This is a genomic window from Chryseobacterium kimseyorum (assembly GCF_025971945.1).
In the GTDB taxonomy this organism is placed as follows: Bacteria; Bacteroidota; Bacteroidia; order Flavobacteriales; family Weeksellaceae; genus Chryseobacterium; species Chryseobacterium kimseyorum.
The window spans coordinates 230,685-288,355 of sequence record NZ_JAPDHW010000003.1 but is presented as its reverse complement, the minus strand read 5'-3'; the positions used below and the strand labels follow the sequence as shown (position 1 = coordinate 288,355).

Annotated in this window: 52 protein-coding genes and 2 tRNA genes (2 of these 54 cut by a window edge); 25 read left to right on the top strand and 29 right to left on the bottom strand. The window is 35.7% G+C overall.

The window, feature by feature from the left end; all coding sequences use genetic code 11:
• The 3 genes from OMO38_RS06325 to OMO38_RS06315 form a co-directional block, all read left to right on the top strand.
• On the top strand, positions 1-417 hold the 3' portion of the coding sequence (locus OMO38_RS06325) for a 1-acyl-sn-glycerol-3-phosphate acyltransferase (RefSeq protein ID WP_264749362.1). It extends 174 nt beyond the left edge of the window; the window shows 417 of its 591 coding nt (coding positions 175-591); its start codon lies off the left edge, out of view; its stop codon occupies positions 415-417.
• Positions 418-460: 43 nt separating this feature from the next.
• The gene (locus tag OMO38_RS06320; RefSeq protein WP_264749361.1) at positions 461-895 is read left to right on the top strand and encodes a PaaI family thioesterase; all 435 of its coding nucleotides are present in this window, start codon (positions 461-463) and stop codon (positions 893-895) included.
• 377 nt (positions 896-1,272) lie between these two features.
• A complete protein-coding gene (locus OMO38_RS06315; protein ID WP_264749360.1) occupies positions 1,273-2,241 on the top strand; it encodes a chorismate-binding protein in 969 nt (322 codons plus the stop codon).
• A 178-nt stretch (positions 2,242-2,419) separates the two neighbouring features.
• Here the strand turns inward: OMO38_RS06315 and OMO38_RS06310 are convergent, their stop codons facing one another.
• The 9 genes from OMO38_RS06310 to OMO38_RS06270 form a co-directional block, all read right to left on the bottom strand.
• Positions 2,420-2,614, bottom strand: coding sequence for a hypothetical protein (locus OMO38_RS06310; protein ID WP_264749359.1), 195 nt, complete (start codon positions 2,612-2,614; stop codon positions 2,420-2,422).
• 3 nt (positions 2,615-2,617) lie between these two features.
• On the bottom strand, positions 2,618-3,220 hold the full coding sequence (locus tag OMO38_RS06305) for a MarC family protein (protein ID WP_264749358.1): 603 nt from the start codon (positions 3,218-3,220) through the stop codon (positions 2,618-2,620).
• 45 nt (positions 3,221-3,265) lie between these two features.
• The gene (locus OMO38_RS06300) at positions 3,266-5,002 is read right to left on the bottom strand and encodes a BatD family protein (protein WP_264749357.1); all 1,737 of its coding nucleotides are present in this window, start codon (positions 5,000-5,002) and stop codon (positions 3,266-3,268) included.
• Complete coding sequence (locus OMO38_RS06295; protein ID WP_264749356.1) at positions 5,002-5,739, bottom strand: tetratricopeptide repeat protein; 738 nt, start codon at positions 5,737-5,739, stop codon at positions 5,002-5,004. Before OMO38_RS06295 ends, OMO38_RS06300 begins: the two co-directional genes overlap by 1 nt.
• A 98-nt stretch (positions 5,740-5,837) precedes the next feature.
• Positions 5,838-6,845, bottom strand: coding sequence for a vWA domain-containing protein (locus tag OMO38_RS06290; protein WP_264749355.1), 1,008 nt, complete (start codon positions 6,843-6,845; stop codon positions 5,838-5,840).
• Entirely contained in the window at positions 6,845-7,837 is a 993-nt protein-coding gene (locus OMO38_RS06285) for a VWA domain-containing protein (protein ID WP_264749354.1), read from the bottom strand. Before OMO38_RS06285 ends, OMO38_RS06290 begins: the two co-directional genes overlap by 1 nt.
• Complete coding sequence (locus OMO38_RS06280) at positions 7,830-8,726, bottom strand: BatD family protein (RefSeq protein ID WP_264749353.1); 897 nt, start codon at positions 8,724-8,726, stop codon at positions 7,830-7,832. The genes OMO38_RS06285 and OMO38_RS06280 overlap by 8 nt, the downstream gene beginning before the upstream one ends.
• A gap of 52 nt (positions 8,727-8,778) precedes the next feature.
• Positions 8,779-9,642, bottom strand: coding sequence for a DUF58 domain-containing protein (locus OMO38_RS06275; RefSeq protein WP_264749352.1), 864 nt, complete (start codon positions 9,640-9,642; stop codon positions 8,779-8,781).
• A gap of 85 nt (positions 9,643-9,727) precedes the next feature.
• Entirely contained in the window at positions 9,728-10,732 is a 1,005-nt protein-coding gene (locus OMO38_RS06270; protein WP_229984174.1) for an AAA family ATPase, read from the bottom strand.
• A 250-nt stretch (positions 10,733-10,982) separates the two neighbouring features.
• Between OMO38_RS06270 and OMO38_RS06265 the strand changes: the two genes are divergently transcribed.
• From OMO38_RS06265 to OMO38_RS06235, 7 genes are all read left to right on the top strand, one after another.
• On the top strand, positions 10,983-11,453 hold the full coding sequence (locus OMO38_RS06265; RefSeq protein WP_264749351.1) for a DinB family protein: 471 nt from the start codon (positions 10,983-10,985) through the stop codon (positions 11,451-11,453).
• A 198-nt stretch (positions 11,454-11,651) separates the two neighbouring features.
• The gene (rlmB, locus tag OMO38_RS06260; protein ID WP_264749350.1) at positions 11,652-12,452 is read left to right on the top strand and encodes a 23S rRNA (guanosine(2251)-2'-O)-methyltransferase RlmB; all 801 of its coding nucleotides are present in this window, start codon (positions 11,652-11,654) and stop codon (positions 12,450-12,452) included.
• A gap of 80 nt (positions 12,453-12,532) precedes the next feature.
• Positions 12,533-13,579 (top strand): DUF6263 family protein, encoded by a 1,047-nt coding sequence (locus tag OMO38_RS06255; RefSeq protein ID WP_264749349.1) that lies wholly within the window; start codon positions 12,533-12,535, stop codon positions 13,577-13,579.
• An 87-nt stretch (positions 13,580-13,666) separates the two neighbouring features.
• The gene (locus OMO38_RS06250; RefSeq protein WP_264749348.1) at positions 13,667-13,897 is read left to right on the top strand and encodes a hypothetical protein; all 231 of its coding nucleotides are present in this window, start codon (positions 13,667-13,669) and stop codon (positions 13,895-13,897) included.
• Between the two features lie 141 nt (positions 13,898-14,038).
• Entirely contained in the window at positions 14,039-16,573 is a 2,535-nt protein-coding gene (locus OMO38_RS06245) for a YfhO family protein (protein ID WP_264749347.1), read from the top strand.
• Between the two features lie 27 nt (positions 16,574-16,600).
• Positions 16,601-17,008 carry a GxxExxY protein gene (locus OMO38_RS06240; protein ID WP_264749346.1) on the top strand — a complete coding sequence of 136 codons (408 nt, stop codon included), beginning with the start codon at positions 16,601-16,603 and terminating at the stop codon, positions 17,006-17,008.
• A gap of 322 nt (positions 17,009-17,330) precedes the next feature.
• Positions 17,331-18,626 (top strand): glycosyltransferase family 4 protein, encoded by a 1,296-nt coding sequence (locus OMO38_RS06235; RefSeq protein WP_264749345.1) that lies wholly within the window; start codon positions 17,331-17,333, stop codon positions 18,624-18,626.
• A 40-nt stretch (positions 18,627-18,666) separates the two neighbouring features.
• Here OMO38_RS06235 and OMO38_RS06230 read toward each other — a convergent pair whose 3' ends face one another.
• Positions 18,667-19,302, bottom strand: coding sequence for a hypothetical protein (locus OMO38_RS06230; protein WP_264749344.1), 636 nt, complete (start codon positions 19,300-19,302; stop codon positions 18,667-18,669).
• A gap of 139 nt (positions 19,303-19,441) precedes the next feature.
• Here OMO38_RS06230 and OMO38_RS06225 point away from each other — a divergent pair, with 139 nt between their 5' ends.
• Complete coding sequence (locus OMO38_RS06225; protein WP_264749343.1) at positions 19,442-20,404, top strand: YpdA family putative bacillithiol disulfide reductase; 963 nt, start codon at positions 19,442-19,444, stop codon at positions 20,402-20,404.
• A 4-nt stretch (positions 20,405-20,408) separates the two neighbouring features.
• Complete coding sequence (locus OMO38_RS06220; RefSeq protein ID WP_264749342.1) at positions 20,409-21,164, top strand: hypothetical protein; 756 nt, start codon at positions 20,409-20,411, stop codon at positions 21,162-21,164.
• Positions 21,165-21,170: 6 nt separating this feature from the next.
• Here the strand turns inward: OMO38_RS06220 and OMO38_RS06215 are convergent, their stop codons facing one another.
• The 3 genes from OMO38_RS06215 to OMO38_RS06205 all read right to left on the bottom strand — a co-directional run bounded on the left by OMO38_RS06215 (position 21,171) and on the right by OMO38_RS06205 (position 26,515).
• Positions 21,171-23,201, bottom strand: a complete 2,031-nt coding sequence (locus OMO38_RS06215) for a TonB-dependent receptor (protein ID WP_264749341.1) — start codon at positions 23,199-23,201, stop codon at positions 21,171-21,173.
• Between the two features lie 179 nt (positions 23,202-23,380).
• Positions 23,381-24,550, bottom strand: coding sequence for an MFS transporter (locus OMO38_RS06210; protein WP_264749426.1), 1,170 nt, complete (start codon positions 24,548-24,550; stop codon positions 23,381-23,383).
• Between the two features lie 291 nt (positions 24,551-24,841).
• Positions 24,842-26,515 carry a glutamine--tRNA ligase/YqeY domain fusion protein gene (locus OMO38_RS06205; protein WP_264749340.1) on the bottom strand — a complete coding sequence of 558 codons (1,674 nt, stop codon included), beginning with the start codon at positions 26,513-26,515 and terminating at the stop codon, positions 24,842-24,844.
• Between the two features lie 161 nt (positions 26,516-26,676).
• Here OMO38_RS06205 and OMO38_RS06200 point away from each other — a divergent pair, with 161 nt between their 5' ends.
• The gene (locus OMO38_RS06200; RefSeq protein WP_264749339.1) at positions 26,677-27,810 is read left to right on the top strand and encodes an alpha/beta hydrolase; all 1,134 of its coding nucleotides are present in this window, start codon (positions 26,677-26,679) and stop codon (positions 27,808-27,810) included.
• A 227-nt stretch (positions 27,811-28,037) separates the two neighbouring features.
• On the opposite strand, the gene OMO38_RS06195 is transcribed toward OMO38_RS06200, so the two are convergent.
• Positions 28,038-29,039: an o-succinylbenzoate synthase gene (locus OMO38_RS06195; RefSeq protein WP_264749338.1), complete on the bottom strand. Its 1,002-nt coding sequence runs from the start codon at positions 29,037-29,039 to the stop codon at positions 28,038-28,040.
• Entirely contained in the window at positions 29,040-30,056 is a 1,017-nt protein-coding gene (gene fbp / locus OMO38_RS06190) for a class 1 fructose-bisphosphatase (protein ID WP_047442521.1), read from the bottom strand.
• A gap of 237 nt (positions 30,057-30,293) precedes the next feature.
• Between fbp and OMO38_RS06185 the strand changes: the two genes are divergently transcribed.
• From OMO38_RS06185 to OMO38_RS06155, 7 genes are all read left to right on the top strand, one after another.
• Positions 30,294-31,529, top strand: coding sequence for an aspartate kinase (locus OMO38_RS06185; RefSeq protein WP_264749337.1), 1,236 nt, complete (start codon positions 30,294-30,296; stop codon positions 31,527-31,529).
• Positions 31,530-31,551: 22 nt separating this feature from the next.
• Positions 31,552-33,393, top strand: a complete 1,842-nt coding sequence (locus OMO38_RS06180) for a lysophospholipid acyltransferase family protein (protein ID WP_264749336.1) — start codon at positions 31,552-31,554, stop codon at positions 33,391-33,393.
• A gap of 96 nt (positions 33,394-33,489) precedes the next feature.
• Positions 33,490-33,562, top strand: a tRNA-Phe gene (locus tag OMO38_RS06175).
• Between the two features lie 118 nt (positions 33,563-33,680).
• Positions 33,681-33,753: transfer RNA gene (locus tag OMO38_RS06170), tRNA-Phe, on the top strand.
• Positions 33,754-33,876: 123 nt separating this feature from the next.
• Positions 33,877-35,052, top strand: coding sequence for a thioredoxin family protein (locus OMO38_RS06165; RefSeq protein ID WP_264749335.1), 1,176 nt, complete (start codon positions 33,877-33,879; stop codon positions 35,050-35,052).
• 98 nt (positions 35,053-35,150) lie between these two features.
• Complete coding sequence (locus OMO38_RS06160; protein WP_264749334.1) at positions 35,151-35,711, top strand: DUF3575 domain-containing protein; 561 nt, start codon at positions 35,151-35,153, stop codon at positions 35,709-35,711.
• A gap of 1 nt (position 35,712) precedes the next feature.
• The gene (locus OMO38_RS06155; protein WP_264749333.1) at positions 35,713-35,919 is read left to right on the top strand and encodes a hypothetical protein; all 207 of its coding nucleotides are present in this window, start codon (positions 35,713-35,715) and stop codon (positions 35,917-35,919) included.
• Between the two features lie 50 nt (positions 35,920-35,969).
• On the opposite strand, the gene OMO38_RS06150 is transcribed toward OMO38_RS06155, so the two are convergent.
• Positions 35,970-37,166: an exo-beta-N-acetylmuramidase NamZ family protein gene (locus tag OMO38_RS06150; protein ID WP_264749332.1), complete on the bottom strand. Its 1,197-nt coding sequence runs from the start codon at positions 37,164-37,166 to the stop codon at positions 35,970-35,972.
• 4 nt (positions 37,167-37,170) lie between these two features.
• Here OMO38_RS06150 and OMO38_RS06145 point away from each other — a divergent pair, with 4 nt between their 5' ends.
• Both OMO38_RS06145 and OMO38_RS06140 read left to right on the top strand, forming a co-directional pair.
• The gene (locus OMO38_RS06145; protein ID WP_264749331.1) at positions 37,171-38,400 is read left to right on the top strand and encodes an ABC transporter permease; all 1,230 of its coding nucleotides are present in this window, start codon (positions 37,171-37,173) and stop codon (positions 38,398-38,400) included.
• Positions 38,401-38,843: 443 nt separating this feature from the next.
• Positions 38,844-39,827, top strand: a complete 984-nt coding sequence (locus tag OMO38_RS06140) for a PLP-dependent cysteine synthase family protein (RefSeq protein WP_264749330.1) — start codon at positions 38,844-38,846, stop codon at positions 39,825-39,827.
• A gap of 50 nt (positions 39,828-39,877) precedes the next feature.
• Here OMO38_RS06140 and OMO38_RS06135 read toward each other — a convergent pair whose 3' ends face one another.
• From OMO38_RS06135 to OMO38_RS06125, 3 genes are read right to left on the bottom strand one after another with little or no spacing between them, the layout of a single operon-like run.
• Positions 39,878-40,414, bottom strand: a complete 537-nt coding sequence (locus tag OMO38_RS06135; RefSeq protein WP_264749329.1) for a hypothetical protein — start codon at positions 40,412-40,414, stop codon at positions 39,878-39,880.
• Positions 40,415-40,444: 30 nt separating this feature from the next.
• Positions 40,445-40,747 carry a chaperone modulator CbpM gene (locus tag OMO38_RS06130; protein WP_264749328.1) on the bottom strand — a complete coding sequence of 101 codons (303 nt, stop codon included), beginning with the start codon at positions 40,745-40,747 and terminating at the stop codon, positions 40,445-40,447.
• Between the two features lie 2 nt (positions 40,748-40,749).
• Positions 40,750-41,667: a J domain-containing protein gene (locus tag OMO38_RS06125; RefSeq protein ID WP_264749327.1), complete on the bottom strand. Its 918-nt coding sequence runs from the start codon at positions 41,665-41,667 to the stop codon at positions 40,750-40,752.
• Between the two features lie 183 nt (positions 41,668-41,850).
• On the opposite strand from OMO38_RS06125, the gene OMO38_RS06120 reads away from it, so the two are divergent.
• Together OMO38_RS06120 and OMO38_RS06115 are read left to right on the top strand one after the other, a co-directional pair.
• Entirely contained in the window at positions 41,851-43,050 is a 1,200-nt protein-coding gene (locus tag OMO38_RS06120; RefSeq protein ID WP_264749326.1) for a dicarboxylate/amino acid:cation symporter, read from the top strand.
• A gap of 69 nt (positions 43,051-43,119) precedes the next feature.
• The gene (locus OMO38_RS06115; RefSeq protein ID WP_264749325.1) at positions 43,120-43,593 is read left to right on the top strand and encodes a hypothetical protein; all 474 of its coding nucleotides are present in this window, start codon (positions 43,120-43,122) and stop codon (positions 43,591-43,593) included.
• Positions 43,594-43,595: 2 nt separating this feature from the next.
• Here OMO38_RS06115 and OMO38_RS06110 read toward each other — a convergent pair whose 3' ends face one another.
• Positions 43,596-43,982 (bottom strand): DUF779 domain-containing protein, encoded by a 387-nt coding sequence (locus OMO38_RS06110; protein WP_264749324.1) that lies wholly within the window; start codon positions 43,980-43,982, stop codon positions 43,596-43,598.
• A gap of 537 nt (positions 43,983-44,519) precedes the next feature.
• Positions 44,520-46,049, bottom strand: a complete 1,530-nt coding sequence (locus tag OMO38_RS06105) for an aldehyde dehydrogenase family protein (RefSeq protein WP_264749323.1) — start codon at positions 46,047-46,049, stop codon at positions 44,520-44,522.
• A gap of 180 nt (positions 46,050-46,229) precedes the next feature.
• Here OMO38_RS06105 and OMO38_RS06100 point away from each other — a divergent pair, with 180 nt between their 5' ends.
• Complete coding sequence (locus tag OMO38_RS06100) at positions 46,230-47,150, top strand: AraC family transcriptional regulator (RefSeq protein WP_264749322.1); 921 nt, start codon at positions 46,230-46,232, stop codon at positions 47,148-47,150.
• 39 nt (positions 47,151-47,189) lie between these two features.
• On the opposite strand, the gene OMO38_RS06095 is transcribed toward OMO38_RS06100, so the two are convergent.
• The 8 genes from OMO38_RS06095 to OMO38_RS06060 all read right to left on the bottom strand — a co-directional run.
• Positions 47,190-48,518: a hydroxymethylglutaryl-CoA synthase family protein gene (locus OMO38_RS06095; RefSeq protein WP_264749321.1), complete on the bottom strand. Its 1,329-nt coding sequence runs from the start codon at positions 48,516-48,518 to the stop codon at positions 47,190-47,192.
• A gap of 320 nt (positions 48,519-48,838) precedes the next feature.
• A complete protein-coding gene (locus tag OMO38_RS06090; RefSeq protein WP_264749320.1) occupies positions 48,839-51,349 on the bottom strand; it encodes a M1 family metallopeptidase in 2,511 nt (836 codons plus the stop codon).
• A 10-nt stretch (positions 51,350-51,359) separates the two neighbouring features.
• A complete protein-coding gene (locus tag OMO38_RS06085; protein ID WP_264749319.1) occupies positions 51,360-51,590 on the bottom strand; it encodes a hypothetical protein in 231 nt (76 codons plus the stop codon).
• A gap of 4 nt (positions 51,591-51,594) precedes the next feature.
• Positions 51,595-52,914 (bottom strand): serine hydrolase domain-containing protein, encoded by a 1,320-nt coding sequence (locus tag OMO38_RS06080; RefSeq protein WP_264749318.1) that lies wholly within the window; start codon positions 52,912-52,914, stop codon positions 51,595-51,597.
• A gap of 93 nt (positions 52,915-53,007) precedes the next feature.
• Positions 53,008-53,802, bottom strand: a complete 795-nt coding sequence (locus OMO38_RS06075) for a thymidylate synthase (RefSeq protein WP_264749317.1) — start codon at positions 53,800-53,802, stop codon at positions 53,008-53,010.
• Positions 53,803-53,898: 96 nt separating this feature from the next.
• The gene (locus tag OMO38_RS06070; protein ID WP_264749316.1) at positions 53,899-54,729 is read right to left on the bottom strand and encodes a hypothetical protein; all 831 of its coding nucleotides are present in this window, start codon (positions 54,727-54,729) and stop codon (positions 53,899-53,901) included.
• A gap of 217 nt (positions 54,730-54,946) precedes the next feature.
• Positions 54,947-57,091, bottom strand: a complete 2,145-nt coding sequence (locus OMO38_RS06065; protein WP_264749315.1) for a prolyl oligopeptidase family serine peptidase — start codon at positions 57,089-57,091, stop codon at positions 54,947-54,949.
• A gap of 243 nt (positions 57,092-57,334) precedes the next feature.
• Positions 57,335-57,671, bottom strand: partial view of an SDR family NAD(P)-dependent oxidoreductase gene (locus OMO38_RS06060; protein WP_264749314.1) — the end only. 413 nt of this gene lie beyond the right edge of the window; 337 of the gene's 750 nt are visible here — the last part of the coding sequence; its start codon lies beyond the right edge, outside the window — the gene reads right to left on this strand; its stop codon occupies positions 57,335-57,337.

The following is a 57,671-nucleotide window of genomic DNA, read 5'->3' as shown; positions in this document are numbered from 1 at the left end:
ATTATTAAAGATGCTCATACCAAAGCCTGGTACGGTTCTGTCGTGAGAGGTTTGGGAGGAATTGGTATTGACAGAAGTCAGAAAAATGATTTGATCAATTTTGTGGCGAATGAATTTAAGAAAGACGATTTCAGCTTGGTTATCACTCCTGAAGGTACCAGAAGCTGGGTTCCAAAATGGAGAAAAGGTTTTTATCACATGGCTTTGGCAGCAAAAGTTCCTATCGTTTTAGCAGCCGGAGATTTTAAAAGAAACATCGTTTACCTCGGTTACACTATTCCATATGAAAGAATTGCATCTGCCTCTTTTCTTGAAATCATGGAAGAAATTCAGAATTATTATATCAAATACGACATCGGCCCGAAAATTCCTTCAAACTGGAATCCTAATATTATTGGGGATGAAGTTAAGAGCTAGACGATAGATTCAAAATTACCAATTACTCAATACTTAGACAAACATGTATACAGAAGGCAAAACAAAAGAAGAAATACTAGAATTTATCAACAGTTGGGGTGAAGAAACGTTTGCAAAAACCCTCAATATCCAATTCATTGATATTGACCTGGAAAACGAAACATTAACGGCAACAATGCCTGTTTCACCGAAAATTCATCAGCCTTTCGGAATAATGCATGGTGGAGCAAGTTGTGTATTGGCAGAGACCATGGGTTCGAGCCTGTCAAATATCTTCATTGACGGAAGCAAATATTTTGGAGTAGGAACCAACATCAATTCCAATCATTTAAGAAGCAAAAAAGACGGCACAGTAACTGCAGTGGCAAGATTTATAAGAAAAGGAAAAACAATGCACGTTTCTGAAATCGAAATTCGGGATGAAAAAGGCCAGCTGATCAATCATACAACGATGACGAATAATATTATAAATAAGTAATACGTTAAATAAAAATGTAGAGACTCAAAATTTTTTGAGTCTTTTTTTTATACCTGCTGCAACCTTTTGAGTTTTCTGTATCTTAATAAATGATATCCAAATCTCGCCATCAATATATTAACGGATAAATTCAGACCTTTTCTTAGATTTGCAGTCAGCAAAAGTAAATAAGATGTAGTTTTTATTGCCTGACAACAAAGTTTTAAATCTTTATTGCTGAACATTATCAATCGTCTTCGCTGAATAATTTATCCTTAAAAAACAGCTCATTTGATTTTGACATTTTTAAGACTAATAATACCTTTGCAGAACGAAAACTCACTCTAGGAATTTCCTATATTATATCCAAATAAAAGTTTTCATTAAGCCCTCTATTTATGATCTACTTCAAATTTCCCTTTGACGAAAAACTTTATTCTACCGATGAAAATTCAGATAACAAAGCAGTTGTCTTCAAGTCTTTTGACCAGACTGAAAGTGTTGATTTTAAAGGAGGTATTTTTGAAGTTGAAAATATTGCAGAGAGATTTTCAGGCAAACTATTACCTAAAGATGAATCTAATTTCACAGCAGAAACTCATGATGAATATTTAGAAAAACTTCAGGAGGTTATTGAGGTGATCAAAGAAAATCAACTTCCGAAACTTGTTCTGTCGCGCAGAAAAATTTTCAAAGACTTTAATGACATCAACATTGAAGAAAGTTTTAAAAATCTTTGCAGGGCTTATCCCAATGCATTCCGGTATATTTTTACACAGGGCGAAAAGTCCTGGATTGGGGCTTTTTCCGAAGTTTTAGGTAAGTTCAATAAAACAACTCACGAGTTTGAAACAATGAGCTTAGCGGGAACAATTCCTGTGTCTGAGAGCTGGACTGATAAGGAAATTAAGGAACAGAAACCTGTATCCTCCTACATCAGAAATGTACTGGCAAAATTCAACGCAAATTCTGAAATGCAGGAATCTGAAACGTATGATCATATATCGGGTAATATCAAGCATTTGCGAACAGATTTTAAGCTGAAAATAAATCCTGAAGATCTTGATTTAATCATTGAAGAACTTCATCCCACTCCGGCTGTGTGCGGTATACCAAAAGATTTTTGTCGGGAAAAAATTAAACAGTTTGAAAAATTTCCGAGAGAATTGTATGCTGGATTTATCAGAATTGAAACCGATAATTTTATACAGTATTTTGTCAATTTGCGATGCGCAAAACTGTATAAAGATTCAGTGCATCTTTTTGTCGGCGGCGGAATTACTGCTCAAAGTAATCCAGAAAAAGAATGGAGAGAAACTGAATTGAAATCAGAGGCAGTCTTAAAAAATTTGTCATTCTCGAATTAACTGTACTATTTCTAATAGTCATACAAGTAAGATTCTAAAGTGACGTGGATGAATTGAGTAAACTACCCACATAAATCAACAAACTCATGAGTTTATAAATAAATTATATAAATAAATTTTAAATGAAAAATCCTCTTTCAGTCTTGAAAGAGGATTATATTTTTTATGTCAGAAATGACTATTTTTTCACTCCGATTTTACTCCATGTGTTCATAATGAAGAGTAAGAAAAGCCCTACTACACCACAGATAATAGAAATTGCATATTTCATATTGTCTTCTGATGAAATTTCAGAATGCCAGTCGATCGCATAAATATTAATTGCGATAATAACGATAAATACGATTAAAAATACTTTATAAAACTTCTGCATGACTTAAAAATTAATATAGTTCTGCACCAACTGTGCAAAGTTTGCGGTAAATAATTTAATTGAAATCGCTAACAGGATAATCCCGAAAACTTTCTGTAAAATCGACAAAGTCGCTTCTCCCATTTTCTTCTCTAACCAAGGAGCTGATTTCAGCACCAAATATACGAAAATTGTATTGAGAATGATCCCCAGAATGATATTGATATCATGAAATTCTGCACGTAGCGATAAGGTTGTCGTCAGAGTTCCCGCACCGGCAACCAGTGGAAAGGCAATAGGAACAATTGATGCCGCCTTGGCTTCAGTAGTTTTATTAATTTCAATTCCCAAGATCATTTCCAGTGCAATGATGAAAATAACAACAGCACCGGCAATCGCAAATGAATTGACGTCTACGCCAATGAATTTCAGAATTTTGTTTCCTACAAAAAGAAAAACAATCATAATCAATCCCGCAGTTATTGAAGCTCTTTTCGCTTCAATCTGTCCGAATTTCTGCTTTAGACTCACGATAATGGGAATAGATCCGATGATATCAATCACCGCAAAAAGTACCATAAAACACGTCATTGTTTCTTTGAGAGAAAAATCCTGAAGAACTTCCATTTATTCAATAATTATTAATTTCGCAAAATTATGAATAAAAAATGATTATTTACTAATCTGAGAATACAAATTGATAATATCTTTCAGCAAATCTCCAATTCCATCTTCTGACTTTACGGGTGTGTATTTTTCTATCTGAATTCTTTGAGAAAGATTTCTGTATTCCTCAGCAACAGAACTTCCTTTGTAGCTTTCAAGAAACTGTCTGAAATCCTCTTTAGAACTTTGGAAATATTGGTTTCTCACTTCGGAGTCCAACTCATCAACTGTTACAAAAAACTGATCGAAATTATGGCTGTCTTTTAAATTTTCAAGATATGTGAAATAATCACCAACATCTGTTTTCAGACTTTCACGTATTTCTCTTTCAGTTTCGGCCACTGAACCCAGGTCTTTGGGAGCTGTTTTTTCTTTAAATATATTGCGTTTTTTTTGCCAATTTTTGAACAACAGATAAGCGATAAACAATCCGAAAAGAATTCCAATGTTGATCAGTAGAATTCCCCAGTTGAATCTGCTTTTTTCTTTTACTTTTAAGGTTGTTGTTTTTAATACCGGACTGTTGACGGTTTCCAGTAAAGTATTGGTATATTCATTTACTTTCTCCACCGTAGTACGCGCCTCCAATACCTGATCATGCGAAAACGCCATTAGGCTCAGATTTTCCTGACCGAGATTGACATATTCTTTTTCTGAAGGATTAAAGAATGCAAATTCTTCAGTTTTCACATTAAGCTGACCCGCTTTATTCGGAATTAAAACATAATTGGCTAAAATATACCCCTTCATTCCGTCGAGTCCGGTAATTACTTTGGAGGTAATCTTTGGGGCAAAAATCTCGTAATCTGGTGAACTTTCAATTTTCGGCAGCTGCATATCAGCCAGGTTACCTTCACCTGAAACTTTCAAAACAACATTGACCGGTTTTTTAGCCTCAATTTTCTCTGTCGATTCGTGATAAACATCTACTTTGAAGTTTCCGACTGCATTTTTAAAGCTTTCTGGCGAACCTTCAGGAAGTTTTTTCACATTCAGCTTCACTTTATTAGAAACGATTCTGTTTTTGTGAGCATATGAATTTACCGAAGCGGAAACTGACGGCACCTCAACATATCCTGATTCATTCGGAAATACTATAAACATCGCCAAAATCTGCGACGGCATATTTCCAATACCAGAAGGGTCGATTTCAGATTTACGAAAGTTCACAGGATGCACATTGATATTATCCTGCTCAGGAAGATGAATGTTTTTTACTTTACGAAGGTTGTCTATATTTCTGGAATAGACTCTTAATACTGCAACTGTAGGCTGATCCTGGTATACTTCTCTATCTTCAATTTCCATGTTGAGAAAGACATCATGATCAGTATTTTTTGCGATGGGCTTTTTCTCAACATCACGGATGAAGATATCGAAAGGCTCAGTCTTATAGATTTTATTATTGACAGTAACCAAAACAGAGCCGATTCTAATTTTACCTTTCTGCTTAGGTTCAAGTGCAATTTTTGTGATATACTGCTCTACAGCAATATTGGTTTCCGGATCTCTGACACCCTGGTTAAATGATCCGTTTCCAATGATGTTAAATTTAGATAAATCAGGAAGCTGAATTTTACTCTGCTGTACCAAATTATCACCATTTAATTCTAGCGTAATGATGAGATTCACCACTTCCTTACCGTTGTAATCACTTTTATCAGGTTTCATGGTTAGTTCCACCTGTCCGTAAGCAATTACGGAGACAAAAGTCAACAGTATGTAAAATAATTTTTGCTTCATCACCAATCTTTCTCGTTGCTTTGTGGCATCGAATAAGAATTTTTGTTTAAAATTCTTCTGGCGGTTTCTTTTTCTTTTTCGCTTACTTTATTCAATATAGCGTTTTCAAGATCTTTAGGCATTTTGCCCTGGTTATTTTTATCTTTCTCAGGCTGATCACCTTCAGGACTTTTACCTTCATTGTTTTTGCCCTGTCCCTGATCCTGTTTAGGATCACCATTTTTGTCTTTATTTTTCTGCTGATCGTCGCCCCCGCCGCCTTTACCGGATTTGCTCTCCTGATCTTTCTTCTGCTGATTTTGTTTTTCCTTCAATTTTGCAATCTCAAAATTCTTTCTGGTAGCTTCATTATAAGGATCCTGCTTCAGCGATTGTTTATAAAAATCAGCTGCTTTTTCAGGCTGATTCATCTGCATATAGGTATTTCCCAAGTTGTGCAAAGCCGCCGCTTTATCTGGAATGGTCTGCGAAAGACTCTGTGCTTTATCAAACTCCGCTTTTGCCTCCTCGTATTTTTTGCTTTTATATAAAGCATTTCCTAAATTGTAATGTGCAGTAAATTCCTTTTCATTAGATTTTACAGCTTCCATGTACCTTGATGATGCGCCATCGTAATCTTTACCATTAAATTTCTGATTGCCTTCATACACTAAAGTTTTATAGTTTTTCTGCCCAAACAATGTGCTTGAGAAAGAAAAAACAATCATCAACGATAAAAATAAAATTTTAGTATTCATCACTTGCAAAATTATTCCTTTATATGTTAAGAAACAGTTCTTTAATTGTTAAAGTTGGGTTAAAGTATTTATTTGACTGAGATTGTAATAATCGTTCATTATATGTTAAAATCTCTTTTAGGATTAAATAAAAAAATGATCAGAAAAAAGAATATAGAAACTGCCAAGAAATACTGATAATAATGATTGGCATTTTGTGACTTTACAATACTTGCAGTGGATGATGCTTTTTTGTTCAGAGCTTCTATAATTCTGTCCGGCGCTTCGTTGATATTGTTTCCGTCGATGTACGTTCCGCCAGTAGATTCAGCCATTTTATGAAGTGCTTCAGTCTGTCTTTTTGAAATGACAGTCTGACCGTTCATATCACTTTTATAACCCATTAATTGTCCAAATTCATACTCCGGAACGGGTGCTCCCTCATCAGAACCTATTCCGACTGAAGTTACTATAATTCCTTCACTGTTGGCTAGTTTGATGGCGGCATTGTCATTTCCCTCATTATCTTCACCGTCACTCAGCAAAACAATTTTTCTTGAACCTTTATTAATGTTTTTAAATTTGTCAACAGCTGTTTCCATCGCTTTCAGGAAATCTGTTCCTTGAATTTTTATTGAGTTGGTTTCAACGCCGTTTATATAAGTTTCTGCAGAATTGTAATCTGTAGTCAGAGGCATTATGGATGTTGCCTGCCCAGCGAAAATGATCATTCCCACTTTATCATTTCTCAGTTTTTGCATTGTCTGAACCACAAGATTTTTAGCTTCAACCAAACGGTTTGGCTCAATGTCTTCTGCATTCATAGAATTAGAAACATCCAGCATAAAAATCACATTATTGAATTTCTGATTGGTGGTCACTTCCTCAGAACCGCTCAGCAGATCAATAATCGAGAAAATTAAAAATAAGGTCGCTACAAAATATAAGACCGGAAAAACTTTAATAAATCCGGATTTTTTTTCGAATAAAGCTTCCTGAAAACGGCTTTCTGCAAACAGATCTCTGCTCTTCTTTTTCCATCTTAAATATCGGATGAGAAAAAATGACAAGACCGGCAAAAGCAGCAATAGTAATAAGTACCAATAATTTCCTAAATACAATTCCATCAGCTTAAAAATTTATATAATACCCATCTCAGTAACGCATCAAAAAACAACATTCCTAAAGCAACCCAAAGGAAAATCTTAAAATATTCTTCATAATTGTAAAGCTTAGAAATTTTCACATCAGATTTTTCGAGCTGATTAATTTCACTGTAAACTTCTTCCAGACTGCTGTTTGATGTCGCACGGAAATATTTTCCTCCGGTCTCCTGAGCAATTTCTCTTAAAACAGGTTCATCAATCTGCACCTGTGTCTCCGTAAAAATCAGATCTCCAAAAGGATCAACCGCTGTTGGCATCAATGCAATGCCGTTTGTTCCTACCCCGATTGAGTACACTTTAATATCATTATTTCGAGCTAGTTCTGCTGCGACCTGTGGAGGAATTGCGTTTTCAACATTATTCACACCATCAGTCATCAGAATAATGATTTTACTTTTAGCCTTGCTTGTTCTTAAGTGGTTAACTGCAACGGAAAGTCCCTCTCCGATCGCGGTTCCCGGATACAGTTCGGCAGTGTTTAAATTTTTAAATTCATCAACGACCACCTGGTGATCTGACGTTACAGGAACCTTGGTAAAAGCTTCGGAAGCGTAAGTAACTACACCAATCCTATCATTCGGACGTTTTTCGACAAATTGAATGGCGATTTCCTTCAAAGCCGTCAGCCGGTCTGGTGAAAGATCTTTAGACAACATACTGAGAGAAACATCGACTGCAAACATAATATCAACACCCTTGGTCTCATCTCGATCCTGAGAGATGGTGAAAGTTCTCGGTCTTGCCATTGCAACGAAAAGGCAGGAAAGAATAATGTATTTCGATATTTTAAGTAAAAACAGAACTGGCAGAATACCATTGCTGCTGTTCATATTCTGAACCGTAGGAACTTTGATCCCTTTCAGTTTTTTTCTGCTGAAATCTCTGATTAATAACGGAATAAACAGGACAAACAAAAATAAAAACAAAGGACTGTAAAACTCGAAATTAAACATCTTTTCTCAGGTTTTCAAATTCTATATCCTTTGATGATCTTTTCACAAAGTCAGTAATTTCGTTAAAATCTTTTTCCATCGTCTGCTGGTCAGGGAATGTTTTAGCAAATTTCACCAGATCGCCTCTGAAAAACACATCTTCAATAATTTTTTCGTTATCCTGCGAAATGGTATTGTTTTCTTTCATCAGATGAACCAGATCATCGGTCAGTAGAACGTCAGCAGGAATTCTGTACTGTTTCGCAATAAATTTTCTTGAAATATCGATCAGTTCTACATAAAATGAACGGTAATTTCCTTCTTCAATATATTTTTTCTTTTTTAAAGAATCCAATTCTTTCAACGTCTGATTGGTCGCAACAACCGGAGAATCTTTTGATTTTCTGCCATATCTCACAAACATGATGATCGCAATAATTACAGCAATCAACGCCAAGAAGGCTAAAACGTACCATTTATAAAGCTGCCAATAATCTGTAACATCAAGTTTGACGTCTTTATTATTCATTATATCATTGATGACATCATCTTTTTGAGCAGTATTCACTACTTCAATTTCGTAAGGAATTGTTTTTAAGATTTTGTCTCCAACTTTAAACTCCAGTTCAGGAATGGTATAAGTTCCTTCTTCAAAAACAGAAAATTCGATATTTCTATGATAAGAATTTGACTGAACTCCAATGCTGTCTTTTATTTCTTCAAAATGAAATGGAAGCAACCCGTCTTTTGCAGCCGCTTTCACTTCCTGATTATTCAGATTATCAATTTTTACGGTAAAGCGATTGACTTCACCAAGAGCCAGAGTTTTCTTTTCAAGATTCGAGGAAAGTATCTGTGAAAAAGCATTTGCACAGATGAAAAATGATAAGAGTAATACTAATTTTTTCAATTTTAATTGATCAGTTTTTGGCAAGAGCCAAATTTATTTTTAAAATCTAAATTTATTTTTTCTGAAAATATTGATACAGCAACTTTGAGTAATCGTCGCTGGTATTGATATTCATAAAGCTTGCCGAACTGTTGGCAAAATCTTCTTCCAGAGCTCTTAATTTTTGCTTCTGAGCTTCTGCAAAAGTATATCTCCATCTCGCATTAGATGTATTCACCCATATTTCTTTACCGGTTTCGGCATCATGAAAAAGCGTATATCCAACATCAGGAATTTCATTATCTTTTTCGTCGAAAATTCTCATACCCAAAAGCTGATGTTTTTTTGATGCAACGCGAAGCATCTTAGAATCATAATCATCTCCAAAATCTGAAAGCAAGAACACCAGAGATTTTCGTTTGAAAATTCCCATCATGTACTCTAAAGCCTTATCAATTTTAGAAACTGCAGGTACGTAATCTGCAGTAAGAATGTTACTGATTATTGACAGAATATGCTTTCTTCCCTTTTGCGGCGGAATTACTTTATACACTTTATCAGCAAATAAAATTAATCCCACTTTATCATTATTCCCGGCTGCAGAAAAACCTAAACTGGCAGCAATTTCTGCAACATATTCTCTTTTCAGCTGGGTTTTTGTTCCGTAATCCATTGACGCAGAAATATCAACTAAAATCATCATCGTCAGTTCGCGCTCCTCCTCCATCACTTTCACGAATGGTTCTCGGAAACGGGCAGTTTTATTCCAGTCGATTCTACGGATTTCATCACCAAACTGATAAGGGCGAACTTCAGAAAACGTCATTCCCTGCCCCTTAAAAGCACTGTGATACTGTCCCATCAAAGAAGCTTCCGTCTTCTTACGAGTACGGATTTCTATTTGCTTTACCTTTTTTACAATGTCTTTTATCTGCATAGTTTCAAATGTAACAATGTATCAGTTTATTAATATAACAATCTCAAAATTGCTAAACTAATACATTGGTAAATTGTTACATTACTTAAGGCGCCTGTATTTTAGCTAAAATTCTATTCACAATTTCCTCAGACGTAATTTCTTCGGCTTCCGCCTCAAAAGTCAATCCGATTCTGTGTCTTAACACATCTTTTGCCAGTTCTTTTACATCTTCAGGAATTACAAATGCCCTTCCTTTTAGAAATGCATACGCTCTAGAAGCGATGGCCAGATTAATCGACGCTCTTGGCGAAGCTCCGAAACTGATGTAATTTTTCAGTTCAGAAAGTCCATATCTATCAGGAAAACGGGTCGCGAAGACCATATCAAGAATATATTTCTCAATTTTTTCATCCAAATAAATTTGGTTGACAATTGATTTTGCTTCAACAATATTTTGTAAAGAAATCACAGGTTTTACATCGTACTGATGAGATGTAGAAACCATTCTCATTACTTTTCTTTCATCCTCAAATTCCGGATAATCGATCGTACATTTCAGCATAAAACGGTCGCTCTGTGCTTCAGGCAAAAGATAGGTTCCTTCCTGATCAATTGGGTTTTGCGTTGCCAATACCAAAAACGGTTTTGGAAGATGCATGGTTTCATCCCCAATGGTCACCTGCTTTTCCTGCATTACCTCTAAAAGTGCGGACTGCACTTTCGCCGGAGCTCTGTTGATCTCATCTGCAAGTACAAAGTTGGCGAAAACAGGACCTCTTTTGATAGAAAAATCATTTTCTTTAATATTGTAAATCATCGTTCCAACAACATCTGCAGGAAGTAGATCGGGTGTAAACTGAATTCTGGAGAAATCACCATGAACAGCTTCTGCTAAGGTTTTTATCGCCAATGTTTTTGCCAACCCGGGAACTCCTTCCAGCAAAACGTGACCATTACCCAAAAGACCAACCAAAAGTCGGTCTATCATATATTCCTGTCCGATAATTACTTTGTTGATTTCCTGTCTCAAAAGTGAAAAGAAATAATTCTGTTCTCTTACTTTTTCTGTAAGCTGACGAATGTCTTCTGCTTGATATGAATCTGACATAGTTTAAATTAAAATAATTGGTAAATTTCTAATAAATACTTGCATTAATCAACACAATGAATGCCATTTTTGAGTTAAAATTTGTTAAATATTCCAGCCGCTCTGGCAGATTCGGAATCACATAAATCATTAATTGCATTTCTTTTAATTCTAAAATCATAAAAAATACATAAATTTTGCTCTAAACCCCTACTCAAAAATTGTCATTTTCAGTTTATTAAACTATTTTTGGTGATTAAATTTTTGAAATATGAATTATCATTTTCAAGCTCACAGACAGGTTAGAAAAAACCTTTTGGACATCTTGCAGGACACTTCTCACGAAGATCTTTTATTAATCCCTGATGGTTTTAATAACAATATGTATTGGAATATCGCACACACTGTTGCCACACAGCAGTTACTGCACTATTACCTCAGTGGAAATCCTTTCAGAATTGACAAATATTGGATTGAGACTTACAAAAAAGGAACAATGCCCAACCTGAATGTGCAGAAATCTGAAGTTGAAGATTTGGAATTTCTTTTAACCGAAACTTCAAAAATCCTGATGAAAGATTATGACAGTGATTTCTTTTCAGACTATACGCCTTACACGACAAGTTTCGGAATGGATTTGAAAAGCATCCAGGATGCAATTATTTTCAACAACATGCATGAGAGCCTGCATTATGGCTATGCAATGGCACAGAAGAGAGCAATTTTAGGGGAAAAGGGATAAAAGCCTATTTAAAAACCACAAAAGGCACAAAAGTTTTTAGATAAATGTTCTTCTTTTTAAAGTTCAAAAAAGGAAACTAACTAACAGCTCGCTTTTTTTAAACCCTTTCCTTTTTGAAGTTTGACAATTTTAAACAAACTAACGTAACATAAAATATGAATAACTAAAATTATTCATTTAAAAATAAAAATAAAAATTTTGGAAGATTTTCAACATAAGAACTCAAAACCTGAATTTAGAAATTCAGAACCTAATAAAAAAGACGACTTCATATTCGGATTACGTCCTGTTTTGGAAGCAATAGAAGCTGGAAAAACGATTGACAAAATCTTTGTGCAGAATGCTTTGCAGGGAGAAATTTATGCAGAACTGAAAGCGGTTTTAGCAAAATATAAAATTCGTCCGAACTATGTTCCAGTTGAGAAACTGAACCGTTTTACGAGAAAAAACCACCAGGGTGTTGTGGCGTTTATTTCAGATGTACCTTTCCACAAAATAGAAAACATTATCCCTGAATTATTTGAAGAGGGGAAAGTACCCTTCATCTTAATTCTTGACCGATTGACAGACGTAAGAAATTTCGGAGCCATCTGTAGAACTGCAGAATGTGTAGGAATACATGCAGTTGTCATCCCGGAAAAAGGTGGAGCACCCATCAATTCTGATGCGATAAAAACTTCTGCAGGAGCGATGTACAATATCAAAATCTGTAAAGAAAATAATCTGGCTCACGTTGTAGATTATCTTCAACAGAGTGGAGTTTCTGTATTTTCGGCAACTGAAAAAGCACAGAAGCTTATTTACGATGTCAACTTCACAGAGCCTTGCGCCATTGTAATGGGTAATGAAGAAACAGGAATTTCAAAAGAAGTATTGCATCATTCAGACGAAAAAATAAAACTTCCTATTGAAGGAAAAACACAGTCACTGAACGTTTCTGTAGCTTGTGGAGCCATTCTCTATGAGGCAATGAGACAAAAATTGGTGAAAATTAATTAATCAGATTTTAAATTAAAAAAAAGAAATTCTAAAATTCCTGAGTTAAAAAGGAAGCATTTCTTTAAATCAGAATACTATTTATGAAAAATATAGCAGCATTAGCATTGATATCTTTAGCCATAATTTCTTGTAAAAAAGAAACGGCGACCATCACTAAAGTTGATCCTAAAACCGGAAAGACAATTACCGTAGAAGTTCCTGCAGACTCTGTAGCTGAAGTGAAAGAAAACCCGGCCATTAAAGACTCTTTGGGTGTTTTTACACAGTCATTTAAATTGGAGAAAGGAAAAACATACCCTTTAACCACATATCAGAGAGATGTAAAGACAATGACTGATCCACAGGGAAAAACTTTGAATGGAACGAGTGAATCTACTGACGAAATGACATTTACTGTAAATGACGTGAAAGGTGGAGTTTACGATATCACGATCAATCTGATTGGAAAAAGAAATTCTCAAAGTGCTGACGGCAAAACCATTGTAGTTGACACCAAACTTCCTATTCCAAAAGAAGATAATCTTAAAATGATTTGGAATGTTAACCGTGCTTTGACGGGTAATAAACTGAATATGAAGATGGACAGCAAAGGGAATGTAATCTCCATCACAGGTTTTGATGCAATCTACACAAAAATTTCAAACGCTTTAGGAACTCTTATAAAAGATGCGAACCAGAAAGCAAGTGCTGTGGCAGGTCTTAAACAGAGCTTTAATGAAAAAGTTTTGAAAGATCAGTTTTCTAAAAACCTAACGATTATTCCTAAAAAAGGAGTTAAGATTGGCGAAAAATGGACAACCAGCGAAAGCGCTGACGAAAGCGGAAAATATAAAGTAACGTCATACTACGTTTTGAAAAGTGTAGGAAACGGAATTGCAGAAATTTCTGTAACCGGAGGAATTCCTAAAAAAGAAGAGAAAAAATCTCAGGGCGAAATGACGCACAGCATGAGCAGTGAATTGGCTCAAAACGGAACCATTAAATTTGACCAAAATACAGGTTGGATCAGCAACCAAAATATCAATGTTAAAACCACTCAAGTGGAAACGATCTCAGACGGAAAGCAGTCTCAGAGCATGAAGAGTGTTTCAAATGCGTCTGTAATGGTTAATCCTGCAGCAAAATAAGTTTGAGGGATTGAGAGCTTAACGTTTTCTAGTAACAACAAACGTTAAATCTTGAATAGTAAACATTGAATACTAAAATAATTTTTTATGAAATTCATTTTTGAGCTTGTAATCGCTACGATCATTATTTTTTTCGTCTGGAATATTTTAAAAAGAATTTTCTTTAAATCTTTCTATAAATACACAGGCTTTAAACCTAACAACGTTCCGAATCAGGAAACTAAAAACTCAAACACGAATATTGAAAAGAAAGTGAAATGGGACGCAGAGACTGTGGACTATGAGGAAGTAAAAGATAAAAACAGTTCGAAACATTAAAGCATAACTTTACCGCAAAAGGAATTTTTACATTTTGTAAACTTTTAATAATCTAAAATATTCAGTAAAATATTTTGTTTCTTTTGCGGTTAAAAAAAATCATGAAAAACTTCTTAATTAAATCTCAACTTAATAAGCAAAATGGCGAAAAATAAAAACTTAATGTATATTGCGATTTCAATTATCGCATTCTTAGTTTTAGCATTTTTATATTCCACACCTGTGTTTACAGGAAAGCAGCTTTTTCAACATGATATCGTTCAGTATCGTGGTGGTGCAAAAGAGCTCATCGACTACAGAGACAGTTACGATAAAGAAACGTACTGGAGCGATTCGATGTTTGGAGGGATGCCTACATACCAGATGGGAAGCCGTTTTGAAGGTGATATTATTAAAAAATTAGACAGCTATCTGAATATTCTTCCGAGACCTGTCAACTACCTATTTCTTCTATTTTCGGGATTCTTTCTTCTCGGAATGGTCGCCGTTAGAAACTGGAAATATGCCCTCTTGGGAGCTACATTTTTTGGTCTTTCAACCTATTTCTACATTATCATAGCAGCAGGGCACAACGGAAAAGTAAATACCATTGAATATTTCGCACCACTTTTAGCCGGAATTTTATTGGTGTATATTAGAAAAAAATACGTCCTCGGATTTATTGTCACTACCCTGTTCTTCGGATTACAAGTCGCTGCCAACCACCCACAGATGACGTATTATCTGTTTTTGGGATTAGGATTTTTATTTTTATCTGAATTAATTAGAACAATTCAGAAGAAAACCCCGATGAAACATTTCCTGATTTCTTCCGGAATTATTGCAAGTGCATTAGCGATTGGTGTTGGGATGAACTCTCAGCGGATTATGGCCAACTCTGAGTACATCAAAGAAACCGTAAGAGGAAAACAGATTTTAAATACAGAAAGCCATACCGCAGGAAACTCTGGAATGGATAAAGAAAGCATTCTGATGTGGAGTTATGGTAAACTGGAAACTTTAAACCTCTTCATTCCAAGATTAATGGGAGGCGGAAGTCAGGAACCTGAAGCAAAAGAAATGATGGAAAATGTACAACAGCTGGTACAGGACAACGTCACTTCACAAGCTGAGTACGACAGAATTTCCAAAGGTTTTGGCAGTATCACATATTGGGGCGACCAACCGGGAACTTCAGGACCAGCTTATCAAGGAGCAGTTGTATGTTTCCTAGCTCTTCTAGGATTCTTTTTTGCCTGGAAAAAATACCGCTACTGGATTCTCGGAGCAACCATTTTAACAATACTACTGGCTTGGGGAAGCAATTTTATGCCGCTTTCAGATTTCTTTATTGAATATGTTCCTTTTTACAGTAAATTCAGAGCACCATCTTCAATTTTGGTCGTCATTGAATTACTATTCCCATTGATTGCCATCATTGGATTGTACAGATTCTATACAGATTCAAGTTTAGAAGAAAATTACAAAAAGAAAATTCTGACCTATGTGAGCGGTGGAGTTTTAGGCTTAACCTTACTGTTTATCATTTTTGGAAAAGCTTTACTAGGTTTTCATACCGATAACGAGAAAACATATTTACCTCCATTTTTGCTGGATTATTTAACAGACGAAAGATTCAAGCTATTCAGAATTGATGCGATAAAAGCACTACTCTATGTAGGAATCACTGCAGCGGTTTTATTTTTCAGCTTAAAGCAGAAACTCAATCAGAATGTTGCTTTGATAATCATTGGAGCAGTAAGTTTGTTCGATCTTTGGACAGTGAACAAACGTTATCTGAATGATGATAATTATGTAGATAAAATCTTCGCCGAAAACCCTTTCCAGACTGAAGGTTCAGATTATTTGGCAGAAAAAGTGGGCGACAATCCTAATTTACAATCTATCTTAGCAAGCATTCCGGTGAACAAAACTTTGGAAACTATTGCCGAAAAAGACAAAAAACATTATAGAGTTTATAATCAGGTATTGGGTGTAACCAGTGAAACCAATACTTCCTATTTTGCATCTTCGATCGGTGGTTATCACGCAGTAAAACTGAGACGTTATGATGATTTATTGAATGAGTACATTTCCAATGCAGACAGTGTAAAAACACCGAAAATCCTGAATTTACTGAATACAAAATACATGATTTTCGGAAATCCTCAGGAGCCACAGGTTGTTCCAAACCCTAATGCAAATGGAAATGCATGGTTTGTTGCAGATCTGAAATTCGTAAATACTCCGGATGAAGAAATTAAATCCCTCGGAAATATTGATTCTAAAAAAACTGCTGTTATCAATGCTTCAGACAAAGCTTATTTTAATGGAAAACAGGTTCAGACAGATTCTACAGCTTCCATTAACTTAACGAAATATGAAGCTGATGAACTGGAATTTAAATCTCAGTCTAAAACACCACAGTTAGCTGTATTTTCTGAAATTTATTATCCGCATGGTTGGAAAATGTTTGTGGACGAAAAAGAAGTTCCATACATCAAGGCTGATTATTTGTTGCGTGCAGTACACGTTCCAGCCGGAGAGCACAGCATCAGAATGGTTTTCGAACCGCAGGTTATCGCAACCGGAAAATGGATTTCTTTATTGTGTTTCGCCTTGTTTATAATATTAAGTGCTGGTGGAATTTATTTTATTTACCGTAAAAGAGACGAAAAAGTAACCGCGACAATCTAAGCATTCAAAGTACACAAAATCTAATGTATGATTACTCAAAAATACATTACTGACCTAACCTACCGAATTAATGGAGCTTGCATTGAAGTTCACAAGATTTTGGGTGCTGGTCTGGCAGAAATTGTTTATCATAAAGCTTTAGAAAAGGAATTGGGCTTAAGAAATATAGAATTTAAATCTGAATTTCAAATTCCAGTTATGTATAAAGATGAACCGCTTAACTGTGATTTTAAATGCGATTTTTTGATTGAAAATTTAATTGTTTTAGAAATTAAATCAGTTGTAGCCATTTCTGATATTCATAAATTTCAGGTTATAAATTATATGAATTTATTAAAAGTTCCGAAGGGAATATTGGTGAATTTTAATGTGAAGAATCTTTATCACTTTGGACAGGAAACTTTTATTAATAAATATTATGACCAGTATGATTAAGAAATTGATGATGTAGTTTTTTTAACCGCAAAAGAGACAAAAGATAAAAATGTTAAATAGACGCCCAAAAGTTTGCAAAATGTAATCTCTAATAATTTATCATTTTTAAAATCAAGATACATTATTAGTTTTCTTGGAATTACAAAAAAACAAAAGCAGACTTATGATGCTTTTGCATTAAAAAAAATTATCCAGCAAAAAAATAACAAAAACATTTTGCCACCTTTTGAATAACTATTAAACAAATAAAATCTTTTGATTCTTTTGCGGTAAAAAAAACTGGCAATAAAAGAAATCCCGCCTCATTTGGTGCTTAAAAAATATGGACTCAAAAAAAATCCTTATCATCACTTACTACTGGCCGCCTGCAGGTGGACCTGGTGTTCAGCGATGGTTGAAGTTTGCGAAATATCTTCCAGAATTCGGCTGGAAACCCATTATTTTCACGCCGGAAAATCCGAGCTATCCTTTGATTGATGAAAGTTTGATGAAAGATGTTCCGGAAGATTTAGAAATTATTAAAACTAAAATCTGGGAGCCTTATCAGTTGGCTGAAAAGCTTAATAAAAGCAATAAAAAATTCAAAGCGGGACAGTTTGATGTTGGAAATAACCAAAGCTGGAAATCTAAACTTTCGATTTGGGTTCGCGGAAATTTTTTCATTCCCGATGCCAGAGTTTTTTGGGTTAATCCTTCTGTGAAATATTTAGAGCAATATTTAAAAATAAATAAGATTGATGTTGTTGTTACTTCGGGACCGCCACATTCTTTGCATTTGATTGGATTACAATTAAAAAAGCAGTTCCCTGAGATAAAATGGATTGCTGATTTCCGTGATCCGTGGACGGAAATTTCGTACTATAAACATTTAAAACTTACCAATAAATCAGACAAAAAACACCGTCAGCTTGAAAGTGATGTTTTCAAAAATGCTGATATTACTTTAGCAACAAGCTACACCGATGCGGAAAATTTCAGAAAAAATGGAGCCAATGCAGTTTGCATCACCAACGGATTTGATGAAAGTGATTCTTCAAATCCTCAGACTCTCAAATCCGCAGACTCTGCAACAAAATTCACACTCAGCTATATTGGAGTTCTGGAACAGCTTCGTAATCCAGAAAACCTTTGGAAAGCACTAGATGAATTAGTTAAAACAGATGCTGAATTTGCAGAAAATTTCAGATTAAAATTTGTTGGCAGAATTGATGACAAAATTCTAAATGCAATAGAAACTTCAAGCTTAAAAAATCATATTGATAATTTGGGTTATCTGTCACATGATAAGGCGGTTAATGAAATGTCAAACTCTACAGTTCTGTTGATTACTAATTTCCCGAATGCGTCTTCAAAAGGAATTATTCCTGGAAAAATATTCGAGTACTTAGCGACAGGTAAACAAATTATTTCATTTGGTCCTGATGATGCTGATGTTGCCAAGATTTTAGATGAAACCCAAGCAGGAAAACACTTTAGCTACGACAATTCTGAAGAAATTAAAAATTTCATTTTAGAAAAATTTGAACTTTGGAAAAGCGGAAATTTATCCGAGAACACGGGAAATATTGAACAATTTTCGAGAAGAAATTTAACGAAACAGTTATCTGATATTTTATAATTTTAGGCTTGCACGAGAACCTGTTGACATTCAGTAAAAATTATATTGTCCATTCATCATTGACAACGGCAACAATATAGTATTTGCCATCAAACTCCTCGAAGACGAAACGCAATGCGTTCCAATCCATTCCACCGTTTTTTTCTGAGCCTGGAATGTAGTTTTCTGTGAAATTGCTGTCAGGATACATTTCTTTCAAATTATTCAGTGAATTGCCTCCACCTTTGAATTTGTTAAATGAATATTCAGATTTTGTGAAGTCTTTTTTAAAAACCCAGTCCTTTAAATAATGGTTAAGCGTTGCTTTATAAATTTCTCCCGAACCATCCCTGGATCCCCAAGTAAAAATAGTTTTCGAATTTTGATATTTCTCAAAGTCAGCTTTTGTAAAATGCTTATCCTCATTTTTATTGGTAAAAGCATACATTGAAAAACGAACTCCTTTCTGCGGATGAATATAATTGGCAAACACATCATAATAACCGACTTTAATCGCCTGTAAGAGTTCATCATTGGTCTTTTTTAAGGCAACTTCTGTTGACAGGGCGTCCTGCTTGGTATCAGTTCTTTCATTGGATCGTTTTAGATTGTCTGTAGAAACTGCAGGATTTTTATCTTCTTTTTTGTCACAAGATAAGATGAAGAGCAGAGAAAATATTGCAAAAGACTTTTTCATTATTTATTTTTTATAAAAAGTCCAAAACCAATGCCAACAGATGAGTTGACGGTTGGAAGCATTTTTATTGAGTGAATTAATTGAATCTACGATGATCATCATTCTGTATTTGCTGAGTGTATTTTCGTAAATTTGTTAGATGGAAATTTTAGATATTTTGATTATCGGAGCGGGACCTATTGGTTTAAACTGTGCGCTTGAAGCAGAGAAAAATAACCTCAGTTACCTGATTGTAGAAAAAGGAACGATTGTCAATTCATTATACAATTATCCTCTGTACATGAAGTTTTTCTCCACTGCTGAAAAATTAGAAATTGCTGAAATTCCTTTTATTTCCGCGGCTCCCAAACCAGGACGGCAGGAAGGTCTAGAGTATTACCAGGGAATTGCAAGACAGAAAAACCTGAATATCAATTTATATGAAAAAGTTTTAAAAGTCTCTAAAGAGGAAGCAAAATTTGAAGTTGAAACTTCAAAATCAAAATATTTGGCAAAAAACGTCATTATCTCTACCGGTTTTTACGACATCCCTAATCTGATGAATATTCCGGGAGAAAATTTAGAGAAGGTAAAACATTATTACACGGAACCTTATCCGTATGCAAAGCAAAAGATAGTTGTTATTGGTTCGAGTAATTCTTCCGTTGATGCTGCCTTGGAAACGTACAGAAAAGGTGCTGAAGTCACCATGATAATCCGTAATTCTGAGATTTCCAAAAATGTAAAATATTGGGTGAAGCCTGATATAGAGAATAGAATTGCGGAAGGAAATATAAAAGCCTTTTTTAATTCTGAATTAGTGGAAATCAAAGAAAATTCTGTTGTTTTTAAAAATGATAATGGTGAAATTAAGGAAATTGAAAATGATTTTGTTTTGGCAATGACCGGTTACCTTCCCGACTTTGAATTTCTGAAAAACTCAGGAATTGATCTTCAGGGAGAATGTTTAAACCCAGTTTACAATCCTGAAACAATGGAATCTAATATTCCGAATTTATATTTGGCAGGTGTAGTGTGCGGCGGAAAAGACACTCACCTTTGGTTTATTGAAAACTCGAGAATTCATGCGGAGATGATCGTTAAAAATATTATTAAGAAATAAACCCATGAAGAAAATCGTAATTCTAATCACATTTTTATTAGGATTTAATTTTTTATCAGCGTGCGACTGTGTACCTACTTCGCTTGCAGAGAATTACAATAAAAATTTAATTGTCGCAGAAATTACGATTTTGAAGACCCACGATAATGACCTTTCAAAAAGAATGTATAAAGCTGATGTAAAGTTTGATAAAATCTTTAAAGGCGTTCCCAATGGAAGCACATTGACTGTTAGTGGCTTAACGGGTTTATCACCGGAAGACTTACTTGGCGATGCATGTGAAGTTGGTTTACAGAAAGGCGATAAGTATCTTATTTTTCTCAAAAACACCGAAGAGATCATTTCTATCTGCACGCCCCATTACCGTTTAGATAAAACAGATGCTGCTAAAAGTAAAATTGCTGCTGCAGAAAACCTCTTTTCATTCTTAGGAAAATATCCTGTTAATAATATTTCATTTAAATCTTACTTTGAAAATAATAAAGATGGAAAATCAAGTTTATCAAAGGTAAAAAACTTTCATCCAAAAAATAATTTTGCAGTTTATGAACTATTATTTAATCGTGATAAGGAAGTCGCACAGGTAAATATTATTTCGGGATTTGGCGATCATGACAATGAAATTGCCACTCTTATTAAAAGGAATTTTTGGATACATCCTTTAAACATTTTTGACAGTAAAATCAGAATTGCTCTGATCTACATTCCTGAATACGTTAAGAACGAAGACATCGACCATATATCATCTGATCTGAATTGATTACGATTAAAAAACAGCGTTTACGCCCAAAACAAAATTCCTTTTTGCCGCCGGATTATAGTAACGGTTTCCGAAAGCATTGATATCAAATCCTAAAACGTAATCGGTATTGTATAAATTCTGAACCTGCACAAATAAATTCAGTCTTGTTTTTTCTAACTGCACGGGATATCTGAACTGAATATTCCCAATCAGATTGGATTCTGACCAAACGGTATTCGCATCATTTAAAGGCATTTTTGAGGTGTAAAAATGAGAATAATCTACCGCAAGTTTATTGAAAAAAGTGAAATTCAGCAAACTGTTAATCGTAGTTTTGGGAACTCCTGTCAAGTCGTTTCCAGAGAAGTCTCCTATTCCCTGCTGATAATTTTTGAATTTAAATTCGTAAAAACTTCCTGAAAATCTGAATTTAAAATTGCTTAGAAAATCATTTTTAAGATTGAAATTTTTAGATTCTAAAAGTAATTCTATTCCTTTCTGAACCGTCTCACCAGAGTTTACAAAAAATTCCTGACCGCGCTCGTTTTGTCTTCTTACGATCGCATCTTTCATTCGGAAATCAAAATAATTAGCTTCTGCAAAAATGATATTTCCAAACTGTTTTCTTAAACCTATTTCTTTATTCCATCCATATTCTGGAACTAAGTTCAGGTTAAATTCCTGATTGGATGAACGGATTTCTTCGTTGGTTGGTGAAGAATTTCCTTTCCCAACCTTTCCTCGAACTGAAAAACCTTTTCCAATAAGATACGTCAGTCCAAGATTGGGAAGCAACTGATCTTTAAATTTTGTTCTTCCGTTCTCATACGTTGGATACAACTTTTCCCATTCGTAGGAATTTGAATTGAGACTTAAAGAAATATCTGAAAACAGTTTTTCATTAAAATTCAGTTTCTGTGATACGAAGAAGAATCCTGCATTGTTTTTTAACTTATCAAAGTTCTGTGGATTTCCCTCTACTCCTCTATTATTATCAAAATTTTTAATGAAAATATTATTTGTTCCCCCTTCAAAACCCAATCTCCATTCTGCAGAAACTTTATCCCAGTTCTGCTGATAATTTAGATGTGTCCGTAATGCATAATTGCTCTCAAAACGGTTTTCAAAATTGGTGATAAACGGATTTTCAAAATCAACATAAGAACCCTGAAGGAGTACGAAATGAGATAAGTTGGGAAGAATGGTAAACTCATGCGAAATTCCAGCTAAAATCATTTTATTACGAATTCCCGCATCCTGTTCTTTTGCTCCGGACACGGTCGCCGTCTTTGGTCTTGCCTGCTTTCTGTTGAGCTGCATTTGTTCTAAAGTTAAACCACCAGGCGTCTGATAATCCATATTTGAGAGAAGAATCATAGCTTTCAACTCTGCATTTTTTGAGTACTGAAAATTATCTTTGATAAAAATCTGTTTCCGCTCTACAGCAGACTGTTCACGGTAAGAATCAGTACGATAATAATTCTGGAAAATCTGAAAAAAATGCTTTCCGAACTGTTTTGAAAAATTTACACTTTCATTAAAAGTTCCATAACTTCCCACAGAAAGATGGGCAGCCGTCTGTTCTGAGTTTTGTGTCTGCAGTAAGACCGTTCCACCGGTCGCGGCCCCAAAATCTCCGCTTTCCGGACCCTTATAAATTTCCATTCTGCTGATCAGTTCAGGTGAGAGAAGGTTGAAATAAGTATTTCCTGATGCGTCAGACAATATGAAATCATCGAGATATACTTTTATATTGCGAACTCCAAAAGGTGACCGTAATGTGCTTCCACGTAATGAAATCCGGTAACTTCCAGGCGACCGTTCTTCCATTCTCGCTCCGGCAATCTGATTGACAGATTCAAGCAGTCTTTCAGGTGGATTCTGATTCAATAAATTTTCAGAAATTACAGAAACAGACTTTGTGGAGGTTATGAAAGAGGTCGGTTTTTTGTATGCATCGATCCGTACTTCGGAAATGAGTGTTGCAGAATCCCGTTTCTGAGAAAAAAATAATGAACCGCTAAAAGTGAGTGCTAAAAAGTAAAATTTGGTCATGAAAACAGTTTGTACATTTGCATTAGCAAATATTGTACAGTTTTGAGGTATTGCGGATAAATACTGGGATAAAATAAAAGCTGCAGAAATTCTGCAGCCTATATTCTATTAAGAATTACATAAAATCGCCCTTTATTCCATTCGTTTTTTAATGATGTTCTCTGATCATATTTTAAATATTAAATCTCTGCCTCCTTTTCCTTTAACATCCAGGGAACAATAAAATAAAAACCAACAGCAATCATTGTTGCTAAAACTCCGGTGCCGATCCAAAGCGAATTGAATCCAAACTTTTCGGCAATTAAAGTTCCCAGATACGGCGTAATAATAAATGCGATTGAAAATGAAATTCCATTCAGTCCCATGTACGCACCCTTGTTATTTTTACCTGAGCGCAAGGCTGTAATGGTTGACATAAAGGGTAATGCCCAAATTTCACCGGCAGACAAAAGACTCATTGAAATAACCAATGTCATAATACTGTGATCGAAGCCCAGCATCGCGTACGAAAGTCCGCAAATGAAAGTTCCTAAAAACATCGTTCGGGCCAGAGAAAAATACTTCTCAGCAATCTGAACCAATCCCATTTCAAGTAAAACCACCAGGAATCCGCTATAGCCTAAAATATATCCAATATTCTGCTGACTTAAATGTGCTGTATCTTTATAAAAAATGGTCAATGTACTGAAAAGCTGGAAAAAACATATTGAAAACAGCATACAGAAAAAACAGTAGATCAGAAATTTACCATCTCTATACGGCGAATTTTCTTTTTTGATTTCTAAAACTTCCTGTACTTTTCTTGCTTTTATTTTCGCAAGCTTATTTCTTTTGTAGAAAAACGAAATGTAAAGTAAGCCTGCCATCAAAGCTGCAAAAGCATTGCTGTAAAACAAAAAGTCATAAGATATTGCCGAAAGAATACCACCCAAAGCTGGACCGATGGAAAATCCTAAATTCACCGCCATCCGGTTAAGAGAAAATGCTCTGGTAATATTCTCAGGTTTGGCATATTTGGTAATCGCCACAGAGTTCGCAGGACGGAACGAATCGCTTACAATACTTTGCAGTAAAATGATCAATGCAACTCCAGCTTCCGTTTTGAATAAAGGAATTAAACAGAACAGAGGTACACTCAATAATAAACTTAAGTACTGAACTCTGTACTCACCGATTTTATCGGTGATAAAACCGCCCAGCCAGGAACCGATTACTGATCCTATTCCGAAAAAGCTTAAAACAATTCCGGTATTTTCTATACTGAATTTAAGATGCGCCGTCATATACACTCCCAAAAACGGAAGTACCATAGAGCCGGAACGGTTGATCAGCATAACCAGTGCCAGCATCCAGCTTTCTTTTGAAAGTCCTTTGTACGAACTTGTGTAAATATGTAAGAGTTTCACGATTTTCTTTAATTAAAATATTAATTTCCCAACATGTATAGGATAAACTACACGTCATGAATCTATTTAAAACACGAATAGCACTAATTTTTTTTCACGAATATCACGAATCTTAAACGTCGAATTTAGTGGGGAATATTCGTGTTGTTGTGGTTAAATTTTTCATTAAAACCAAAAAAACAGGACTTAAAATAAATTAAGCCCTGTTTCATTTATAATGATATAAATAAATTTTTACTCCGGCTTATAAGAGTCTTTCAGTGTTACGGTTCTGTTGAATACAAAATTTGTATCCGTAGAATCCTGATCTTTTGTAAAATACCCAATTCTCTGAAACTGAAGTGGCTCTCCCACTGCCACATCTTTCAGACTTGGCTCAGCAAATCCCTGAACGGTAGAAACAGAATCTGGATTGATGAAGTTTAAGAAATCTACATCCTTCTCAGCATCAGGTTGTTCTACCGTGAATAAGTTATCATAAATTCTTACATCAACAGGAATCGCATGTGATGCAGAAACCCAGTGTAAAGTTCCTTTTACTTTTCTTAAACTCTCTTCAGTACCGCTTCCTGACTTAGATTTCTCGTCGTACGTAGCATAAATCGTCGTGATTTCACCGTTTTCATCCTTATCAACTCTTTCAGCTTTGATGATGTAAGCAGATTTTAAACGCACTTCACCGCCCAATTTCAATCTGAAGAATTTTTTATTAGCCTCTTCCTGAAAATCTTCACGCTCTATATACAATTCTCTTGAGAACGGAACTTCCCTTGTCCCCGCATTTTCCTGCTCAGGGTTGTTCTCAGTCTCTAACCATTCTTCTTGTCCTTCAGGATAATTTTCAATGATCAGTTTTACAGGATCTACAACTGCCATTACGCGCTTTGCAACTTTATTCAGGTCTTCACGCACACAGAAATCCAGTAACTGAATGGAGATTAAATTTTCTCTCTTGGCAACTCCTACTTTATCAATAAAATTCCTGATAGAAGTCGGTGTATACCCTTTTCTCCTCATTCCGGAAATAGTAGGCATTCTAGGATCATCCCAACCTTTGACTACATTTTCAGCAACTAGCCTCTGCAGTTTTCTTTTGGAAGTGATCATGTAAGAAACGTTCATTCTTGCAAATTCTCTCTGCTTGTTTTTCACCTTTCCTTTTTCATAAACCTGGTCTAGATACCAGTTATAAAGCGGTCTGTGGTTTTCAAACTCAAGAGAACACAGTGAATGCGAAATTTGTTCAATATAGTCAGATTCACCATGAGCCCAGTCGTACATTGGGTAAATCTTCCAGTCTGTACCGGTTCTGTGGTGAGGCTTATTTAAAATTCTGTACATCACAGGATCACGCATATTCATATTGGGTGATACCATATCGATTTTTGCACGAAGTGACATAGAACCGCTTTCAAATTCGCCGTTTTTCATCTTTTCGAATAAGTCTAAAGACTCTTCAACAGGACGGTTTCTGAACGGAGATTCTATTCCCGGTTCTGCAGGATTTTTTCTCTGCTCGGTAATTGTTTGTGATGGCTGCTCATCTACGTAAGCTTTCCCTTCTTTAATCAATTGAACTGCCCAATCGTAAAGTTGCTGGAAGTAATCTGATGCATACAACACTTTATCCCATTTGAAACCTAGCCATTCGACATCTTTCATAATAGAATCTACAAATTCCTGCTCTTCTTTTTCAGGGTTTGTATCGTCGAAACGAAGGTTTACGGGAGCATTGTATTTTTCGCCCAAGCCAAAGTTGATGCAGATCGCTTTTGTATGACCTACATGCAGATAACCATTGGGTTCCGGCGGAAAACGGAAACGGATCTGATCATTGCTCATACCGTTTGCCAAATCATCTTCTATAATTTGCTCAATAAAATTGAGTGATTTTTTTTCTTCTTCCATGAGAGTAAACTTACGTTGCTGCATGATTTACACAGCAATTTGCAAATTTAAGAAAATTTAAGGGTTAAAAAAAACGATATTTTTAATATTGAATTCACAGATAATTGAAAATTTATTACGAATTTTACTAGACCAAAATTACTTTCACAAAACTATTGATAATGGCTGTCTATATTCTCAGCAACCGAAAAATTGTACGGCATAAAGGTGAAAAGACCGATTCTTTCTCTAATGACCAATACTCGATCCCGAATTTCAGGATTGCAAAATGTAATTTCGACAATTTTACAAAGCCTTCTTCTCAAACAAAAAAGGATAAAGATTATTCCAACAGAAAAATTTTAGATTATCAATTATTTTCAGAGCCTGAAAAGCAGGGTTATGAGGAAGTTCTTGAAGTCTTGTTAAGTGAAAAAGGTTTAAAAGATTCAAATCTGACTTCAAACAATCTTGGAGGAACTCAGAGAATGTTTTACGAATTATATAAAAATATGTCTTCTACCAAAGTGAGAAGTGATGTTTTAATATTTATTCATGGTTATGCATATACTTTTGATGATGAATTAAAAGCAATTATCGATCTCAAAAAACTGTTCGTTGATAATCCGGAATCTCCTGTAGAGCATATTTTGTTTGTAAGCTGGCCAGCTGCCGGCAGTCTGGTTCCGATGACGTACTTTGACGACAAGGCGGCAAGCATTAACTCGGGAACTTCGCTGGTGAGAATGTTTTATTTTTATACTCAATTTTTAAAAGATATTTTCTCGCACAAAGATTTGAAACCCTGCAATCAGCACATTCATATCATGACGCATTCACTGGGAAACCGTGTACTTCAAAGTATGCTATACAGTCTGAAAAAAGAAAATGTGCTGAGAGTTATTGATCAGGTTTTACTTTTAAATGCTGATGTTTCGTATAAAGTGTTTGATGATGCGGAGGATTCTTTTAACAAACTTCCTTTATTAGCCAATCATGTTTCCATTTATTTAAACCGGAAAGACGCAATTTTAGGAATTTCTCAGTTTACAAAAAATATTCTCACTCCAAGATTGGGGAAAAACGGGCCTTCAAATATTGAACATTTTAAAGATATTGTTTCCATTGTTGACTGTACATATATTGAAAACGATTTGAAAAACTCTTTCAAATTTGAATTCGGAAATCACTGGGGATATCTTTCGAGTTCGCAGGCTCAGAATGATATATTTCAAACATTGAATGGGGTCGACAGAAATCTGATTACCAACAGAATAAAAAACAACGAGTACACTTTTACTATTCTTTTACAATGAAAAACACAATGCATTGAATAGTAATTTTTTTCGCCATTATAAAAAATGGTACGACCTTTGTCCTAATCAATGCTTAATATAAAATCAAACTATATATTATGAAAAAAGTTAAAAAACAGTTTTCTTCTATTTTAAAATATATCAAGAAAGCAATGTTCATCCAAAAAGATGTGATTTAATCGCATAAAATGTAATCTAAAAAAGAATTTATAGATTTAAAAACTACTTTACTTAAAAAATAACCGATCACCCTTTAATTCCAAATCGCTATCAAAGTTATTTGTGAATAAACCTCCGGTACCTAAACCTTGAGGCATGGGACTGTTTTTTGTAAAAGTATACTGTGCGATGGCATTCAAACCCAAATTACTTTCCAACGCAGAAGTAATCCACCAGCCAATATTGTTTTGTTCAGCTAGAGATACCCACTCATCAGATCCTGAAATTCCCCCAACCAAGGAAGGTTTTAGGATAATATACTGAGGTTTGATATGATCTAAAAGCTTTTTCTTTTCATTAAAATCAACTACGCCAATCAATTCTTCATCTAAAGCAATTGGTGTTGGAGTTTTCGCGCATAATTCAGCCATATCATTCCAATTTCCTGCTTTGATCGGCTGCTCTATTGAATGAATATTCAGGTCAGCTAATTGCTGCAGAACAATTTCAGCTTCATCTTTGGAAAAACCACCGTTGGCATCAACACGCAGTTCCAGTTTATCTTTTGAAAATTTCTGTCTGAGTTTTTGAAGAATTTCATGTTCGGACTTCCAATCGACGCCAATCTTTAATTTAATACAGTGAAAGCCCTGCGCTAATTTTTCCTGAATCTGCTCCTCCATATAATCGACATCTCCCATCCAGATCAAACCATTGATCATCATGGAGCTTTTACCATCTGTAAATTCACTTGGAAAGTACAGCTTCCCGCCATGTTTTAGATTCAGTAAGGCCTGCTCATAGCCAAACCAGATAGACGGAAATTCTTTCAACTCATCCTTTAGGAATTCGACATCCTGATCAGTATTTTCACAAAGCCATTTCAGCTTATCTTCATAATCCGGCCGGTCATCAAAACTCAATCCCCTGAAAATAGCGCACTCTCCTGTTCCCTTTTTTCCGTCATCAGAAATTACGAGAATAAAAGTTTCCTTTTCATACAAAACGCCGCGAGATGTTCCACTCGGGCGTTTGAATTTTAATAAATATTTAAAATATTCTGCTTTCATTTATTTTACGCTGTCGATTCGCATAAACTCTTCAGCCTTTTCTACCATGTCGATGCTGCCTGCAAAGAACGGTATTCTCTGATGAAGTTCAGTAGGTTCAACCTCCATAATTCTTCTGAATCCGTCAGTTGCCTTACCACCAGCCTGCTCCGCTAAAAATGCCATTGGATTACATTCATACAGTAATCTCAGTTTTCCGTTAGGCGACTGACCGTAAGAGGGATAGATATAGATTCCTCCTTTCAGCATATTTCTGTGAAAATCAGCTACCAAAGAACCGATATATCTTGAAGTGTAAGGACGGTCACCCTCTTCCATCTGACAGTATTTCAGGTAATTTTTAACGCCCTGAGGAAATTTAATATAATTCCCTTCGTTGATTGAATAAATTTTCCCCGTTCTTGGGAAGGTCATATTAGGATGAGAAAGGTAATACGTACCCAATGATGGATCTAAAGTAAATCCGTTCACCCCATTTCCTGTAGTGTATACAATCATGGTTGATGAACCATAAATTACATATCCTGCAGCAATCTGGTTGATTCCTTTCTGTAAAAAGTCTTCTAACTGAACCGGTGTTCCTGGCTCTGTAACCCTTCTGTAAATCGAGAAAATAGTTCCTACAGAAACATTCACGTCGATATTTGAAGAACCGTCCAAAGGATCGATTAATACAACATATTTGCTTAAGTGACCGTTTTCACCACACTTAATGTCGATGAAGTCATCATTTTCTTCTGAAGCGATTCCACAGACAACTTCTCTCTGTGACAACGCTGTGATAAAGATATCATTGGCAATCACATCAAGCTTCTGCTGTTCCTCTCCCTGAATATTCTGATTTCCTGCGGCGCCTGTAATATCTACAATTCCGGCTTTGTTTACTTCTCTGTTTACAACTTTTGACGCCAGCCTGATCGCACTTAGAAGACGTGAAAATTCACCAGTGGAATACTGAAAATCTTCCTGTTTATCAATTAAAAATTCTCCTAAGGTCTGTAATGGTTGATCTGACATTTTTTTGATTTTACTTTACTGCCAAATTTCGTAAAAATTATCAGACCTGAAAGAATTTTCTTTTAAATCATTTAAACAATTGATATACTGAACATTAAAGACAAAACAGGAAGATTTAAAACAATTATGCACTAATTATTAATCACCAAATTGTGCTCTTTCATATCTCACCTTAAATTTATAATTTTGTCGATTCAAAAACTTTTATTTATCTAACAATTTTATTTTAAATCTTAAATGAAAATTTTCAAGTTTGGTGGAGCTTCGGTGAAAGATGCCGAAAGTGTAAAAAATGTGTCTATGGTTCTAAAAAGCCAGGGCTTTGATAAATGTCTGCTTGTCATCTCGGCAATGGGTAAAACAACCAATGAGCTGGAGAAAGTGGTGGAACTTTATTTTAAAAAAGAAGACTATCAAACCGAAATTGAAAAGATAAAACAGAAGCACATTGAAATAGCCAAGGGGCTTTTCCAGAACAGTCACGTAGTTTTTGACGAAATCAATCTTTTTTTTGATGACATTGTTTCATTTTTAAGAAGAAATAAATCGCCAAATTACAATTTCGTATACGATCAGGTGGTAAGCTGCGGAGAAATGATCTCAACCAAAATCGTAAGTGAATATCTTAACGATATTGAATTTACGAACCAATGGCTTGATGCAAGAGATTATATTAAAACCGATGATTCTTACCGTGATGGTGTGGTGAACTGGCAAAAGACCGAAGAATTTATTTCAACTTTGAATTCTATCTGCTACGTAACTCAAGGTTTCATTGGCTCAGACGATAATAATTTCACTGTAACTTTAGGAAGAGAAGGATCTGATTACTCTGCTGCAATTTTTGCATATTGTCTGAATGCAGATGCTATGACTATTTGGAAAGACGTTCCCGGAGTAATGACCGGAGACCCGAGAAAATTTAAAGATGTTTCCCTGCTTTCTAATATTTCTTACGAAGAAGCGATTGAAATGGCGTATTACGGTGCCAGCATTATTCACCCGAAGACCTTACAGCCGTTACAGCAGAAAAATATTCCTTTTTATGTGAAATCATTTGTAGATCCTACAAAAGACGGAACTAAAGTGGGTGCCTCTGATAAAAACCAGCATGAGGAATCTTATATCTTAAAAGAAAATCAAACATTACTGAAAATCTCAACCCGAGATTTCTCATTCATTGCAGAAGATCATATGAGTCTGGTTTTCGGATATTTATCTAAATATAAAATCAAAGTTTCGCTGATGCAGAACTCGGCGATTTCATTAGCTTTATGTTTGGAAGATAAATTTTTGAAAATTGACGAACTGAACGAAGAACTTCAAAAAGTTTTTAAAACTGATGTGGTAAAAAATGTATCTTTATTTACAGTAAGGAATGCAAAAATGGAAAACATCGGTAAATTTTACCAAGAAAAAAGTGTATTATTGGAGCAGATTGCGAAAAATACGCTTCAGATGGTAACACAATAAAACTAATCACGACTAAAAACACATGAGCTTAATTTCGAAAAATGATTTAATCAAAGCTGCCGGCTTAAATAAAATAGGTTTCCTCAAGAATCCTATTGCATCTGCTGTGATGAGCATTGCAAAAATAAATGAAGTCAACCGACTTTATGACAAGCTGAAAGAAAAGGAGGGCAAAGATTTTTTCGACTCTTTCGTCAGAGAGAGAAACTTAAGCTATGTTGCATTTGAAGAAGATTTAGCAAAAATACCGAAGACAGGACCTTTTATACTGGTTTCAAATCATCCTCTTGGGGCTATTGACGGAATTTTAATGTGTAAAATTCTTTCAGAAGTCCGCCCAGATTTCAAAGTAATGGGGAATTTTCTTTTAGAAAAGATAAAACCTATGGAGCCGTATGTTATTGCGGTCAACCCTTTTGAAGGAAGAAAAGAAGTAAGAAACAGCGCGACCGGAATGCGTGAAACACTAAAACACCTCGAAAATGGTGGCTGTGTAGGGATTTTTCCTGCAGGAGAAGTTTCAAACAAAAACAATCCTTACGGTGAAATTCTGGACAGAGAATGGGAAAAACCTGCATTAAAGCTTATTAAAATGGCGAAAGTACCGGTGGTACCGATGTATTTTCATGCAAAAAACAGCACGTTATTTTATCAGGTTGCCAAAATTCATCCCAATCTACAGACCATTATGCTTCCTGCAGAAATGATGAATGACCGTGAGAAACCCATCCGTATCAGAATAGGAAAACCTATCACGGTGAAGACAATGGATGAAATGGAAAACATTGAGGAGTTGGGAGAGTTTCTGAAACGTAAGGTTTATATGATGAAATCTTACTACGAAAAAAGAAAATCTCTGGCACAGGTAATCAATCTTAAAAATTTATCGCTGAAATTTCAGTTGCTTCGTGAAGAAAACATTGTTCAGAATATTATTGATGAAACTCCAAAGGAAGATTTAATAAAAGATATTTCAAAACTTCGCGGAACCGATAAAATGCTTTTCAGTAATGGTAATTACGAAATTTACTTTACGGCCTACGAAGAAATCCCTTCAGTTATGAGGGAGATCGGGAGACAGAGAGAACTGACTTTCCGAGCAGTGGGTGAAGGAAGTAATTTACCGTTTGACCTAGATGAATACGATAAACATTATCATCATTTGTTTTTGTGGGATAATGCCGCAGAAAAGCTTGCCGGCGCCTACAGAATGGCTTTGGGTAAAGATGTGATGAAAAAATTTGGAATTAAAGGGTTTTATACGAGTTCTTTATTTGAATTTGAACAGGACATTCATCCTTTCTTTAAAAAAGTGATTGAAATGGGACGTGCGTACATTTGCGAAGAATATCAGCAAAAACCTCTTCCCTTATTCCTTTTATGGCGTGGAATTGTGCATGTATGCCTGAGAAATCCTGATCATAAATTCCTGATGGGAGGTGTGAGTATTTCCAATAAATTTTCAGAGTTTTCTAAGTCCCTGATGATTGAGTTCATGCGGTCAAATTACTACGATTCTGCTGTCGCTCAATACATTACACCACGAAATGACTTCAAGGTGAAACTGAGAGATCGTGATAAGCACCTGTTCTTGGATGAAATGGAATCTGATTTAAATAAATTGGATAAAATTATCGATGACCTGGAACCTGAACTGAGAATGCCTGTTTTAATTAAAAAATATATTAAACAGAATGCAAAAGTAATTGCCTTCAACGTCGATCCCAACTTCAATGATGCGATTGATGGATTGATGTATATCAGAATAAGTGATCTTCCCGAAAGTACAATTAAGCCTGTATTGGAAGAGATGAGCGAGCAGATAAGGAAAGAACAGGAAAATAATACTCCTGAAAATCAGTAAGTTTTTAATTTTAGTTAAAAAAAAGCCGTCAATACTTGCATCATATAGCAAAACTTACTACTTTTGCATCACTTTAAAACAACGAAGTAAATCAATGGTTTCTTAGCTCAGTTGGTAGAGCAATGGATTGAAAATCCATGTGTCCCTGGTTCGATTCCTGGAGAAACCACTTAAACCGCCTTTCATTAGGCGGTTTTCTTTTCAAAGCTGTTTAAAAGTAAATTTGCAGAATCTAATATTAATTATTACTTTTGCCTCGCTTCAGAAATGAAGTACATTACAAAAATGGTTTCTTAGCTCAGTTGGTAGAGCAATGGATTGAAAATCCATGTGTCCCTGGTTCGATTCCTGGAGAAACCACTTCAACCACCTTTTCTTAAGGTGGTTTTTTATTTTATAGATCTTCCGATACACTTTAATTCTTTAAACAATTCTAATAAATCAAAATTAAGTATCTTCGCTTCTTAAAATTTAGAACAGAAAATGAAACAGATCATCTCCGGATTATTTATTTTTATCACCATATTAAGTTTTGCGCAGGACGAAATCAAGTTTCAGGATATTCCTTTTAAAGATCTTATCGCAAAGGCGAAAAAAGAAAACAAACTGGTTTTTATTGACGCCTACGCATCGTGGTGTGGCCCCTGTAAAATGATGGAGAAAAATGTTTTCACTAAAAAATCTGTTGGCGATTTTTACAATAAAAATTTCATCAATGCAAGAATCGACATGGAAAAAGGTGAAGGAAAAGAAGTTGCCCAGAAATTTGGTGTACGGTCTTATCCCACTTACCTATTCCTAAACGGTGACGGTGAACTGGTATCTCAAAACTCAGGCTATATGGAAGAAAACATTTTCTTAACAATGGCTCAGGATATCAATTCTCCCAACAACAAAAAAGGTTCTTTGAAGGAACGTTTTGCAAAAGGAGAAAAAGACCGTGATTTCCTGATCAACATTATGAAACTTAATGCCAGTGCCGATTATGATTTTGCGAAGAAGGCATCAGAAAGATATTTTGCCAACAGAAAAAAAACAGATGAGTTCACAAAGGACGATGCAGGATTTCTACTGTATTTTCTGAAATCTACAGAAGATGTTAATTACAAAACTTTTGTTTCCCAAAAAGCAGATATCATCAAATATTTACCGGAAGAAAACTACAATGAGTTTAACAATCAGTTGGTATTAGCTAAAGTTGTGCAGGAATCTATTGATGAAAAAGCCAAAAAAATCAATGATGAATATTTTATGAAAACTGCTGAACCACTGGTAGGAAAAGAAGCCGCAATGCTAAAACTTAACCAAACCAAGTTGGCGTATTATGAGCAGAATGCCAATTTCCCAGAGTATGAGAAGGCAGCTTTGGATTACTATAAAAATGCAGATGCTTTTGAACCTAATGAACTTCTGAAAGCAGCCTGGATTTTCTCTGATCATATCAAAACAAAAACCTCATTGAAAAAAGCCGCAGAATGGGCTGAAAAATCAGTAATGAGAAATGAAACGCCAGAAAACACATATATTTTGGCCAAAATATACTTCGCTCTTGGTAACCTTGATGTTGCAAAAAATTATGCGGAAATGTCTAAAAACATGGCAGAACAATCAGGAAAAGATGCAACCTTAGCAAAAGAATTATTAAATAATATTAAATAACTGATACTTTGAAAAATAAAATTTTAATAGCAGCATTTAGTCTCTTTTCACTTATAAATATCAATGCTCAGGAAAATCAATCTTTGGAAAATGTTTCAATGTCCGAAAAGAAACTTTACGTAAAAGGAAATGCACTGCTAATTCCTATTGGAGTAATCAATGCAGGACTAGAATATCAATTGAGTCAGAAATTTACTATGCAGGGTGATGTTCTGATATCCCCGTGGAAATCTTTTGCAGGACATGAAGCTCAGATTTATATGGGAACTATTGAAGGAAGATATTATTTCAAGGAAGCCTTTAAAGGTTGGCATGTAGGTGCTAATGTTTCTGTTGGTGCATATATTTTACAAAAACCTACCTATTGGAATGACGAGGTTTATTATAACCAAGAAACTCTTCAACCTACAAAATATATGCAATCTCAACTTTATCAAAAAGGCTACTCTATTTTATTTGGAATAGAAGGTGGCTATCAGTTCAGATTAGCTGAGAATTGGAATATGGATATTTTTGCCGGTATAGGAAATGCACAAGATTTCTATAAAGGATATGTACGTGGAACAGGGGAAAGATATGATGGCAACGATGGTTACAACAGAAGCGGTGAAATAATCCCTTATAGAGGCGGTGTAATGATCTCATATAGAATAAAATAACATGAAATTATTAGGTAAAAATCACATCATCATCTCAGTAATTACTTTTGCAATCCTTTTTCTGATGAATTATGTAGGAAACCCAGAAGCAGATAAACTGGAACGTGCACTGATGACAGCCTTCGCGGGAGTCATAGGATTATCGATTGGACTTTTCATTTTAAATAAAGGGAAAGACGATAAAAATCCGCCGCAGAATTTTGATTAAGAAATTATTAAAAAAAAATGTCAACTGCAATATTACAGTTGACATTTTTTTTAATCCTGGTAAAGAATATATTTCTTTCTGATTTTTTCAAATTGATCTAAATCTGATTTCCAGGAAGCTCTGATTTCCTTTTCTGATTTCCCTGCGACAATCTTTTTCCGTAAGTCGTCGCTTCCAGCTAGAGTATCAAAAAATAAATTCTTAAGGAAAAAATCTAATTGAGGATTTTTGTAGTTCCTGTACGCCTTTAAAAGCCACTCAAGATTAAGCGACCGCAAATCTGTGGAATGATTGGATAGATTTTCTCCGTAACACAGTTTCCCGTTTAAAAATGGTTCTTTAGCTCCGAAGTTCGGTTTTGGAGTAAACTGATAGGGCAGATTTTTCGTCCAGGGCGAACCGTAGATCTGAAAAGGAGTATCTGTACCTCTTCCTACTGAAACCTGAGTTCCTTCAAAGAAACATAAACTTGGGTAAAGATTAATTGATCGATCATTGGGAAGATTCGGAGAAGGTTTATCTAAAATCGCATAACGCTGTTTCTTATGATACTTCTGCATCGGGATCAAAGTATACTTTGCCTGTACGCTATTTTTCAGCCACTTTTCACCGTTCACCATTTTACCGTATTCACCGATGGTCAGACCGTACACTACAGGAACTGCGTGCATTCCCACGAAGCTTTCCCATTTCTTTTTTAAAACAGGTCCGTCAATGTATCCATCATGTGGATTGGGTCTGTCTAGGACCAGAATTTCAACGTTATTTTCAGCTCCGGCTTCCATTAAATAGGTTAAAGTCGAAATATAGGTGTAAAATCTTACGCCAACATCTTGAATATCAAAAATAACAATATCCAAACCTTTTAACTGCTCCGGTTTAGGCTTTTTGTTGGCTCCATATAGAGAAATAATAGGTATACCAGTTTTGATGTCTACTCCATTCTTTACTTTTTCGCCCGCATCGGCATCACCTCTGAAACCGTGCTCAGGAGCAAAGATTGTTTTAATTTTAATTCCGTTTTTTACTAAATAATCTACGACGTGCGTTTTATCTTTCATCAAACCGGTTTGGTTGGTCACAATTCCAATTGTTTTACCTTTTAGCAGAGGCAGATATAGTTCAGGTCGGTCTGCGCCGGTTTTGAAACCATCCTGATCCTGAGTCTGAGAATAATGTGGGTTGAATACTCCTAAAAAAATTAGGCAAATAAGAACTAAAGTTTTAATTTTGAAATCTAAATTCATAAGCTTGAAATTTCCTTTATATTTCTCTAGAAAAATAGCGTTTTCCAAAGATAACAAAAATAACCTATCACGGGTGATCATCTTCATTGGCAGGCTTTCTGTTGCTTTGGGAATCATTGTTTCTCTGATTACCGTTTCCACAGGTTTTGGTTCAAAAAAAGCGATTAAGGAGAGACTTGCAGACTTCAGCGGACATATCACTGTAAAATCGACCCGTTCAAATTCTTCATACAATACCTCTATTCTTGACAATCAAGGTTTAAACATTGCTAAACTGAAAGAACTTCCGGATGTTGAAAGCGTGCAGAAATATGCTATGGTAACGGGAATTATGCGTAACGAGCATAGTTTTGCAGGAATTATTTTCAAAGGTGTAGGAAAAGATTTCGACAGTTTACGTTTCAAAAAATTCCTGATTGCCGGAAAAACGCCTCAGGTAACAGAAGATGGCTATAACAACGGTGTTACTATTTCAGAAAAAATAGCAAATGACCTGCATCTTAAATTAAATGACAGCATTGTAACCGTCTTTGCAAAAGAAGATCAGAAACAGATTTACAGAAAATTTCAGGTTGTTGGAATTTACAAGACCGATATTAAGATGATTGACGATCAGTTCGTCATTGGAGATGTCAATCATGTGCGGAAAATTCAGGATATGGCACCTGAAGATATTGGCGGAATTGATATTTTCTTTAAAAATGTAGATGACATCGATAAAGACTCTCCCGAAATTGATAAATTGATCGGTTATAAAAATTATGCTGAAAAAGCTACAGATAAATTCCCTCAGATCAACGATTGGATCAGTATTTTTGATGTGAATATCGCTTTGATTATTTCAATAATGTTAATTGTAGTCATCATCAATATCATTATGGTTCTTCTTATTCTAATCATTGAAAGAACAAATTCTATTGGTCTGCTTAAGACTTTAGGTGCTACAAATGGTCAGATACGTGCAACCTTTATCAATTACACATTAATTATCATGGTTCCTGGATTGTTGTATGGAAATGCGATCGGTTTAGGACTTTTACTGATTCAGAAGTTTCTGGGAATTATAAAATTAAATCCTGAAAACTATTATGTAAGTACCGTTCCCGTTGATTTAAATCCTCTGGTTATTCTGTCAATCTCTGCAGGAATTTTATTGATTTCCGGCTTGGCTTTGATTATCCCGAGTTATCTCATCAGTAAAATATCTCCGGTGAAATCGATCAAGTATAGCTAAAGAGCAAATGGTGAATTGTGAATTTACAGGCTTACTTTAAATTGTCATCTATTGATTAACCGTTTTACATCATTTGTTGATTGTGTCACATTTTTCATTCATAAAAAATATGGCTAACAGAAAATTCCCATTTCATTAAACAGGTATCGAAAATTTTGAGGAATTTTTGACGGAGTGTTTAAATGTTGTCCTCTGTAGCTTCTGCAATATTTTATTTTGAGTAAAGTCACTACTTGCAGACGAATTTCCTAGTCGTCAGTGAGGCGACATCCTTTTTGGGAGCAGAGCGTAATGAAAAATACAGCGTTTTGACTTCAAAAGTGTTAATTAGAAGCATGATCAGGCTCCTGAAAAACTCGTGCATTCTAATATTCAATTAAATACCATCTCTTCCCTTAAATAATTTGAAAGCCGTATCTTTGCCCCGCAGAAAAAAAACAAGTATGAAATACGCAGAAAATATTCTCGAAACTATTGGAAATACACCTCTTGTAAAACTGAACAAAGTTTTGGGTGAAGATTTTCCGGCTTTGGTTTTGGCAAAAGTGGAAACGTTCAACCCAGGAAATTCGGTGAAAGACAGAATGGCTCTGAAAATGATTGAAGATGCTGAAAAAGACGGAAGACTGAAACCTGGTGGAACCATTATTGAAGGTACATCCGGAAATACTGGTATGGGATTGGCTTTGGCAGCGATCATTAAAGGATACAAATGTATTTTTGTGACCAATGCAAAACAGTCTAAAGAAAAATGTGATATTCTCCGTGCAGTTGGTGCAGAAGTGATTGTATGTCCGACAGATGTAAAGCCTACAGATCCGCGTTCTTATTATTCAGTTTCTAAAAGACTGGCTAAAGAAACAGAGAACGGATGGTACGTCAACCAATATGATAATTTATCAAACAGAGCTGCTCATTACGAGTCTACTGCACCGGAAATCTGGGAACAGACTGACGGAAAACTGACTCACTTTCTAGTTGGAGCAGGAACAGGTGGAACAATTACAGGTTGCGGAATGTTCTTTAAAGAGAAAAATAAAGACATCAAAATTATTGGCGTTGATACGTACGGATCAATTTTAAAAGAAATTCACGAAACGGGAGAAATTAACTTAGGAAATGCTTACACCTACATCACAGAAGGTATTGGTGAAGATATTCTTCCTGAAAACTACGACATGTCGGTAATCGATCATTTCGAAAAAGTAACCGATAAAGATGGAGCAATCTATGCCAGAAAACTGGCAAAAGAAGAAGGGATTTTCTGTGGATATTCTGCAGGAAGTGCGATGGCTGCTTTGGTTCAGATGAAAGATCAATTTACAGAAGACGATGTGGTTGTTGTTCTGCTTCACGATCACGGCTCAAGGTATGTAGGAAAAATCTACAATGACGAGTGGATGAAAGAAATGGGTTGGTTAGATTAATTCAGAACCTTTATAAAAAAACAGAAATCAGAGCGTTGGCTCTGATTTTTTTATTTTAAAACATTTTTCTGTACTGCATCTTTCAACATATTAAAATCTGCTTCTGACATTGATTTTCTTGGAAACATATAATTGAATTTACCTTCTAAACCAATAAATTTTTCGCTGATTTCTCCAGCTGTGAATTCTGTCCAGAGACTGGTTTCTTTATTTTCATTAAGGTTGACCTTAAAAACTTTAGCATTAAACTGGATCTGATAAATTTCAGTATTCTCAAGAGTCTTGAGGTATTTTACGACTTCTTTTTTCCATTTCGAAACCTTGTTGATGGCTAAAGATAAGTAGACCGCACAAAGCAGGAAAAGAAAACTCACAAAATATAAAATCCCGAATTTCTCTTTGCTTAAATCATCTTTGAAATAAAATAAAATCAAAAGTATGGCGGCCACGATGATTGTGGTAATCAGTTTTCCTTTTACGGTCGGTGACAAAAAAAGACTTCCCTGATCTCCATTAAGATAAATCTCTTCAAAATCTCCTTTATTGATTTTTAAATTGATGATTTTGTCGTCGTTTATTCTAGCCATGTATATAGTGTTTGATTTTACAAAACTAAATTAAATATCCTCATATTTCTCACGAATTACTGAAAGTTTATTCATCAGGTCGCGATTTTTTTGATGAAGATCATCCATTTTACGCAGCATATGATGAATCACTTCCAAACCCGGCAGATTGACCTCTAAATCGTAATGCCAGTTGGCAAACTTTTCAAAAACCTGCAGATCTTCATAAATCAGGTAACGAACATTATCCTCAGTTTCTACGTTCAGGAGACCGTTATCTACCAATTCATCAAAAAAAGTAATTTCAATATTGTATATTTTTATGAGTTCTTCCCGTGATATTCTTTCGCTCATGATTAAGAATTTTTAAGTTGTTCAAAAAGTTCTTTCTGTTGATCACTAAGGTTTGTGGGCAGCTTTACATCATACGTCACAAACAGATCACCAAATTCACCGTCTTTTTTATAGACAGGAAAACCTTTTCCTTTCAACCGCACCGTTGTTCCGCTTTGAGTTTCCTGTTTTACTTTAAGATTTACGCTTCCTTCTAAAGTTTCCACTTTTACGTCGCCACCCAGAACAGCGGTGTACAAATCGATCGTCACTTTAGATTTTAGATCATCTCCTACCCTTTCGAAATTCGGATCCGGAGCTATATTAAAAGTAATGTATAAATCTCCTGTCGGACCGCCATTAAAACCAGGATTTCCGTGGCCTTTTAATTTTATTTGCTGGCCATCGTAAACTCCCGCAGGAATTGTTATTCTCACCTTCTTGCCATTAATATCAAAAGTCTGTTGCTGTGTTTTTGCGGCGTCCTTTAGATTTAAATTCAATTCTGCCTGTACATCCTGACCTTTGAATTTTCCTGATGCGCTTCCACGGGAGCTTCTGCCGAATCCACCACCCTCACCGCCAAACATACTCTGGAAAAAGTCTGAAAAATCTTCGCCACCTCCAAAATCAGCACCCGAAAAACCACCACCGTAGTTTCCACCCTGACTTTGGGATTGCCTTTGCTGTTGCTGAGCCTGTTCGTACTGTTCGCCATGCTTCCAGTTTTCACCGTATTTGTCGTATTTCGCCCGATTTTCCGGATTGCTCAACACTTCATTGGCTTCGTTCAGCTCTTTGAATCTCAGTTCTGCTTCTTTATCGTTGGGGTTAAGGTCTGGGTGCAGTTTTCTTGCCTGCTTGCGGTACGCTTTTTTGATGTCGTCCTGAGTTGCGCTTTTGTCTACGCCTAAAATTTTGTAATAATCTATATAAGCCATAGAAACGATTGTTTACTCAAATTTACCAAAATTAAGCCGAAGATTTATCTAAGAAATTGTTAAAAAATAAATCTATCTTTACTAAAAATCACCGCATGGAATCACCGGTACTGTCTTGAAATCACAAAACCAATAAAGACAGATCATCACAGATAACCATTTAAAAATTAAAATTACCTTCATATGAAAGAGGTTTTAAAAAACTATTCAGGAATTCTTTTTCTTCTTCTCGGAATTACCGTCGGCAGCATCATCGGTGTTGTTGCTCCACAAATTGTGGAATACATTAAACCGCTGGGAGATATTTTTCTGAATTTGCTTTTTGTGAGCGTTGTTCCATTGGTATTTTTTGCGGTTTCCAATTCTATATCTTCTCTTGAACAGCAGTCGAAGTTTGGTAAAATCATTTTTGCAATGGCATTTACCTTTCTCTTGTTCATTTTAATTGCTGCTATTTTCACCATCGGAATGGTTTATTTATTTCCCGTGTCCTCGATTTCGGGAAGTTCTGAAATTATAGCTGAAGCGGCAAAGGAAGAAAACTGGGGCGACAGGATTGTAAGCTTCTTTACCGTTGGAGAATTCACCGAACTTTTTTCACGGAAAAACATGCTGGCACTACTGATTTTCGCCTTCCTTACCGGATTTGCTGCGAGAAAATCCGGAGAAAACGGTAAGCCTTTCAGACTCTTCATTGCCTCGGGTTATGAAGTGATGAAAGAACTGCTTCTGATGATTATGAAAATTGCGCCAATTGGTTTGGGTGCCTACTTTGCGTATCAGGTAGCAACGCTTGGACCTCAGCTTTTCGGTTTTTATGCTAAGCCTCTCGGACTTTACTATATTTCAGGAATTATTTACTTCTTCGTGTTTTTTTCACTTTACGCCTTTATCGCAGACAGAAAAAACGGAATAAAAAATTTCTGGACCAACGCCATTTTACCTACACTCACCGCATTAAGTACCTGCAGCAGTTTCGCAACCATGCCTACAAACTTAGTAGCCGCATCCAAAATCGGTATTCCGAGTTCGATTGCTAATCTGGTAATCCCGATTGGAACGACACTTCATAAAAACGGTTCGTCGATGTCATCCATTATTAAAATCTACGTTGCATTTCAGATTATCGGAAGAGATTTTTTTGAACCGTCTAATCTTCTTTTAGCTTTAGGAATTACTGTTTTTGTCAGTATTGTTGCAGGCGGAATTCCCAATGGCGGATATATTGGGGAAATGCTGATGATTTCTGTCTATCAGTTGCCACAGGAAGCGATTCCTGCGGTGATTATTATCGGAACTTTGGTAGATCCTCTGGCAACAGTTTTAAATGCTGTTGGAGATATTGTGGCGGCAATGTTTGTAAATCGGTTTGTGAAGGTTTGATGAGTATTTATTATGAATTTATTTTTTAAAAACATAGGATTGTATGATCATTTGACTTTCAATATTGACATGGATAAATCTGAATTTGTTGAAAGTTTAAAAAAAATCACCTACGAAACAGATACAAGTTTCATATCTTTAATTCCTGATCATGGAATCCCTACAAGATTTGAATACAGAGGATTGATCAATGTAGACAACTTTATTATAAAAAGAAGAAAACATTTATTTGATATTAATATTTATCGTTCTATTATAAAAGGAAATATTGTAGAAGAAAAGAATAAAACAGTTATTAAAATAGAATTCACTCCCTTCATTTATCCTTTTATAGCTTCTATAATAGCAATTCTTCTTTTCCTTTTTATCACATCACAAGAAATTCAAAACAACGAAAATTATATCTTTATTGTCATTCCAATATTGGTAACAATCACTCAATATTTTATTTTAAAAACAAATATAAAAAAATGTAAATATGATTTTGAAAGAGAATTAAATTTTATCGTTCAGAAAAACAAGCAGTTCACAAGCTATGAATAAAATTACTCGCTCCGTTTTACCTCTTCCAATTTTTTTAATTCTTCCGCTGTAAATAATTTATAATGCACTTTAAATGTTTTTCCTAAAGGGGTTTCCAAAGAAAATCCGCCAGGGCCGAAGCCTTCTAAAACGTCTAATGTAAAATGGGAATACTGCCAATATTCAAAGAGGTCGCGGTCGATCCAAAATTCGTGACCGTTGATGGTTCCGATCATGGCATCATTCATTCTCGGAAAATAGCCTCCTTTCTCGAAACATTGTGGCTGTGTACCTTCACAACATCCTCCGGCTTGGTAAAACATAAGCTCGCCGTGCTTTTTTTCAAGTTCCCAAATGAGCTCGAGGGCTTTTTCTGTAACTGAGAGTCTCGATATTTTTTTTGCTTCCATAATGATCTTCTTCAAAAAGGTTTATTGGTTTCAGTTAAATTTCTCTGTTCTTTTGGCTTAATCCAAAAGAACCAAAAAATCAAGACTGGAAAGTCCTGCTAAAAATAATCTGTACTCACTAAAAAATTCTAAGCTTGCGCGAGAGTTTATTATTTTCTTCGGTTGAATATTTGTGTCGCGCTTCGAACAGAAGAATTTTTTTACGTTCATACAGTTTATTTTCTTAACGCCTCCATTTCCTAGGTCGGATTTATGTCTTTCAAACAAAATTTGGTTTGTTAAACTTTTATTGAGCCGAGCTTAGTCTTTGTCTACTATTTTATAAAGTTAAAAAAAGTCTGACAAAACAAGCATTGTCAGACTTTACATAAACCAAATATAGTGATGTGTTTTGCACACAACTTTTGCGTGAGGGATAGGAAGGGCGGCGAGGAACTCGCCGGTGCGAAGCACCGAAACGAAGTGCAGCCCTGGATAGCCCGACCGTTTTTCCCCGTGACAAACGGGGAAAACGGGCACGCCCTAAATATTTATTAATTAAAAGAAACCTAATTTGTTTTTGCTGTATGAGATCAACATGTTCTTTGTCTGACGGTAATGATCCAACATCATTTTATGGTTTTCTCTACCGATACCCGACTGCTTGTACCCACCAAATGGCGCTCCTGCAGGGTAAGAATGATATTGATTCACCCAAACTCTACCCGCCTGAATCTGACGTGGCACATTGTACAGCTGATGCGCATCTCTCGTCCAAACTCCTGCACCCAATCCATAGATCGTGTCGTTGGCAATTTTAATTGCATCTTCTTCATCTTTAAAAGTCGTAAACGCTAAAACAGGTCCGAAAATTTCCTCCTGGAAGATTCTCATTCTGTTGTTTCCTTTGAAAATCGTTGGCTGAATGTAGTATCCTTCTTCAAGGTTTTCACCTACATGATTCACATCACCACCCACTAACACTTCAGCACCTTCTTCTTTTCCTAATTTAATGTAAGACAAAATTTTATCTTTCTGAATTTTTGAAGCCTGCGCTCCCATCATCACGGTTTTATCCAGAGGATTTCCAACTTTGATCGCTTTCACTCTTTCAATTACTTTCGCGATAAATGCATCGGCAATGTCTTCCTGAACCAATAATCTTGAAGGAGCTGTGCAAATTTCACCCTGATTAAGCGCAAAAAGAACTGCACCTTCTACGGCTTTGTCTAAAAATTCATCATCTGCATCCATCACCGAGCTGAAGAAAACGTTGGGAGATTTTCCACCTAATTCCAAAGTCACCGGGATGATATTTTCTGTGGCATACTGCATTACCAAACGACCTGTTACAGTAGAACCGGTAAACGCAGCCTTGTTTATTTTCGGATTCGTCACCAAAGCTCTTCCAAGCTCCGCTCCGAAACCGTTGACAATATTCACCACTCCCGCCGGAAGTAAATCTTTAATTAAATCGATTAAAACCAAGATTGAAATCGGTGTACTTTCTGCCGGTTTTAAGACTACACAGTTTCCTGCGGCCAATGCCGGAGCCAGTTTCCAAACTGCCATCAAAATCGGGAAATTCCATGGGATAATTTGTGCGATCACGCCAAGCGGCTCGTGCACGATTAATGAAACCGTATCTTTATCCAGTTCGTTATGCGAACCTTCATCTGCTCTGATTACTGAAGCAAAATACCTGAAATGATCGACTGCCAAAGGTAAATCTGCAGCTAAAGTTTCTCTTACTGCTTTTCCGTTATCAATGGTTTCTACCGTTGCCAAATACTCCAGATTTTCTTCGATTCTGTCGGCAATTTTATTTAAAATAACGCTTCTTTCAGTAGACGATGTATCTTTCCACGTCTGGAACGCTTTTTCGGCTGCATTAACTGCCAGTTCTAAATCTTCTTTTGACGAATGCGCTGCCTGGGTGAAAACTTTTCCATCAACGGGAGAAATTACATCAAAATAATTTCCGTTAACCGGTGCGGTAAACTCACCATTAATGAAGTTGTCATATTGCTTTTTGAATTCCGGCCACTGTAAGACCGTGTCTGATTTTTGTTCTGTTGCTGTGCTCATATTAGTATTGTTTTGATTTTATCTTCAACCAAATTACACCGACTACAATAAAAGAAATAGCAAAATCCTACAAAAAAACTTCAAAATAGTGTAGAAGCCAGACTTTAGTATTTCCTTAACATGTTTTTAATCATATAATTTCTATATTTGATAGAAGTCGCAACTTAAATAAATTTAGCAATGAATGATCATAAGTTTTTATTGAATACTCCTGCATTAAAGAAGGAAAGTCAGCTTTTAAACTTAGTTGAAAATCAAACTAAATTTAATCTCAACAACTGTGAATTCAGCATCTATGAGACTCACAAGTCTGCGTTTGATATAAAACTGCATTTTGATACGATCGCTTTCACAGCAATGTTGCAGGGCAGAAAATACATGAAGCTGGAAAACAAAACCAACTATTTCGATTATTTCCCGGGAGAAAGTGTTTTGGTTGCGCCCGGTGAGACGATGGTCATTGATTTTCCGGAGTCTGATGAGACACCCACTCAATGTATTTCTTTAAGTTTAAATCCTGAGTTTATCGAAAACTCTTTGAATCATCTGAACTATAATTTCGCGAAAGTAGATGAAACCTCATCCTGGAATCTGCAACTCGACGAGTATTTTTTATTTAATAATAAATCATTGGCAGCGGCCACCAACAATATTATGAGAATCGCCATGGATGATAATTCCGAGAAAGATATTATGGCTGATTTTGCTTTAAAAGAACTTTTAATAAGACTTATGCAGACACAGGCAAGAAGTATGGTAGAGAAAAATTTGGCTAAAAATAAATCCAGAATCGGTTTTGTAGTGGACTATATTAAAAACAACATCCATCAGAAACTTTCTATCGACAGCATTGCAAAACTGGCTTATGTGAGCAAATCTAATTTCTTCAAAATGTTTAAAGACGAGTTGGGAACCTCACCAAATGATTTTATTCTTCAGGAAAGAATCAGCAAGGCGAAAGAACTTTTAGCTTTAAACAACAGCATTAAGGAAACTGCTTACCAGACTGGTTTTTCTGATACAAATTACTTTACAAGAGTTTTTAAACAGTTGGTTGGGGTGACACCGAAGAACTACCAGAATGGGGTAATTAGTTTCTAACTAAAAAAAGCACCTCAATGAGATGCTTCCTGTAATTCTTTATTCTTTAAAACCGTAATATCTTGCTCCTAATAAGACCGGATTTTCATGTTCGACAGACTCTAATCCAAAACCAGTGTAACCAGGATTTACAGAATGTTCAAGCTGTTTTCTGTGGAGTTTTTCATACGTATCAAAATCAATGGCTAAACGTTCATTCAAATTTTCAAATAAATTCCATTTTTCAACGACGGTTTTCCAGTTTTCAGAAACTTTTCCGGCAAAAACTTTAGATTTTGAACCGCTTCCATACCCTAAAAATCCTATTTCCTGTCCCGCCAATTCTTCTTTTTCACTAAAAGAAGTCTGTAAACCTGAAAGTAAGGCCATAAAAATCGAAGCGGTGTACATGTTTCCGATCTCAGACGATGCACGCTGTGTCTTCTCGATCTTATCACTGATAAATTTCAAATAATCTTCAGATTTTGCCACCGCTTTCTGTTCTTGAGGATTCGAGTAGGAAAGTCCGTTTTCTAAGCTGTAAATTTCAGTAAAAACTCTTTTACCATGGAATGCGTAAGGAAGATGGAAGATTAAATATTTCCAGTTTTGATAAGGTTTTTCTTGACCTGAAACTTCTTTATAATGTTCGTACGCTTCTCTGATTCTGTCCTGATAACACTGATTGGAATACTGTCCGTCAAAAACCGGCTCGTCTGTGAAAATTTCGATTTTATCCGGAAAGTTTTCAGGCGCATTTGTCAAATCTTCCTTTTTAAAATGCCTTCTCGGTTTAAAGAAATCAAAAACACTTTCTGTAGCGACTCCCCAATGATTTTCGATTTCAATTAAATCAGGTTTTGCAGAAATCAACAACGATACAGCACCGCCGCCCTGAGTGTATTCTCCTGAAGAAGCCAACTCGTATTTTGCATAATCACTTGCGATGACGATGGCTTTTTTATCAGGATTTACTCTTACAAAATCCAGAGAGTTGTGAAGTGCATCTACTGCGCCAATACAGGCAAAAGTCAGATCCACGATATCACAGTTTTTGAAACATCTTTTACCAAACTCAGGTTCCAAGACCTTTTCTACCATCTGCATTGCGTAGGAAGCAGTAGGTTTTGCGGCATCGATTGCGCTCTCTGTGCCTAAATAAATTCTTGAAATATCTTTTGGGTTGATTTCGTAGTCTCTGATTAATTTAAGTAAAGCTTCAGCCGCAAAAGTTGCAGCATCTTCATGCAAATCCGGAAAGCCCATTTTATGTAAACCTAAACCCTTCTCTAATTTTGCCGGTTCAATTCCTCTTTTTTCTGCTAAGTCTTTAATTTCCAAATACAAAGATGGTACATAGTAACTTGCTGCCTCAATTCCAAAACTCATAATTGTTTAATTTTAAAACGAATTTATAAAAGATAACGCAAAAAAAACTTCATTATCGTCTAAATTTTTGAGGAATTATTAATTTAAATACTTGGCGTTTATACAAAAAATTATTATTTACGCAAAGTCCACAAAGATTTATTTACAACTCACTGTTTTTAAGTTCGCAAAACGAAGTTTAGCCGATTCAATAATATAATAATTTGAGGCAAAGGCGTTCGACTTAGAAAAGAACACAATGTATTTCAGTTATAACAGATTATGGAAAATAAAAAAGCACCTCCGATGTGGAGATGCTTAAAAAAATATAGGTTGATTTATTATTTGAAATTTTCGATCGCTTTGTTGATTGCGTTAATCTGAGGATTGATACTTGCTGCTTTCTGAGGATTCTGTTTCAGAAGTTCCATTTTTTTATTTAAGCCATCTTTCAACATTTGGGAAACCATCATTTTTACCTGAGGATTTTCGCCCATCTGTCCTTTTGCCTGACCTAAAATCTTAGTAATACTTTCTGTCGCTTTTAGGTTATCAGATGTCATAATCCAGTTGTAACCTTCTTCTGCGACTTTCCCCAATTCCGGATTCTGGAATTTTAAAAATGGATAGAAAGCAACCATTGGAGCAATATTCGACATTTGAGACGTTACCTTATTTTTAACAATAATCGGAAGCATTTTACTCAATAAATCTTCGGAAGCACCATTTAGATCGATTTTATCTGCCAAAGCATTTGCTTTTGTAGGGTCAACTTCCAACGCTGCCGCTACAGAATTTCCTCGTACAGAGTTTGAGACTGCGTTGGCTCCTTTCTCAAATATTGATAAGTATTTTTTATCTTTTGTTTTTGCCAATGCTGCTATTGCTGCACCCTGCACTAAAGTTTTAGGATCATTTGAAGCTAATTTTTCAACCTCTGTTCCTAAAGCTTTCAGTTGTTCAGCATTGGATAAATCCATTAATTCCAAAGCTTTTTCTCTCACTCTGAAATATGGATCTTTTAAAGCTGCTGCCAATAATTTGGTTGCAGCAGGATTTTTTCCTACCTGGTCTTTAATTGCATTTAAAGCGTTATATCTGCTTTTAAATTCTTTTGATCCTGTAAAATGCATTAGATTTTGCTCCGGAGTTTTGGTCTCGCTTACATCAGCAACCAAAATTCCGTCGGCATTGATATTCACTAAATCCGGATTTTTTGAAACATCAAAACTGAATGTGTTTTTTGCAGCCGCATTCACCCAAACCTGTTGTCTTTTTGGTTTTCCGTTATCGTAAACATCAATGGTCAAAGGAAACTCAAAAGGTAATTCCTGAGACTGATTTACCACTACAGTCACCTGTTTTTTTACAGGCTCAAAAGTATAAGAATAATTCAATTTTGGATGTCCGCTACCGAAATACCACTGATTGAAGAACCAGTTTAAATCTTTCCCTGATACTTTCTCAAATGATAATCTTAACTGATGAGCTTCTGCATTTTTATATTCATACGTCTTCAGATAGTCAGTCATTCCGGCAAAAAACGCTTCATCTCCCAGGTAATTTCTCAACATGTGAAGAATTCCGCCACCTTTCTGATAGGTTACCAAATCGAACACATCTTCCCGTGACGCATAATCAAATCTTACCAGATCTTTTTTGAAGTCTGAAGGATTATGAATATAATGACCTACATCTTCCATCTGGTGATAATCTGCCTGATCTTTCCCATACTTATACTCGTTCCAAAGATATTCTGAGTAGTTGGCAAAAGATTCGTTGACCGTCAGATTACTCCAGCTTTCTGCGGTTACCAGATCACCAAACCAGTGGTGAAATAATTCGTGAGCGATAGTGTCTTCCCATTTGTTCTCATCGATTAGCTGTCCCGGTTTCTGTAAAATATCACTTCCGTGAAGGGTTGCAGTAGTATTTTCCATGGCACCACTTACGTAATCTCTACCAGAAATCTGAGCATATTTTGACCATGGATAATCGTAACCCAATTTTTTTGAGAAAAACTCAATCATTTCAGGAGTGTTTCCATAAATCTGTTTTGCATAAGGCTCATATTCTTTCTCGATGTAATAGTCTACGGCAATATTCTTCCATTTATCTTTTACAACTGCATATTCACCGACCCCCATGAAGAAAAGGTAAGTCGAATGTCTTTTGTCCATCACCCAATGATCGGTTCTTAAGCCGTTAGATTCTTTCTGAGAATCCTTTAGGAGACCGTTTGAAAGGGTGACATATTTATCAGGCACCGTCATGTAGATTTCCTGAGTTGTTTTCTGGATTGACTTATCAATGGTCGGAAACCATGCAGAAGAAGATTCAGTCTCTCCCTGTGTCCAAATCTGGGTTGGTTTATCAGGATCCTGACCCTGTGCATTGATGAAATAAAGACCCTTCGCATCGCTGATTGCCATGCTTCCTTCCTGCTTCACTTCATTTGGACGGGCAGTATATTTGATGTACACCGTATAATCCTGATTTCTCTGATAGGTTTTATCTAAAGTAATTTTTAAAACATCATTTTTGTAATCATATTTTAAAGGAGATTTTTTGCCATTGTTATCCAAAGCCACTTCGTGAATCAACATCCCTTTAGCATCCAGAATCAACTCGTTTGTTGCATAGAAATAAGGTGAAGCTGTTAACCACTCTTCCCCATTCATCTGCTCTTTCTGATAATCAAAACTGACTTTAAGTTTGGTGTGTTTCAGCTCTGTAACTTTTGCTGATGTCGCTCTGTAGACTTTTTCTCTGCCTGAAGTTTCAGTTTGTGCAGATACATTGCCGGAAAACAAAGCTCCCAATATTGCAATCGATAAAATGACTTTCTTCATCTCTTTCCTTTTATTTTTTTATATTATTTTTTGTTATGATTTCGAAAATATCGTTCACCAAAGTCTCGTAATCGCCTTTCTTCAGCTGTTCTTTGGTTTTGGCAAAAGCTTTTTTCAGTTCACTTTCAGGATTTTCATCATCGATAATTTCGACAGAACTTACTCCTTTCAGTTGAAGGACTGCATTCTGAAGTAACGCCAGATCTGCTTTATCTTCGGTATTTATTTTTAGATATTTCATGAGATTATTCTTTTGTGAATATAGTTTCTACTCCGCCTTGAATGATTGCAAACTGCTTTTTTGACGGATCAAAATTGACAACAATTCCTGCCATGTCAAATTTAAAGCTATTTTTTGAAGTAGCTTCCAAAGGAAATGCACTTTGCCCGGTCGCCTGAGCCATCAAAGTTTTATCTTTAACGAAAATATTAAATTTAACCGGAATTTTTGGCGTGGAATATATTCCTACATACTGCTGAAGTTCAGTTTCAGACACAGCAAATGATTTGAAATTAGGAATCTGGAAATCCTGTCCGCTTGCAACTTTCAGCATATTAATTGCGATCTGATTGTTATCATAATCTGACTGATTGGTCACAGAACTCACTGCAACTTTCAATTCAGGAAAGTAATAGAGAAAAGATCTGAATTCATCAATTCCGCCGTTATGTCCGAAGCCTGAATATTGATTGAAAGGAATTTTCACCAATCCATAACCATAATTATCTGAGAAATTTTTCATTTGCTTCAGACTTTCACTGTTGATGATTTTTACGGTTTCCAGTCCTACAATAAATTTCAGAAGCTCTGAAGGAGTCGAGATGATATTACCTGCACCGATAGGAATGCTCATATCGGTTTCTGAGGAAGCCTGATATTTCCCATTTACAAAATTATACGACTTAGCCTGATTTTTCCCAGAATCTATTTTACCGCCAACTTCCGTCAAGGTGAGTTTTAGAGGTCTTGCAATTTTATCTTTTATTAATTCCGCGTAAGATTTTTTATACACTTTTTCAAGTATAAACCCTAAAAGATTATAGTTCGAATTACTGTACTCAAACTGAACACCCGGATTGAAATCACTTTTATACTTCTTAATAATTCCGACCAAATCTTTTTCAGTTTTCGGCTGAGTATTGTACTGCATATACTCTGCTTCATCAGTCAGATTATGAATTCCGGTACGGTGTTGCAGAAGATTTTCTATGGTAATCTTATCGGCATTTTCTATTTCAGGAAAAAACTGAGACAGTTTTGTATTTAAAGTCAATTTTTTGTCCTCAACTGCCTTCATAATCAATACTGCTGTGAACGTTTTTGAAATAGATCCGATACGATATTGCGTGTTCATATTGGCTTTCTGCTGTTTTTCAACATCCGAAAATCCTACCACTTTGATGAAGGAAGTCTGATGATTATCTGCAAAAGCAAAACTTCCCATTACTTTGTGATGTACGTTCAGGGAATCAAAATAACTGCTTAATTTTTCTCTGATATTATTTTGAGAAAATGCAAATGATGAAACACTTACAGCAACCGACAAACAAACCTTTCTTATCATAATGGAAATTTATTAATAAGTTGCTAAAACTCACAAATCGTTACAAAAAAAGTGAAGTTCTTACGCTTCACTCTCTCTCTTATTTAATTATTTTTAAATCGCTACAGGTGCTTTGATTCCCGGATGCGGATCATAATTTTCTAAAGTAAAATCTTCGAAATTAAAATTGAAAATATCTTTAATTTCAGGTTTTAATTTCATGGTCGGAAGAGGTCTTGTTTCTCTTGAAAGCTGTCTGTTAACCTGCTCAAAATGATTGTTATAGATATGAACGTCTCCGAAGGAATGTACATAATCTCCCACTTCCAAATCGCAAACCTGCGCCACCATCATCAACAGCAAAGCATAACTTGCAATATTGAAAGGAACTCCCAGAAAAACATCTGCACTTCTTTGGTACAATTGTAAAGACAATTTGCCATCCGCAACATAAAACTGAAATAAAGCGTGACAAGGCGCTAAAGCCATATTTGGAATTTCAGCAGCATTCCATGCAGAAACGATGAGTCTTCGGGAATCGGGATTTTTTTTGATCTGGTCGATTACCTCAGCAAACTGATCTACCACTTTTCCGTCTGCACCGGTCCAGCTTCTCCACTGTGCGCCGTAAACAGGGCCTAAATCACCATTTTCATCAGCCCATTCATTCCAGATAGAAACTCCATTGTCTGTAAGATATTTAATATTGGTATCACCTTTCAGAAACCACAGCAATTCATAAATAATAGATTTTAAATGAACCTTTTTCGTGGTTACCAAAGGAAATCCTTTTGATAAATCATAACGCAGCTGGTAGCCGAAAACGCTTCGTGTTCCCGTTCCTGTTCTGTCGGTTTTATCGGTTCCGTTGTCTAAAATATGCTGAAGTAAATCGAGATAGTTTTGCATTTGCGGGGAATAATATTGGGCTCAAATTTATGAAAAATTGAGGGATTATTAGTTAATCTTTTCAAATCCAATTCTGATTTGATTTTAATTTTCAAATTATTTTTTAAATTCTATCCGGTAGGCTTCAAAGTTTTCTGTGCCGAGGTTTTTCACAGAATGAGGTGGTTCGGGATCTGAGATTTTATTCTGATCTAACAGCTGATCAGTGGGCAAAGGTGGCAGTTGATGAGTTTTAGATTTTCTCAGTTTCCCTTTTTTATCCATTTTAAATTCTGAATATTCGATAGGTTGAGATTTTACCACCCAAAACAAACAGGGATTTTGATGGGTATGTACCGATTCTTCTTCTCCTTTTGACAGAACGACGTGTAAAATCCTTGTATACTCATCTTCAAAAACAATCTGGTGCGAAGCCGGAGCTTTTTTAACACCATCCAAATCTTCATTCCACGTCCAACCTGTGGGTTTTGTAATCTTTTTGGATGAATCAATTTTTTTTTTGAAATCCAGTCGGTAAGCTACTAAATCCTGATTTCCCAAATTCTTTGACAGTCCCAGATCGCCTTTGCCAACAGGAAATCCAACATTCATCGGAAGCTCATTCTTCTTCATAGCAACCGTCTGCACCGGAATGCGTTCTGCTTTTTCATTTTCAGTATAAAAAACCTGTTCATAATCTGAAGGTTGATACACCCACATTACTGCAGGCCATCTGTGCGAATGAATAGGTTCTGATTTCTGAGCTGCTACAAAAATTTTCAGAAGCCTCAAATTCTCATTTTCAAAAAGAATGATATGATTTTCAGGTGCTTTATTTACAGCTTCCAGACTGTCAGGATATTGTTTTTCCTGCCATTTCATCTCATTTTCCTGAGCGAATAGCAGAATTGAAAACTGTAACAGAATTATAAATTGTAATTTTCTCATTGTTTCAATAATTAATGGTTGAAATTGTTATTTAAGCGATGCTTTTTACGTATAAAATATAATCCAGACAGTAACGCAGGAGCAAATACAACTGCAGAAATCATTAACTGAAATTCAAATCCGAATTTGCATCTAACATATTTAACACTCCAAATTTTCTCAGGATACATCTTTGTTTTTTTTTAGAGTGAATTACATTAAAACTTTAATATCTCTTCTACTTCATCTGAAAATCTTTATCACCACATTGCCACAGCAGAAAAGAATATTCTCTGGCCACCTGAACAAACTGTTCATCAACCGTACTTCCACCGAAATGCCCTGCTTTGTAATCTACATACAGAAGAACGGGATTTTTTGATGCATTCTCATCCTGCATCTTAGCCGCAAATTTCGCAGGGATATAGCTTTCTACGCGGGAATCATTGAAACCTGTAGTGATCAGCTGGGCAGGATATTTTGTTCCTTTTTCAATATGATGAAAAGCATCCATTTCCCATAAAGCTTTAAATTCCGTTTCGTCTTTTACGGTTCCAAATTCAGGGATATTTGCGGGACCGTTTGGTGAAAATTCCATTCTCAGAGCATTCAGACAGCCTACTTTCGGAATGGCGACCTTGTAAAGATCGGGACGTTCTGTAATCGCTCTTCCAATCAAAATTCCGCCGGCGCTTGCTCCCGAAATTCCAAATTTATCTGATGAGGAATATTTATTTTTAATCAAATATTCTGCGCAGGCATTGAAATCTTTCCATGTATTGGGTTTTGTAACCTTCTTACCGGCAAGATACCAATCCCGACCTTTTTCTCCACCGCCCCGTATGTGTGCAAAAGCCAGAACGACACCGCGATTCAGCAACGGTAAATATCGCGTTGAAAAGTAAGGTGTAGAAGACATCCCGTAAGCGCCGTAACCCTGCATGAATGCGATATTGCTGCCGTCTTTTTTCAGTTTGGTTTTATCATACATAATGCTCAGCGGAACCATTGCATCATCGTGGGAAGGAACTTCAATTTCCTCAAAAACAATATTTTCAAGATTCGAAAAATTGATATCCATGCTGAAAGGTCCTTTGGAAAAGCTTTTCGAATCAACATCGTAAGTGTAAAAATTGATGGGTAAATTCCAGCCGACATTGATGAGCGTTAACTCGTTTGAATTCTTGGAAAGTGCCGTCGCTTCTACATTTCCTTTCAAAGGCGTTTCTATTTTTGTGGTTTTTCCGGTTTTTAAATCATAATAAAACGGTTCTACAACCAACTCATTTTTAGTTTTAAAATAAACCAGATAATCTTTCGATTGTGTGACAGAGGACAGCTTCCATTCTTTATCTCCGGATGCTACTTCTTTGGCGGTGGCAAAATCGGGTTTCGAAAGCGAGGTTTTAACCAGTCTGAATTTAGAATTTCCTTTTGTAGTCAAAAGATAAACATCATCGCCCTTCACAAAAAAATTCCAGATTTCATCTTTTTTTGTGCAGAACGGTTTCCAGTTGATGCGTTCTTTTTTCAGTTCTGAAGCGGGTGCGTAAAACATTTCCTTATAATTTTCAACCGTTGCTTTACTTAAAAAAATGTAAGGTGAATTTTTTGAAATATACATATCCGGATATTCCGACGGGAGAATATTGAGCTCAGGATATTTTTTTGCACTTGCCAGCAGAAGATCTTTTGAATTGTCGGTGCCGAGAACATGGAGCTTTGTTTTGGAATTTAACCATACTTCAGGATCGTGGGTATCATAGCTTTTTGCCTCACCGTACATGATTTCTGTATTGCTGCCGTCTACAAAACCGCCGTTGCTGTGCGGGATGACATCAGGAAGAAACTTTCCGGTTGCTACATCCATGATTTTCACATCACCCAATTCCGATCCCACTTCGCTAAGATTGAAGACCAATCTGCTGCCGTCATGACTCACACTTACTGCATAATCCATCACTTTTCCTGCTATATAATTTTGGGGATCAAACAGAAGGACTTCTTTTCCGTTTTTGCCTTGTCTGTAATAGAGTTTGAGTACAGATTCATCCGGCAATCTTTTTTTATAAAAATATTTTCCGCCTTCAATGGCAACGGGAATATATTTTACAGCAATAATTTTGTCGAGCTCTTTGAGTTCCTGAATGATCTTATTCTGATTCGGGATTTTTGAAAGCTGGGCATTGGTGAAGTTTTCCTGACCTTTGAACCAGTCCAGAACTTTTGGATCTTTGATATCTTCCAGCCAGCGGTAGGAATCTTCAACTTTTTTCCCGAAATAGGTATCGGAAACCAGTTCTTTTTTCGTTTCAGGATATTTGTACTGACCAAAAGACCATACACTCAGAAGCAAAACGCCCAATGTTATTGATTTTTTCATGGTAATAAGTTTTAGTTTTTAAAAATAGTGATAATAACTGTCCGCTACACAAATATAATAAATTGACTGTCAGTGCAGTTAATTATTTAAATCGAATTTAATTTTTCACTTAACGGAGAATGCCAAGAGCCTAAAAACAGAGCTAGTTCCACAGAAAACTATTTAGATTCTGCAGATTAAAATGTTTAAATAAAAAAAACAGGCTTCATCGAAACCTGTCTGAATGTACTATATAAAGTAAATTTAAACTGCAGTATAACCACCGTCAACAAGGTAATATCCACCAGTCATAAATGATGCTTTGTCTGAGCTCAAAAATAAGACTAACTCAGCAACTTCCTGCGATGTCCCCAATCTTCCCATTGGATGTTTTGCCACCAAAGCCTCCTTCATATCTCCACTTGCACTTTCTAGCAGAGGTGTTTCAATATAGGCAGGACCTACAGCATTGCAACGGATATTTTTCTGTCCGTATTCTGCTCCGATATTCTTTGTTAAACCAACAACTGCATGTTTTGATGCAGTATATGCCGAAGAAAGCGGTGCTGCCACTGTTCCGTGGATTGATGCGATATTCACA

Excerpts from the sequence above, each read along its gene's own strand:
- OMO38_RS06320 (WP_264749361.1), top strand. The coding sequence starts at position 461 with ATGTATACAGAAGGCAAAACAAAAGAAGAAATACTAGAATTTATCAAC.
- OMO38_RS06315 (WP_264749360.1), top strand. The coding sequence starts at position 1,273 with ATGATCTACTTCAAATTTCCCTTTGACGAAAAACTTTATTCTACCGAT.
- OMO38_RS06310 (WP_264749359.1), bottom strand. The coding sequence starts at position 2,614 with ATGCAGAAGTTTTATAAAGTATTTTTAATCGTATTTATCGTTATTATC.
- OMO38_RS06305 (WP_264749358.1), bottom strand. The coding sequence starts at position 3,220 with ATGGAAGTTCTTCAGGATTTTTCTCTCAAAGAAACAATGACGTGTTTT.
- OMO38_RS06300 (WP_264749357.1), bottom strand. The coding sequence starts at position 5,002 with ATGAAGCAAAAATTATTTTACATACTGTTGACTTTTGTCTCCGTAATT.
- OMO38_RS06295 (WP_264749356.1), bottom strand. The coding sequence starts at position 5,739 with ATGAATACTAAAATTTTATTTTTATCGTTGATGATTGTTTTTTCTTTC.
- OMO38_RS06290 (WP_264749355.1), bottom strand. The coding sequence starts at position 6,845 with ATGGAATTGTATTTAGGAAATTATTGGTACTTATTACTATTGCTGCTT.
- OMO38_RS06285 (WP_264749354.1), bottom strand. The coding sequence starts at position 7,837 with ATGTTTAATTTCGAGTTTTACAGTCCTTTGTTTTTATTTTTGTTTGTC.
- OMO38_RS06275 (WP_264749352.1), bottom strand. The coding sequence starts at position 9,642 with ATGCAGATAAAAGACATTGTAAAAAAGGTAAAGCAAATAGAAATCCGT.
- OMO38_RS06270 (WP_229984174.1), bottom strand. The coding sequence starts at position 10,732 with ATGTCAGATTCATATCAAGCAGAAGACATTCGTCAGCTTACAGAAAAA.
- OMO38_RS06265 (WP_264749351.1), top strand. The coding sequence starts at position 10,983 with ATGAATTATCATTTTCAAGCTCACAGACAGGTTAGAAAAAACCTTTTG.
- OMO38_RS06255 (WP_264749349.1), top strand. The coding sequence starts at position 12,533 with ATGAAAAATATAGCAGCATTAGCATTGATATCTTTAGCCATAATTTCT.
- OMO38_RS06250 (WP_264749348.1), top strand. The coding sequence starts at position 13,667 with ATGAAATTCATTTTTGAGCTTGTAATCGCTACGATCATTATTTTTTTC.
- OMO38_RS06245 (WP_264749347.1), top strand. The coding sequence starts at position 14,039 with ATGGCGAAAAATAAAAACTTAATGTATATTGCGATTTCAATTATCGCA.
- OMO38_RS06240 (WP_264749346.1), top strand. The coding sequence starts at position 16,601 with ATGATTACTCAAAAATACATTACTGACCTAACCTACCGAATTAATGGA.
- OMO38_RS06235 (WP_264749345.1), top strand. The coding sequence starts at position 17,331 with ATGGACTCAAAAAAAATCCTTATCATCACTTACTACTGGCCGCCTGCA.
- OMO38_RS06230 (WP_264749344.1), bottom strand. The coding sequence starts at position 19,302 with ATGAAAAAGTCTTTTGCAATATTTTCTCTGCTCTTCATCTTATCTTGT.
- OMO38_RS06225 (WP_264749343.1), top strand. The coding sequence starts at position 19,442 with ATGGAAATTTTAGATATTTTGATTATCGGAGCGGGACCTATTGGTTTA.
- OMO38_RS06220 (WP_264749342.1), top strand. The coding sequence starts at position 20,409 with ATGAAGAAAATCGTAATTCTAATCACATTTTTATTAGGATTTAATTTT.
- OMO38_RS06215 (WP_264749341.1), bottom strand. The coding sequence starts at position 23,201 with ATGACCAAATTTTACTTTTTAGCACTCACTTTTAGCGGTTCATTATTT.
- OMO38_RS06210 (WP_264749426.1), bottom strand. The coding sequence starts at position 24,550 with ATGCTGGCACTGGTTATGCTGATCAACCGTTCCGGCTCTATGGTACTT.
- OMO38_RS06205 (WP_264749340.1), bottom strand. The coding sequence starts at position 26,515 with ATGGAAGAAGAAAAAAAATCACTCAATTTTATTGAGCAAATTATAGAA.
- OMO38_RS06200 (WP_264749339.1), top strand. The coding sequence starts at position 26,677 with ATGGCTGTCTATATTCTCAGCAACCGAAAAATTGTACGGCATAAAGGT.
- OMO38_RS06195 (WP_264749338.1), bottom strand. The coding sequence starts at position 29,039 with ATGAAAGCAGAATATTTTAAATATTTATTAAAATTCAAACGCCCGAGT.
- fbp (WP_047442521.1), bottom strand. The coding sequence starts at position 30,056 with ATGTCAGATCAACCATTACAGACCTTAGGAGAATTTTTAATTGATAAA.
- OMO38_RS06185 (WP_264749337.1), top strand. The coding sequence starts at position 30,294 with ATGAAAATTTTCAAGTTTGGTGGAGCTTCGGTGAAAGATGCCGAAAGT.
- OMO38_RS06180 (WP_264749336.1), top strand. The coding sequence starts at position 31,552 with ATGAGCTTAATTTCGAAAAATGATTTAATCAAAGCTGCCGGCTTAAAT.
- OMO38_RS06165 (WP_264749335.1), top strand. The coding sequence starts at position 33,877 with ATGAAACAGATCATCTCCGGATTATTTATTTTTATCACCATATTAAGT.
- OMO38_RS06160 (WP_264749334.1), top strand. The coding sequence starts at position 35,151 with ATGTCCGAAAAGAAACTTTACGTAAAAGGAAATGCACTGCTAATTCCT.
- OMO38_RS06155 (WP_264749333.1), top strand. The coding sequence starts at position 35,713 with ATGAAATTATTAGGTAAAAATCACATCATCATCTCAGTAATTACTTTT.
- OMO38_RS06150 (WP_264749332.1), bottom strand. The coding sequence starts at position 37,166 with ATGAATTTAGATTTCAAAATTAAAACTTTAGTTCTTATTTGCCTAATT.
- OMO38_RS06140 (WP_264749330.1), top strand. The coding sequence starts at position 38,844 with ATGAAATACGCAGAAAATATTCTCGAAACTATTGGAAATACACCTCTT.
- OMO38_RS06135 (WP_264749329.1), bottom strand. The coding sequence starts at position 40,414 with ATGGCTAGAATAAACGACGACAAAATCATCAATTTAAAAATCAATAAA.
- OMO38_RS06130 (WP_264749328.1), bottom strand. The coding sequence starts at position 40,747 with ATGAGCGAAAGAATATCACGGGAAGAACTCATAAAAATATACAATATT.
- OMO38_RS06125 (WP_264749327.1), bottom strand. The coding sequence starts at position 41,667 with ATGGCTTATATAGATTATTACAAAATTTTAGGCGTAGACAAAAGCGCA.
- OMO38_RS06120 (WP_264749326.1), top strand. The coding sequence starts at position 41,851 with ATGAAAGAGGTTTTAAAAAACTATTCAGGAATTCTTTTTCTTCTTCTC.
- OMO38_RS06115 (WP_264749325.1), top strand. The coding sequence starts at position 43,120 with ATGGATAAATCTGAATTTGTTGAAAGTTTAAAAAAAATCACCTACGAA.
- OMO38_RS06110 (WP_264749324.1), bottom strand. The coding sequence starts at position 43,982 with ATGGAAGCAAAAAAAATATCGAGACTCTCAGTTACAGAAAAAGCCCTC.
- OMO38_RS06105 (WP_264749323.1), bottom strand. The coding sequence starts at position 46,049 with ATGAGCACAGCAACAGAACAAAAATCAGACACGGTCTTACAGTGGCCG.
- OMO38_RS06100 (WP_264749322.1), top strand. The coding sequence starts at position 46,230 with ATGAATGATCATAAGTTTTTATTGAATACTCCTGCATTAAAGAAGGAA.
- OMO38_RS06095 (WP_264749321.1), bottom strand. The coding sequence starts at position 48,518 with ATGAGTTTTGGAATTGAGGCAGCAAGTTACTATGTACCATCTTTGTAT.
- OMO38_RS06090 (WP_264749320.1), bottom strand. The coding sequence starts at position 51,349 with ATGAAGAAAGTCATTTTATCGATTGCAATATTGGGAGCTTTGTTTTCC.
- OMO38_RS06085 (WP_264749319.1), bottom strand. The coding sequence starts at position 51,590 with ATGAAATATCTAAAAATAAATACCGAAGATAAAGCAGATCTGGCGTTA.
- OMO38_RS06080 (WP_264749318.1), bottom strand. The coding sequence starts at position 52,914 with ATGATAAGAAAGGTTTGTTTGTCGGTTGCTGTAAGTGTTTCATCATTT.
- OMO38_RS06075 (WP_264749317.1), bottom strand. The coding sequence starts at position 53,802 with ATGCAAAACTATCTCGATTTACTTCAGCATATTTTAGACAACGGAACC.
- OMO38_RS06070 (WP_264749316.1), bottom strand. The coding sequence starts at position 54,729 with ATGAGAAAATTACAATTTATAATTCTGTTACAGTTTTCAATTCTGCTA.
- OMO38_RS06065 (WP_264749315.1), bottom strand. The coding sequence starts at position 57,091 with ATGAAAAAATCAATAACATTGGGCGTTTTGCTTCTGAGTGTATGGTCT.